This window comes from Candidatus Brevundimonas phytovorans (assembly GCA_029203145.1).
GTDB lineage: Bacteria > Pseudomonadota > Alphaproteobacteria > Caulobacterales > Caulobacteraceae > Brevundimonas > Brevundimonas phytovorans.
Genome location: CP119309.1, coordinates 702672 through 760342, shown reverse-complemented (window position 1 = coordinate 760342; position 57671 = coordinate 702672). Strand labels below are relative to the sequence as shown.

Annotated in this window: 44 protein-coding genes (2 of these 44 cut by a window edge); 23 read left to right on the top strand and 21 right to left on the bottom strand. The window is 67.2% G+C overall.

The genetic code is table 11. The features are described from left to right. Together P0Y52_03580 and P0Y52_03575 are read right to left on the bottom strand one after the other, a co-directional pair. A protein-coding gene (locus P0Y52_03580) for a zinc-dependent metalloprotease (GenBank protein WEK58630.1) crosses the window boundary here: on the bottom strand, window positions 1-2182 show its 5' portion. It extends 278 nt beyond the left edge of the window; only the first 2182 of its 2460 coding nucleotides appear in the window; its start codon is at window positions 2180-2182; its stop codon lies off the left edge, out of view. A 124-nt stretch (window positions 2183-2306) separates the two neighbouring features. Next, window positions 2307-4589, bottom strand: coding sequence for a S9 family peptidase (locus P0Y52_03575; protein ID WEK58629.1), 2283 nt, complete (start codon window positions 4587-4589; stop codon window positions 2307-2309). Window positions 4590-4694: 105 nt separating this feature from the next. Here P0Y52_03575 and P0Y52_03570 point away from each other — a divergent pair, with 105 nt between their 5' ends. Next, window positions 4695-5510, top strand: coding sequence for a ferredoxin--NADP reductase (locus P0Y52_03570; protein WEK58628.1), 816 nt, complete (start codon window positions 4695-4697; stop codon window positions 5508-5510). Between the two features lie 4 nt (window positions 5511-5514). Continuing rightward, a complete protein-coding gene (locus P0Y52_03565) occupies window positions 5515-5847 on the top strand; it encodes a chorismate mutase (protein WEK58627.1) in 333 nt (110 codons plus the stop codon). Between the two features lie 5 nt (window positions 5848-5852). Here P0Y52_03565 and P0Y52_03560 read toward each other — a convergent pair whose 3' ends face one another. The 6 genes from P0Y52_03560 to P0Y52_03535 form a co-directional block, all read right to left on the bottom strand. Then, window positions 5853-7151 (bottom strand): HlyD family efflux transporter periplasmic adaptor subunit, encoded by a 1299-nt coding sequence (locus P0Y52_03560; GenBank protein WEK58626.1) that lies wholly within the window; start codon window positions 7149-7151, stop codon window positions 5853-5855. After that, the gene (locus P0Y52_03555; GenBank protein ID WEK58625.1) at window positions 7127-8518 is read right to left on the bottom strand and encodes a TolC family protein; all 1392 of its coding nucleotides are present in this window, start codon (window positions 8516-8518) and stop codon (window positions 7127-7129) included. The genes P0Y52_03560 and P0Y52_03555 overlap by 25 nt, the downstream gene beginning before the upstream one ends. Window positions 8519-8582: 64 nt before the next feature. Beyond that, on the bottom strand, window positions 8583-9758 hold the full coding sequence (locus tag P0Y52_03550; protein WEK58624.1) for an ABC transporter permease: 1176 nt from the start codon (window positions 9756-9758) through the stop codon (window positions 8583-8585). Then, complete coding sequence (locus tag P0Y52_03545; protein ID WEK58623.1) at window positions 9755-10426, bottom strand: ABC transporter ATP-binding protein; 672 nt, start codon at window positions 10424-10426, stop codon at window positions 9755-9757. Before P0Y52_03545 ends, P0Y52_03550 begins: the two co-directional genes overlap by 4 nt. Window positions 10427-10574: 148 nt before the next feature. Beyond that, on the bottom strand, window positions 10575-11066 hold the full coding sequence (locus P0Y52_03540) for a hypothetical protein (protein WEK58622.1): 492 nt from the start codon (window positions 11064-11066) through the stop codon (window positions 10575-10577). A 104-nt stretch (window positions 11067-11170) separates the two neighbouring features. Further along, complete coding sequence (locus P0Y52_03535) at window positions 11171-14125, bottom strand: TonB-dependent receptor (GenBank protein ID WEK58621.1); 2955 nt, start codon at window positions 14123-14125, stop codon at window positions 11171-11173. Between the two features lie 223 nt (window positions 14126-14348). Between P0Y52_03535 and P0Y52_03530 the strand changes: the two genes are divergently transcribed. The 7 genes from P0Y52_03530 (at window position 14349) to P0Y52_03500 (ending at window position 24956) form a co-directional block, all read left to right on the top strand. Further along, entirely contained in the window at window positions 14349-16025 is a 1677-nt protein-coding gene (locus P0Y52_03530; GenBank protein WEK58620.1) for an FAD-binding dehydrogenase, read from the top strand. 24 nt (window positions 16026-16049) lie between these two features. Next, window positions 16050-16928, top strand: coding sequence for a bile acid:sodium symporter family protein (locus tag P0Y52_03525; GenBank protein WEK58619.1), 879 nt, complete (start codon window positions 16050-16052; stop codon window positions 16926-16928). 75 nt (window positions 16929-17003) lie between these two features. Next, window positions 17004-17534, top strand: a complete 531-nt coding sequence (locus P0Y52_03520) for a PadR family transcriptional regulator (protein WEK58618.1) — start codon at window positions 17004-17006, stop codon at window positions 17532-17534. 68 nt (window positions 17535-17602) lie between these two features. Beyond that, window positions 17603-19207: a M20/M25/M40 family metallo-hydrolase gene (locus P0Y52_03515; GenBank protein ID WEK58617.1), complete on the top strand. Its 1605-nt coding sequence runs from the start codon at window positions 17603-17605 to the stop codon at window positions 19205-19207. A 112-nt stretch (window positions 19208-19319) separates the two neighbouring features. Beyond that, on the top strand, window positions 19320-20123 hold the full coding sequence (locus P0Y52_03510; protein ID WEK58616.1) for a hypothetical protein: 804 nt from the start codon (window positions 19320-19322) through the stop codon (window positions 20121-20123). Continuing rightward, window positions 20014-21570, top strand: coding sequence for a DNA polymerase Y family protein (locus tag P0Y52_03505; GenBank protein WEK58615.1), 1557 nt, complete (start codon window positions 20014-20016; stop codon window positions 21568-21570). The genes P0Y52_03510 and P0Y52_03505 overlap by 110 nt, the downstream gene beginning before the upstream one ends. Then, on the top strand, window positions 21567-24956 hold the full coding sequence (locus P0Y52_03500) for an error-prone DNA polymerase (GenBank protein WEK58614.1): 3390 nt from the start codon (window positions 21567-21569) through the stop codon (window positions 24954-24956). The genes P0Y52_03505 and P0Y52_03500 overlap by 4 nt, the downstream gene beginning before the upstream one ends. Window positions 24957-25017: 61 nt before the next feature. Here the strand turns inward: P0Y52_03500 and P0Y52_03495 are convergent, their stop codons facing one another. The 8 genes from P0Y52_03495 to P0Y52_03460 form a co-directional block, all read right to left on the bottom strand. After that, window positions 25018-26463 (bottom strand): alginate export family protein, encoded by a 1446-nt coding sequence (locus P0Y52_03495; protein ID WEK58613.1) that lies wholly within the window; start codon window positions 26461-26463, stop codon window positions 25018-25020. Between the two features lie 55 nt (window positions 26464-26518). Continuing rightward, the gene (gene maiA / locus P0Y52_03490) at window positions 26519-27148 is read right to left on the bottom strand and encodes a maleylacetoacetate isomerase (protein ID WEK58612.1); all 630 of its coding nucleotides are present in this window, start codon (window positions 27146-27148) and stop codon (window positions 26519-26521) included. Between the two features lie 4 nt (window positions 27149-27152). Then, a complete protein-coding gene (locus P0Y52_03485; GenBank protein WEK58611.1) occupies window positions 27153-28487 on the bottom strand; it encodes an MFS transporter in 1335 nt (444 codons plus the stop codon). Between the two features lie 72 nt (window positions 28488-28559). Then, window positions 28560-29255: a fumarylacetoacetate hydrolase family protein gene (locus P0Y52_03480; GenBank protein WEK58610.1), complete on the bottom strand. Its 696-nt coding sequence runs from the start codon at window positions 29253-29255 to the stop codon at window positions 28560-28562. Continuing rightward, a complete protein-coding gene (gene gtdA / locus P0Y52_03475; protein ID WEK58609.1) occupies window positions 29252-30307 on the bottom strand; it encodes a gentisate 1,2-dioxygenase in 1056 nt (351 codons plus the stop codon). Before gtdA ends, P0Y52_03480 begins: the two co-directional genes overlap by 4 nt. A gap of 3 nt (window positions 30308-30310) precedes the next feature. Beyond that, complete coding sequence (locus tag P0Y52_03470; GenBank protein WEK58608.1) at window positions 30311-30640, bottom strand: non-heme iron oxygenase ferredoxin subunit; 330 nt, start codon at window positions 30638-30640, stop codon at window positions 30311-30313. Beyond that, on the bottom strand, window positions 30637-31104 hold the full coding sequence (locus P0Y52_03465; GenBank protein WEK58607.1) for a nuclear transport factor 2 family protein: 468 nt from the start codon (window positions 31102-31104) through the stop codon (window positions 30637-30639). Before P0Y52_03465 ends, P0Y52_03470 begins: the two co-directional genes overlap by 4 nt. A gap of 8 nt (window positions 31105-31112) precedes the next feature. Further along, window positions 31113-32363: an aromatic ring-hydroxylating dioxygenase subunit alpha gene (locus tag P0Y52_03460; protein ID WEK58606.1), complete on the bottom strand. Its 1251-nt coding sequence runs from the start codon at window positions 32361-32363 to the stop codon at window positions 31113-31115. A 124-nt stretch (window positions 32364-32487) separates the two neighbouring features. Here P0Y52_03460 and P0Y52_03455 point away from each other — a divergent pair, with 124 nt between their 5' ends. Then, window positions 32488-33678 (top strand): FAD-dependent oxidoreductase, encoded by a 1191-nt coding sequence (locus P0Y52_03455; GenBank protein ID WEK58605.1) that lies wholly within the window; start codon window positions 32488-32490, stop codon window positions 33676-33678. A 4-nt stretch (window positions 33679-33682) separates the two neighbouring features. On the opposite strand, the gene P0Y52_03450 is transcribed toward P0Y52_03455, so the two are convergent. Further along, window positions 33683-34447 (bottom strand): IclR family transcriptional regulator, encoded by a 765-nt coding sequence (locus P0Y52_03450; GenBank protein WEK58604.1) that lies wholly within the window; start codon window positions 34445-34447, stop codon window positions 33683-33685. A gap of 101 nt (window positions 34448-34548) precedes the next feature. Then, window positions 34549-36618, bottom strand: coding sequence for a phytase (locus tag P0Y52_03445; GenBank protein ID WEK58603.1), 2070 nt, complete (start codon window positions 36616-36618; stop codon window positions 34549-34551). A 197-nt stretch (window positions 36619-36815) separates the two neighbouring features. Here P0Y52_03445 and P0Y52_03440 point away from each other — a divergent pair, with 197 nt between their 5' ends. Together P0Y52_03440 and P0Y52_03435 are read left to right on the top strand one after the other, a co-directional pair. Continuing rightward, window positions 36816-39353, top strand: a complete 2538-nt coding sequence (locus P0Y52_03440; GenBank protein WEK58602.1) for a TonB-dependent receptor — start codon at window positions 36816-36818, stop codon at window positions 39351-39353. 77 nt (window positions 39354-39430) lie between these two features. Continuing rightward, complete coding sequence (locus P0Y52_03435) at window positions 39431-40690, top strand: histidine-type phosphatase (protein ID WEK58601.1); 1260 nt, start codon at window positions 39431-39433, stop codon at window positions 40688-40690. Between the two features lie 59 nt (window positions 40691-40749). On the opposite strand, the gene iolG (P0Y52_03430) is transcribed toward P0Y52_03435, so the two are convergent. Both iolG (P0Y52_03430) and iolG (P0Y52_03425) read right to left on the bottom strand, forming a co-directional pair. Continuing rightward, window positions 40750-41730, bottom strand: a complete 981-nt coding sequence (gene iolG, locus P0Y52_03430) for an inositol 2-dehydrogenase (protein WEK58600.1) — start codon at window positions 41728-41730, stop codon at window positions 40750-40752. Between the two features lie 13 nt (window positions 41731-41743). Next, window positions 41744-42745, bottom strand: coding sequence for an inositol 2-dehydrogenase (iolG, locus tag P0Y52_03425; GenBank protein ID WEK58599.1), 1002 nt, complete (start codon window positions 42743-42745; stop codon window positions 41744-41746). 152 nt (window positions 42746-42897) lie between these two features. Between iolG (P0Y52_03425) and P0Y52_03420 the strand changes: the two genes are divergently transcribed. From P0Y52_03420 to P0Y52_03380, 9 genes are all read left to right on the top strand, one after another. Beyond that, a complete protein-coding gene (locus P0Y52_03420) occupies window positions 42898-43791 on the top strand; it encodes a MurR/RpiR family transcriptional regulator (GenBank protein ID WEK58598.1) in 894 nt (297 codons plus the stop codon). Window positions 43792-43883: 92 nt separating this feature from the next. Then, complete coding sequence (gene iolC / locus P0Y52_03415; GenBank protein WEK58597.1) at window positions 43884-45827, top strand: 5-dehydro-2-deoxygluconokinase; 1944 nt, start codon at window positions 43884-43886, stop codon at window positions 45825-45827. A gap of 2 nt (window positions 45828-45829) precedes the next feature. After that, entirely contained in the window at window positions 45830-47668 is a 1839-nt protein-coding gene (gene iolD, locus P0Y52_03410; GenBank protein WEK58596.1) for a 3D-(3,5/4)-trihydroxycyclohexane-1,2-dione acylhydrolase (decyclizing), read from the top strand. Then, complete coding sequence (gene iolE / locus P0Y52_03405) at window positions 47665-48555, top strand: myo-inosose-2 dehydratase (GenBank protein WEK58595.1); 891 nt, start codon at window positions 47665-47667, stop codon at window positions 48553-48555. Before iolD ends, iolE begins: the two co-directional genes overlap by 4 nt. Beyond that, the gene (gene iolB / locus P0Y52_03400) at window positions 48555-49382 is read left to right on the top strand and encodes a 5-deoxy-glucuronate isomerase (protein WEK58594.1); all 828 of its coding nucleotides are present in this window, start codon (window positions 48555-48557) and stop codon (window positions 49380-49382) included. The genes iolE and iolB overlap by 1 nt, the downstream gene beginning before the upstream one ends. Window positions 49383-49386: 4 nt before the next feature. Beyond that, complete coding sequence (locus tag P0Y52_03395; protein ID WEK58593.1) at window positions 49387-50892, top strand: CoA-acylating methylmalonate-semialdehyde dehydrogenase; 1506 nt, start codon at window positions 49387-49389, stop codon at window positions 50890-50892. 197 nt (window positions 50893-51089) lie between these two features. Next, entirely contained in the window at window positions 51090-52436 is a 1347-nt protein-coding gene (locus tag P0Y52_03390) for an MFS transporter (GenBank protein WEK58592.1), read from the top strand. Between the two features lie 9 nt (window positions 52437-52445). Continuing rightward, a complete protein-coding gene (locus tag P0Y52_03385; protein WEK58591.1) occupies window positions 52446-53249 on the top strand; it encodes an inositol monophosphatase family protein in 804 nt (267 codons plus the stop codon). Window positions 53250-53253: 4 nt separating this feature from the next. Beyond that, window positions 53254-54729, top strand: coding sequence for an alkaline phosphatase D family protein (locus P0Y52_03380; GenBank protein ID WEK58590.1), 1476 nt, complete (start codon window positions 53254-53256; stop codon window positions 54727-54729). Here the strand turns inward: P0Y52_03380 and P0Y52_03375 are convergent. Further along, window positions 54695-56755 carry a TonB-dependent receptor gene (locus P0Y52_03375; GenBank protein WEK58589.1) on the bottom strand — a complete coding sequence of 687 codons (2061 nt, stop codon included), beginning with the start codon at window positions 56753-56755 and terminating at the stop codon, window positions 54695-54697. The genes P0Y52_03380 and P0Y52_03375 overlap by 35 nt on opposite strands. A gap of 108 nt (window positions 56756-56863) precedes the next feature. On the opposite strand from P0Y52_03375, the gene P0Y52_03370 reads away from it, so the two are divergent. Further along, window positions 56864-57190, top strand: coding sequence for a PepSY domain-containing protein (locus P0Y52_03370; GenBank protein WEK58588.1), 327 nt, complete (start codon window positions 56864-56866; stop codon window positions 57188-57190). Continuing rightward, window positions 57187-57671, top strand: the 5' portion of a protein-coding gene (locus tag P0Y52_03365; GenBank protein ID WEK59437.1) for a response regulator transcription factor. 181 nt of this gene lie beyond the right edge of the window; 485 of the gene's 666 nt are visible here — the first part of the coding sequence; it begins with the start codon at window positions 57187-57189; its stop codon lies off the right edge, out of view. The genes P0Y52_03370 and P0Y52_03365 overlap by 4 nt, the downstream gene beginning before the upstream one ends.

Below are 57671 nucleotides of genomic sequence, written 5' to 3'. Positions count from 1 at the left end.
GCAGTTCGGCTTGGCGCGTGTCCAGCCGACCGCCAGCCCCGACCGTCCTCGCCACCCGATCCAGCGTCTCGCCGAGACCCAGCTGGCTCGGATCCCGACGATGCTGCTCAACCAGACGGTTCAACCGCTCGGGCGCCAGCAGGGTCTCGAACACCACCTCGGTCGCCGCAGCGGCCGCCGATGACGGATCGAACACCGCGTCGGTCCGGCCCGCGAACAGCTCGATCTGGGTCTGCCGGTCGGGATCGCCCGACTGAGCCGAAGACAGGAGGTCGATCAGGTCATCGCGCAGGTCCAGTTCGGCGGGCGACAGGGCCAGCATCAGCGCCTCCAGCGCCGCGCGCTGCTGGTTCGCCGGCACGACCTCGGCGCGCTCATGACCGTCGCCGCTGACGGCGTAGCCATAGTCCACGCCGCCGATCTGGCGCCCGACCGCCGTGGTCTGATAGCGATGGTAAAGGTAGATAGGCACGATCACCCGGCGCAGGTCCGCCGCCGGCGCCCCCGCGGGCAGATTGCCCAGGCCAAAGCGCGACAGGGCGATGCGCCGCACGGCCAGGGTGTTGGCGTACTCGGCCACGGGATCGGTCCCATTGTCCCACATGCCGCCATAGGGCTGCAGACTGCCCAGCGGCCGGGTGTCGGTGTCGCTGACGAAGCGATAGCCTTTGGCTTGCGCCTCGGCCGCCAGCGCCAGACGGCGCGCCTGCGGGTCCTGCCCGGGCGCATCGCCATACAGCCAGTCGACGGCATAGCGATCCCAGGCGCCGACGCCGGTCGTATAGGCGTGGCTGAAATCCAGTCGCTCGCCGTCGGCGATGACCCAGGGCGCGGGATAGTCCATGACCGAGGCCCGCCCCTCATAGGTCGAGGCGGCGAAGTTGTGCGCCAGGCCGATGGAGTGGCCGATCTCGTGCGCCGACAGGTGACGCAGGCGGTGATAGGCTAGCCGGTTCGGGTCATCCTCGCCGCCCGTGCCGCTGCGATCAGCGCCGACCAGACCCTCGATGATCATCTTGTCCTGCCGGTCGCGCAGGGAGCCCAACTGAACCACCCCGCGCACAATCTCTCCGGTGCGCGGATCGCTGACCGTGCTGCCTGTGGACCAGCCGCGCGTTTCGCGGTGGACCCAGGCGATGATGCTGTAGCGCGCATCCATCGGGTGCACGCCCTCAGGCAGAACCTCCACGCGGAAGGCGTCGATATAGCCTGCGTCTTCAAAGGCTTTCGCCCACCAGTTACCGCCTTCGATCAAGGCCTCGCGGATGGCCGGGGGCGCGGCGCGGTCGACATAGAAGACGATCGGCTTCTTGACGCGCGAACGCGCCGCAGCCGGATCCGTCTTCTCCAGACGGAAGCGTTCCGCCAGGCGTCGCATGACAGGCTGCTCCAGCGGCGCCGCGAAATCCACGGCCATGGCCTGGCTGATGCTGCCGCCGCGCGGGTCATGGGGCACGGGCATGAAGCCGTCGTCCGGCAGGCGGATGAAGGAGTGGCGGACCGTCAGGGTCACGGATCGCGAGTCCGGCGCGATGCGCGACAACTCGCCGCCCGGCTCGTCGCTGGTGAAGGTCTGGACGGCCTGCAGTTCGACGTTATCAGGGAAGACGAGGGTCTGATCCAGGTCGAGATAGCCAAGGTCGGGCGCAGCCTTGAACGACCCCAGCGAACTCCGTTTCAGCCGTCCGGCGATATTGACGGCGTCAAGGGTCAGGAACCCCGACAGGTCGACAACGACTGATCCGTCCGCCCCGGTTTCCACCACATCCGCCGCCCAGACCGTCGACGGCGCAAAAGAGGCCGCGACCGCGTTCTGCTCGTCCGCACTGGCGCCAAATGCGCGGAAACCGTTGTTCTCGAAGCGGGCGAACACGCGTCCGCCGACCTTGCGGAAGGCCAGGACCTGGGTGCGGCCCAGACCCGAACGATCCAGTCCCGCCCCATCCATGCCCAGACCTGCCGACAGGCCAGGCTGATAGAGGTAGCGGCCCAGAACCCCGTCCGCGCCCGGCGCGGGCAGGCGCACCAGAACCCTGCCCTTTTCGCGGTCCAGACGGACCCCGAACAGACCCTCCTGAAAGGCCGAGGTCGCCGCCGGTCGTGCAGGGGCAACCTGCGCGCTCGCCGTTCCCGCCGCAGCCAAAATCAGGCCAGCAGCCCCCGCCAGCAGAATCCTACGCATCTCGCCCCCTCCCAGAGTGCTCATGGACGCTCGAAGGGCGATGCCCTGAATCATCCAGTCGGGGCCATGATGGACCGAGTGCGACAGCCTGTCATCGACCGACGACAGGATATCGCGCCTAGCACTAGTCCGCCTTTGCGGGCGCTCGCGTGCCGATGGTGCGGTCGAGGAAGTCGAGGTAGGTGCGCCACAGGTGCAACTGGCGCTCATTGCCGCGCACGCCGTGACGCTGGCCGGGATAGAGCATGGTCTCGAAGGGGATGCTCTTTTCCTGCAGGGCGTTCAGCACCCGCGTCGTGTTCTCGAAGATGACGTTGTCGTCGGCCATGCCGTGCAGCAGCAGCAGACGCCCGGTCAGGTGGTCCAGACGGCCCAGCACGTCAGACGCGGCATAGCCTTCCACATTGGCCTGCGGCGTCGACATGTAGCGCTCGGTATAGGCCGTGTCGTAGAGGCTCCACTCGGTCGGCGGGGCGCCGGCCAGGGCCGAGGCCAGACCCATCTTGGGCTCGGTCAACGCCATCAGGCTCATGAAGCCGCCATAGGACCAGCCCATCATGGCGATGCGGCTGTCGTCGACATAGGGCAGCGACCGCAGATAGTCGGCGGCGATGACCTGATCCTCGATCTCCGGCTGGCCCATCTTCAGATAGAGGGCCTGCTTGAAGGCCGCAGAACGATCGCCCTCGCCCCGGTTGTCCAGACGGAAGACGATGTAGCCCGCCTCGGTCAGCAACTGGTTGGTCGCCGGCTGCCAGCCATTCTTGACGCCGCCGCCCGAGGGGCCGCCGTAAACCTGCATCACCACCGGATAGGTCTTTGTCGGGTCAAAGTCCGGCGGCGTCGTCATCTGCCACATCAGGCTCTGGCCGTGGCTTTGCAGCGTGCCAAACGTGGGCTTCTGCTGGCGCGCGGCATAGGGCCAGAAGGGGTGGCCGGGCTGGAGTTTGTTCTCCTCGATCCAGCGCACGCGCTGGCCGTCCATGCCATAGAGGGCCGAGTGCATCGGCGTGTTCACATCCGTATAGTTGCCGACATAGGCCGTGCCTGTCCGGTTGACCGAGGCGCTCCACCAGCCGCCGCGCGGGGTGATCTCGGCGGGCGTCGCAGTCCGCTTCAGGCTGGCGCGGAACAGCTGCTGCTCGATCGGGTATTCCTTGCCGTCGCGCATGGAGGCGGTGAAGAAGACCTCGCCGGTCGTCTCGTTCACGCCCTCCAACGCCTTGACCGGATAGTCGCCGCGCGTGATCGCGCGCAGGCGGCGGCCGTCGCGGTTGTAGAGATAGAGGTGCTTCCAGCCGCTCTCTTCCGAGGCCCAGATGAAGTTCCCGTCCGTCAGCGCCTTGAAGTCATGGTTCAACGGCACCCAGGCGTTCGAGCGCTGGGTGGCGATGACGCGGCTGGCGCCCGTGGCCGGATCGACGCTCAGCAGGTCCAGCGTCTTCTGATCGCGTGACAGGCGCTGGACATAGAGGGCCCGCCCGTCCTTGGCCCAGTTGACGCGGGCCAGATAGATGTCGGTGTCGGCGCCCAGATCGACCTTGACCCGCCGGCCCGCCTGCACGTCCTGCACATAGAGCTCGACCACGGCATTGGGACGCCCGGCGCGCGGATAGCGCTGCTCGGTCACCGAGGCGCCGCCGCCGGTGATGTCCAGGCGCGGGATGACATCGACCTGGGTCTCGTCGGTGCGTTGCAGGGCGATGAAACGCTCGTCCGGGCTCCACCAGTAGCCGGTGTCGCGGTCCAGTTCCTCCTGAGCGATGAACTCGGCCGTGGCCCAGGTGATCAGGCCGTCGCCGTCCGTGGTGATCGCCTGTTCGGCGCCCGAGGCCAGGTTGAGGATGACCAGATCCTGATCGCGGACGAAGCTGACATAGGCGCCCTTGGGCGAGACCTTGGCGTCGATTTCGTCGGCCTTGGTCTCTGTCAGGCGACGCACGGCGCCGTCGGCGCGGCTGGCCAGGAAGATGTCGCCTTCCAGCGGGGCCAGGATGTAGCGGCCCTGTTCGTCCCACGAATATTCAACCACGCCGCGTTGCGAAATCCGCATCCGCTCGCGCCGCGCCTTCTCGGCCTCGGACAGTTCACCGGCGTCGGGGACCAGGGCGCGCGCGTCGATCAGCTTGAACGGCTCGCCGCCCTTCACCGACGCGGCCCACAGGTCCAGCACGTCCACGTCGTCGTCGCGCGACCGCAGGAAGGCGACCAGTTCGCCGTCCGGCGACAGGCTGACGCCCTTGGCCACCGGCCCGGCCAGCGACGGATTGGCGAAGACCCGCTCGACCGTCAGGATCGAGGACGCCGGGGCGGTCGCGGGCGGCGGCGCCGTCGGCTGCGGAGCAGATTGAGCAAAGGCCGAGGTCGCAGCCATCAGGATCGTCGAAGCAAGAAGGAATGTGCGCATGGCGGGGAAGCTAGAGGCGGAATCTTCCGCCGTCATCCGCAAATCTGACCGACTGCGACGCCCGCGAGCCTTTCGCATTCGCCCGCGACGGCCTAGGTAGTCGCCATGTCCGACGCCTCCACCGCCGCGCCGCCCGTCAAGGCCAGCCCGTTCCACAATCTGGAAGTCCTGTGGGTCCGCCACTGGAACGACCAGCTGTTCAGCTTCGGCGTGAAACGACCCGAGGATTTCCGTTTCCGCTCGGGTGAGTTCGTCATGATCGGTCTGCCGGGCGAAGACGGCGGCAAGCCCGTGCTGCGCGCCTATTCCATCGCCTCGCCCTTCTGGGCCGAAGAGCTGGAATTCTTCTCGATCAAGGTCGAGGACGGCCCCCTGACCTCGCGCCTGCAGAAGATCGTCGCGGGCGACAGCGTCCTGATGGGCAAGAAACCGACCGGGACCCTGGTGCTGGACGCCCTGACCGGCGGCGAGCGTCTGTGGCTGATCGGCACCGGCACGGGCCTGGCGCCCTGGCTGTCGGTGGCGCGCGATCCCGAGACCTATTCGCGCTTCAAGCAGGTCATCGTCTGCCACACGGTGCGCAATGTCGCCGACCTGGCCTACCGCGACTTCTTCACGCATGAGATCCACGACGACCCGCTGATCGGCGACGAGGCCAGGGCCCAGTTGACCTATTATCCGACCGTGACCCGCGAACGGTTCGAGACGCCGGGCCGGATCACCGACCGCATCAAGTCGGGCGATGTCTTCGCCGACCTGCAACTGCCCATCGGCTTCTCGCCCAACAGCGACCGCGTCATGCTGTGCGGCTCGATGGCCATGATCAAGGAGACCGGCGAACTGCTGGAATCCTTTGGCCTCAAGGAAGGCTCGAACGCCGAACCCGGCGACTATGTTCTGGAGCGCGCCTTTGTCGGCTGACCTGATGACCTCACCCGCCACCGTCGCCATCGACGCGCGCAAGGCCCCCGAAGACTGCGCCACCATGGTCGACGTGCGTCAGGGCGTGGATGCGCTCGACCGCGCGCTTGTCACCCTGCTGGCCGAGCGTCAGCGCTACATGGACGCCGCCGCCCGCATCAAGCCGAACCGCGACGCCGTCTTCGATCAGGCCCGCATCGACGACGTAGTGGCCAAGGTCCTGGCCGCCGCCGAGCCCGCCGGCCTGTCGCCCGACATCGCCGAGCCGGTCTGGCGCCTGCTGATCGACCGCTGCATCGCCCACGAGTTCGCCAAATACGACGCGGCGCGCGGCTAGGCGCCTTAGGGCGACGGCGGCTGTGGAGCCGACCACACCACCGTCTCGCCGGGTTGTAACCCGGACAGCACCTCCACGGCGGACGGCGCCACCCGGCCAATGCCTATGGTGCGTCGCTGCAGCGCGCCGCCCCCCTTCGGCCGCACCATGACCCAGGCGTTCGGCGCCGCGCCCTGAACCGCTTCCGGCGGCACGGTCACGGCCGACGCATTCTCATAGGCGACGACGGCGATGTTGGCGGTCATGCCGATGCGCACGTTGCGCGCCGCCGCTTCCGACAGAGGGTCCAGACGGACCCTGGCCGTGAAGCTCGCCTTACCCCCGGCGCCCGGCGCAGTATCCGCCTCGCCCGCAACCCCCGTCACCACGCCGCTCAGGGAAGCCCCGCCGAAACCCGGTCCGGTCACGACGGCCTTCTGCCCCGGCGCCACAGCGTTGAGGTCCCCCTCGTCAAGGGTAAAGACCACATCGAGACCGCCCGTACTGGCGATCACGCCCAGCAACTGCCCCTTGGCGACGCGCGACCCGGCGCGGACGCCCTGCTCGCCCTTGTCGCCGCTGTCCGGCCGGACGATCACCCCGGCCTGCGGCGCGCGAATTACAGCTCCCTCGGCTCCGCCGACAGCGGCATAGCGCGACCGCGCCACCTCGCGTTGCAACAGGGCGATGCGATGGTCGCCGCCCTGACCGCGACGCGCCGTCTCGGCCAGTTCCTCACGCGCGGCGATCAGGCTGGCCTGGCGCTGGCGACGCTGCTGCAACAGGGCGTCATATTCGCTGCGCGGCACCAGACCGCGATCCAGAAGGGCCTTGGTCTCCGCCAGTCGGGCCTCCAGATCGCTCAGGTCGTCTTCGGCGGCGGTGAGACCGCGGGATGCGCGGCGCATCTCCGGCCCCTGCCCCCAGCGCTCCATCTTTTGCGCCTCCTCGTCAGCCTTCAGCCAGGCAGCCTCGGCCTCAGCGCGACTGCGGCTGACGTCGGCGGGGTCCAGTTCGACCAGGACCTGCCCCGCCGTGACCTGATCCCCGTAGGCGAAGCGCACCGCCAGGGCGACCGCCTCGAACGGCGCCGTCAGATCAATCCGGTCCCCCGGCGCGATCCGTCCGCTGAAGTTCGCCGCCACAACCAGGGGCGCCCGCTGCACCACCAGGCTCTGCTCAGTCGGGGCTGCGACCTCGCCCCCGCCCCCGCCCCCGCCCCGCGTCATGCCCAGCAGCAGTCCGCCCGCGACCACCACCGCCGCCCCGGCGTAGGCCCAGCGTCGCCGCCGGGACCGCCCTAGTCGTTCAAGGAAATGCGCCATGTCTCCAGCGTGCTCCCGATTTGCTGATCCAGCGCCGTCAGCGCATTGAGGTAGGCGATATTGGCCGACAGGGACTGGACGTCGGCGGCGCGCAGGTCCGCCTGCAGCGACAAGACTTCGAAGTTCGAGGCCCGTCCGAAACGCAGCCGCTCCTGACCAATCTCCAGCGCCCGCGCCGACAGGGTGCGGGCGCGCTGCGCCGCCTCAACCTGCCGCCAACCCGCATCCACCGCCTGGACCGCATCCAGAACCTGGCTCTCGACCGACTGCTGCATCTCTTCGTAGGCCAGTTCGGCGGTCTGCATGGCGGTCTCCGACGCCAGCCAGGTCTGTCGCCGCGAAAGGTCGCCGATGGGCAGGCTCAACCGCAGCCCCACCGTCGTATCGGTCTCATCATAGCGATCAAAGAAGCGCGGTCCGTCGTCGCGGGTCGCCGTGGCCACCAGGGACAGGTCCCAAAGCGTCTGATTACGGGCGATGATCATCGACTGCCGCATCTGTTCCAGGGACTTGCGTTGAGCCAGCAGGTCGATACGCGCGGCAAAGGCCGTCTCCAGGGCGCGATCCCGGTCGACCTCGACACGAGCCGCCGCCATCGGATCAACCGCCACCACATTGGTGCGGGAGGCCAGCGCCAGAAGCTGCAGCAATCCCAGTTGAGCGCTGACCACCTGCTGGCGCGCTTGCAGCACCGCGACCTCCTGATTGGCGACGCCGGATTCGGTCTGGACGATGTCGGCTTCCGCCATGCGCCCCGCCTGAATGAGGTCCCGGTTGGTTTCCAGCAGGGCGCGCGTCCGTTCCAGCGAGGCCTCGGCCAAGGCCACCTGCTCCTGCGCCTGAGCCAGGCCGCGATAAGACAGGATGACGGCGCTGACCGTCCCGGCGACCGTCGCCTCCAACTGCAGCCGGTTGATCTCCTCCTGCAGGCGCGCGATCTGGATCGGGGCCATGTTGACCGCCAGACCGCCCCCTCTCAGCAAGGGTTGGGTCAGGCTGACGCCGGCCGTGTCATAGCCCCCGCCGCCGCCCTGAAGCGGGTCCGCGCGGGCCCAGACGAAACGGACCGTTCCGCCCAGCGGCGTGCGCCAGGTCGCCGCCGGACTGATCAGGGTTTCGCTGCGCGACAGGCCGTCGAAGCGCCGCTGCACCACCTCCAGGCCGATCTCGCCACGAGGCACGAAGGCGCGTTCGGCGACCCGCAGGTCGAAGCGCTGGACCACCCGCTGCAGATAGGCCGACCGCACCCCGCGATTGTAGCGCAGGCTCAAGGCCACGGCCTCATCCAGCGTCAGTTCCAGCGGGGCCCCCGCCGGGATGGGTGCGCCCATCGGCAGGACGACCGGCGAAACGGGCTGAGGGGCCACCTGCGCCTGAGACATAGACGCGATGATCGCCAACAGGCCAGACAAGGCCGCCAGGTTTAAAACTCTAGTCGCCACGCAGAGCCTCGATCGGTTGAATGCGCGAGGCCGCAATGGCGGGATAGAGGCCGAACACCAGGCCGACGCTCGCCGCGACGCCTGCGCCCAGGAACAGCACCGTCCAGCTGATCGCGAAATCAAACGGCAGGAACCAGGTCACGACCCAGGTCAGCGCTACCCCCAACCCATCGCCCAGTATTCCCCCGCCCAGGGCCAGCACCACGGCCTCGATCAGGAACATCATGCGGATCTCGGCCGGCGTCGCCCCGATCGCGGCCCGCAGGCCGATCTCGCGCCGCCGCTCCATCACTGTCATCAGCATGACGTTCATGACCCCCACCCCGCCGACCAGCAGGGAAATCGAGCCGATGGCGATCAGGACCCCGCCCAACATGGCCATCTGCTTCTTCATGGCCTGGATCATGGTTTTAGCGTCCTCCACCCGGACCGGCGTTGGCGGCGTGGAGAGGGCGGCGGTGTAGCGGGCCACCGCCGCCTGGGTGTCGGCGCCTGGCTGCAGCCGGATCAACACCCCCGTCGCGCCGTCGCGCGGCATGACCCGGCGGGCGCAGGCCAAGGGGATCAGCACGGCCGTGTCGAACTGGATCGGGCTCAAGGCCTGAGGCGCCGTGGCCGCCAATGTGCCAACGACCGTAAAGCCATAGCCGCCGATCCGCACCAGACTGCCCGGTCCGACTGCGGCGCCCGGCGCTGACAAATCTGCAACCGCCTTCTGTCCCAGGACCGCGACCGGGCTGCAATCGTCAACGGCGCGCAGCAGCCGCCCCTCGGTCGCCGACAGACCCACCATCTCGGCCATGTCCGGCGTGGCGCCGGCCACCATGAGGCCCATCGACCTCGCCCCTGCCGCCACATTCAGGGTCGTGGTTGAAAAGGGCGCCGCCAGCACGGCCGCAGGATCATCCTTCACCAGACGGTCGATCAAGATGGGATCAAGGGCGGCAAAGCCGTCGCTCTGGACCGACAAAAGGTCCACCCCCGTCTGACGAAAGCTCTTCAGGGCCTCCATCTGCGCGATGTGCGCAATGTTCATCAGAGCGACGATGGCTGCGGAGCCAATGAGAACGCCCAATAGCGCCAGAACCGACCGCCGACCCTGGCCGCGCAGGTTCGCCATCGCCTCTCGTGACAATTCCACCAGACCGACGCCCCTGGCCGTCACTCCGCCGGCTCCTGCGGCAGAATCCGCCCGTCGCGGATTTCAATCACCCGGTCGCAAAGCCGCGCCATCTCGCGGTCATGGGTGATCATCAGGATGGTGACGCCCAATTCCCGATTAAGCGCGCCGAGCAGGTCCATGACCTGAAGGCCTGTCGCGCTGTCGAGATTGCCCGTGGGTTCGTCCGCCAGGATCAGACGCGGTCCCCCCACCAGAGCCCGAGCGATGGCTACACGCTGGCGCTGACCGCCCGACATCTGTTCGGGTCGATGATCCACCCGGTCGGACAGACCGACCCGGTCCAGCATGGCCAGGGCGCGCGCCTTGCGTTCGACCCGTCCAAGGCCGCGATGAAACAACGGCAGGGCCACATTCTCCCAAGCCGTCAACCGGGGCAAAAGATGGAAGGACTGGAAGACGAAGCCGATCAGTTCATTGCGCAGCCGGGCGGCTTCGGCGGACAACAGCCCCCCGAAAGAGCGTCCGTCGATCCGGACATCGCCCTGATCCGGGCGATCCAGCAGGCCGATCAGGTTCAACAGCGTGCTCTTGCCAGACCCGGAGGGGCCGACCAGCGCGACCTTCTCACCCGCCTCCAGACAGATAGACGCCCCCGAGAGCACCGGCGCGCCGCCTGCATAGGACTTCCACACCGACTCTACGACAAGCACATACAACCTCAGCGTTGCATCGACGATAGCCACACCTGGACGAGATTCTATGCATCAGGCCATCATAATCGCCACTGAACAAGTAAAAGCTCGCACCGTTGGAAGGATAACTTCCACGGCACGAGCCTCACTTAAGCAGGGCTTTGGATCAGGAGTAGGTCACGTTCGAAACGCGGACCGTGCCCGAGGCTTCGCACGTGCCGGACAGTTGGCCAGCCCAGGTCTGAAGCGGGATCTGCAAATCGATCCAGGTGGTCCCCCGTCCCGTCACGTTCGCATTAAGAACCTTGCTCGGGCACCAGCCCAGGATGGTGTTGATGCGCTGGGTGGTGATCTGCACCTTGTCGACGCCGTTCGGCGTCACATTCCAGTCGCCGACAGCGGTCACGCCAGCCAGAAGAGGCTGGGTGCACAGACCGAAGGTGCCGCCGAAATTGGTCATAACCGAGGTGGTGCTGGCCACCGTGACCGGAATGCTGTTCAGGGTGCAGGTCGAAGTGCTCGGAAGCAGGTGCTTGAGATTAAGAGTACCAGTGACAGCCTTTGTACCAGCAGCAGAACCAAAGGTTTGCGCCGAAACTGAACCAGCGCCGAGAACAACAGCGGCAGCAGCGGCGATGGAGATAATCAACTTGGTCATATCATCACTCCTTCTCGATTTCGTCGGATTATTCCAACGAGAACATCGTACAAGGCACAACCAATAATGCAACCTAAGATTGATGACCTCTCGCCCTGGTTAGGTCAGAATCCCTTCTTGATGCTGAAACCGAACACGCGGGGATCCAGTGTGAAGACGTTGGTGGTCAGCATGGTGTCGTCACTGTTCGTGAAGGCGTCCACGATCGGCGCATCATCGAAGATGTTTTTCACATAGGCCTGAACACTGACGTTGGTGTCATAGTTTTCGAACGTCACCGACAAGTTCGCGCTACCCCACCCCTTCAGACGATCATACTCGGTATTATAGACCCTGAAGTAGCTTTCGGACTGCCTGTAATAGTCACCTCTTACGGTCAGATCCCAGTTGCTCAGGTTGAAGGTGTATTGCGCACCGATGTTACCCGTGAAGTTCGGAGCGTTCGGCAGTTCGTTTCCGCTCAGGTCCGCTGCAAACCCGCGCCCGCCGTTGGGCGCATCGGTCAGCGGATTATAACTAACCCCGAAGAAGGCATGCAGCGGGAGATAGGACGGGAAGTTCGGGTCGAATGACCCCACGCGAACCGACCCGCCGCACATGGCCGACAAGGCATAGAGCCACAGCGAAGGTCCGAAGGGAGACCCCAGAACGTCCTCAACCAGTTGCTTGGGCGCAATACAGTTCGAGGGGACCTGAACCCAGGGACGAACAACCACCCAGTCGCTATTGCCCTGGGTCCTGTTCATGACATCGATGGATTCCTCGCCCTTTCCGATCTTCGTCTTCAGGTAGCCAAGGTTGGCGTCGACGCGGAAGTTCCGCGTGGGCCGCCAGATCGCCTCGAATTCAAGCCCCATCGACTCGGCGTCGAAATTCTCGTTCAGAGAAATGCGGTCAACGATCTGAGACACCTGATAATCGGTATATTTGTAATAGAAGGCGGTCGTATTCAGACGGAGTGTTCCGTCCAGCAGGTTCATCTTACTGCCAATTTCGAACGACGTGACGTATTCGGGTTCAAACTGTTCAGGCAGAGGCTGATACTGAACCACAGCCGGGTTGATATCGGCACGCGGAGGATTAACCCCGCCCCCCTTATAGCCCCGCGCCAGCGATGCGTAGAACATCATGTCTTCGGAGGGCTTCCAGTCCAGAACCGCCCGCCCCGTCAGCGCGTCCCATTTCTGCTCGATATCCGGAGCGGCGACCAGGCCGCGAACCACAGAACCACCGGTTATGATGCCGCCCGTCGTATCCGAATAGCCAAGAAGCAGTTGGCTGGGATAAGGGGTCGTCACCTTCTTGTCGTGAGTGAAGCGACCGCCCAGCGTCAGGCGCACCTGCTCCGTCAAATCAATATAGGCCTCGCCAAAAATGGCGGAGGATTCAGTTTTTACGACATTCTTGCTTCTGAAGTAATTATGCCCGTCCCCAGCGATCGATCGAAGCGGACTATAATCGACATATACACATTCGACGACGGAGCCGTCCTCACACTTGATAGTAGCGATAGCTGGGAATTTGGAATTATCCGGCCCATAGAAATACTCAGCCATCATAGAGAACGTATTATTGAATACGTAGTAGTTGTCTTCAGTATTGAATTTCAAATAGTTGGCGCCGAGATTGAAATTGAAGCGCCCGTCGCCTTCGGACTGAATGCGGAATTCCTGATAGAATTGATCGTTGTCCGCTTCACTTATGTCGGCTGACAGCATGCGATTGGAGCGGCCCAGCTGCGGATCGTCGTAAAACCCGCCCGGTGATATCGTTGAACCGAAGATAGGATTTCCAAAGACATCGAAGAGTCCATCGCTGTCCGAAAAAACAGGATTGGAAACGTAGCGCGCATAGTCCTGGCTCGCCCAGAACTTGTCTGACGTATAAAGCGTCTGGGAATGAAGGGTGACGTTATCCGTCAGGCCGTACTTCAGGTTCAGCTGAAAAATGTCGTTCTTGGCCTGATAGATGGGATCATAGCCTGTCGATATTTCTCTCAGATTCCGAGACTGAACCACGCCGCTGTAGGGATCTCCGCTTTTCATGGCATAGACAGGAACCCCGCCCAGGGCTGGGTTGGCGTCCAATCCCAGCGATAGGGATTGAGACAGTATCAGCACCGAAGCCATTCCGTTGCCGTTGGGGGTTTGGTAGGCGGCGTCAGAATAGAGCGAGCCCGCCGAACAGCCTTGGCTCAACTTGCCCCTCAAGGCCTCATCCGTAATCGTGACAGAACCGATCTGCGCTGGCCCGGAATCTCTCGTGCAGAGGTTCTTGCCCGTGCGGGACCGGTTGTCGTCTTCCCCGAAATGTTCCCAGATGAAATTGGCGCTGAAGCGGTCATTCGGCTCCCAGGCCGCAGCCAGGCGCGTTGAATAGAGATCACGGCCGTTGACGTCCGTGTCTTTAAACGTATTGCGGTCAAAGCCGTCGCGCTTGGTTACTGAGGCCGCGCCGCGCACCCAGAAGGTGTCGCTGAGCGGGATGTTGAGCATCATCTGACCGCGCGTCGTGCCAAAGTTTCCGACCTCCGCCTTCAGCATGGCGTCAAAGTCCGGGCCTGGCAGGTTCGGGATCATGTTGACCACGCCCGCCGTGGCGTTACGCCCATAAAGGGTGCCCTGAGGCCCACGAAGGACTTCGACCCGGTTCACGTCCATATATTCGGACTCGAACAGGCGGTTCCGGATCATCGGGGCGTTGTTGAAACTCACAGCCACCGCAGGGTCGCTTGACGCCGACACAGCCTTGGTCCCGATCCCGCGGATCGAGAAGTTGTACATGCTGAAGTTGTTCTTGGAGAAGCTGACGTTCGGGATAGCTCGCAGAAGCTCCGAGCCGCCCTCGATCTTCATGGCGTCCAGCGTCTCGGCGGAGAAGGCCGAGACGGCGATCGGCACGTCCTGGATCGATTCCTCGCGCTTCTGCGCAGTGACGATGATGTCGTCGATCGCCGTCGCGCCGTCCGGCGCCGTCTGAGCCAGGGCCGGCGCGGCGATGCACAATGCCAGAATGGATACAGTCGCGGCCAGGCGCGCGTGAACGACGGATGTCGCCATTTGGTCCCCTCCCCAGGGTGCGGCCCGTTCCCCAACGGGTTCCGCGATGTTTCCTCGCCGCCGAATAGTTCCGCAGCCCGGGGCGGCGCCGGTCGCGGTTGATCCAGAGACCATCACGCTACTCACCTATCTGTCAATACATATTAACACGCATGTTTGTCGAGGAAACTCTCGTTTCATATTGACATAGATGTTAGCCTTCTCCGCAAAAGGGGAGCGGACAATGGACGCAGACGTCATCGTAGTGGGCGGAGGACTGGCCGGACTGGTCGCCGCCAATGAGCTGATTCAAGAGGGAAAGCGCGTGGCGCTGGTGGATCAGGAGAACCCGGCCAATCTGGGCGGACAGGCCTTCTGGTCCTTCGGCGGACTGTTTCTGGTCAACTCGCCGGAGCAGCGGAAGCTGGGCGTGCGCGACAGCTTCGACCTGGCCTGGCGCGACTGGCGGGGCAGCGCAGGCTGGGACCGTCTGGATGGGCCGCTGGCCGAGGATGACTGGGCGGTGCGCTGGGGCCGCGCCTATGTCGAGTTCGCCGCCGGCGAGAAGCGCGCCTGGTTGAAACAGCATGGGATCAGCCTGACCCCCATGGTCGGCTGGGCCGAACGCGGCGGGGGACAGGCCTTCGGACATGGCAATTCCGTACCGCGTTTCCACGTCGCCTGGGGCACGGGGACCGGGGTGTCGGAACCCTTTGCTGACCGCGCGCGGGCGGCGGCCAGGGAGGGACGGCTAAGCTTCTACCATCGGCGACGCGTCGATCGGCTGCTGGTCGAGGGTGGGCGCGTCACCGGGGTTGCGGGCTCGATTCTGTCGCCAGACGATGCGCCGCGCGGCGCGGCGTCCAACCGTGATGTGGTCGGCGATTTCACTCTGAGGGCCGGGGCGGTCGTCCTGGCCTCGGGCGGCATCGGCGGCGACCATGACGAGGTGCGGCGCTTCTGGCCCGAGCGACTGGGCGCGCCGCCGAAATCGATGATCACTGGCGTCCCCGCCTATGTCGACGGGCGGATGCTGGACATCGCGGGCGAGGCCGGGGCGAGGCTCGTGAACCGCGACCGCATGTGGCACTACGTCGAGGGGGTGCAGAACTGGGACCCGATCTGGCCGCAGCACGCCATCCGCATCCTGCCCGGCCCGTCGCCGCTGTGGCTGGACGCGCTCGGGCGGCGACTGCCCGCGCCCGCCCTGCCCGGCCACGACACCATGGCCACGCTGAAATATCTGCGCACCACGCCGGATCTGGCCGAGCATGACCACTCCTGGTTCATCGTCAGCCAGAAGATCCTCGAGAAGGAGTTCGCGCTTTCCGGGTCCGAGCAGAACCTCGACATCACCGAGCGCAAGCTGCTGAAGGTGCTGATGTCGCGCCTCGGCAAGGGCGCGCCGCCCGCCGTGGACGCCTTCAAGCACAAGGGCGCCGACTTCGTCTTCGCCGATAATCTGGAGACGCTGGTGGCGAAGATGAACGGCCTGACCGAGCGTCCCTTGCTGGACCCGGCCCTGATCCGTCGTCAGGTCGAGGACCGCGACGCCCAGATGGACAATCCCTACGCCAAGGATTTCCAGATCATGAGCATCCACAACAGCCGCCGCTACCTCGGCGACAAACTGGCGCGGACGGCGACGCCGCACCGCCTGCTGGACCCCAGGTCTGGACCGCTGATCGGGGTCAGGCTGCATGTCCTGACGCGCAAATCTTTGGGCGGGCTTCAGACCGATCTGTCGAGCCAGGTGCTGAAAGCCGACGGCACGCCGTTCGAGGGGCTATACGCCGCAGGCGAGGCTGCGGGCTTCGGCGGCGGCGGATTGCATGGTTACAATGCGCTGGAAGGCACCTTCCTGGGCGGGTGCATCTTCTCGGGCCTGGCGGCGGGACGGGCTCTCGCCGGTCGGGTCTGAGGTTTCTCGGGGGAGGAAGAGGCTATGGATTCACCCTTGGCCATGATCGGCCTGCCGGTCGCGCTGGGCGTCATCATGTTCGGGCTGGGGCTGGACCTGACGCCCGGCGACTTCGCCCGCATCGGCAAGCGGCCCAAGGCGGTCGCCCTGGCCCTGGCCTGTCAGTTGCTGCTTCTGCCCGCCGTCTGTTTCGGGCTGGTGCTGCTGTTTCGCCTGCCGCCGGTGCTGGCGGTGGGGATGATGCTGCTGGCGGCCTCGCCCGGCGGGACCACGGCCAACCTCTATAGCCACCTGTTTCGGGGCGACGTGGCCCTGAACATCAGTCTGACGGCGATCAACTCGGTCATCGCCGTCCTGACCCTGCCGGTGATCGTCAACCTGTCCATCGCCTGGTTCCAGCCCGGCGATATGACCGTGGGCCTGCAACTGAAGAAGACCATCGAGGTCTTCATGATCGTGCTGGCGCCCGTTTGTCTGGGGATGCTGGTGCGCGGCTTCAAGCCCGGCTTCGCCCGCGCCATGGACAGGCCGGTTCGGCTGGCCTCGGTCGTTATCCTGACCTTGGTGATCGCGGGGGCGGTCGTGTCCAACTTCGCCGTGCTGAAGGACGACTTCGTGGCCCTGGCCGGCATTGTCGTCAGCTTCTGCATCCTCAGCCTGGGCATTGGCTTCATCGTCCCGCGCCTGTTCCGCATCAACCGCGAGCAGTCGATCGCCAGCGCCTTCGAGGTCGGCCTGCACAACGCCACCCTGGCCATCGTCATCGCGGAATCGGTGCTGGCGGTCCCGGATATGTCGCTGCCCGCCGCCGTCTATGGCGTGCTGATGTTCCCGCTGGCGGCGGTGTTCGGCCTGCTGATTTCGCGCAAGAGGGCGCTCGAGACGGCCCCCTCAGAGACCTGAGCCTTAACGACCGGGGTGGTCTCGTCGGGGTTCGCGGCTAAAGTCCCGCTTCGCACGACCACCGCCGAGAAGCCGATGTCCCTGCCGCACGCCCTGCTGACCGCCCTGACCGAACGGCCCGGCTCAGGCTCTGATCTGGCCAGCCGGTTCGATCGGTCCATCGGCTATTTCTGGCAGGCGACGCACCAGCAGATCTATCGCGAGCTGGCACGGCTGGAGACCGCCGGCTGGATTGAGGCTCTCTCGGTCGAAGGCGGACGCGGACGCAAGCGCCAATACAGGGTGCTGCCGCCCGGGCGCAGAGAGTTGCAACGCTGGGTCGCCGAGCGCCAGAGCGTCCTGCCGATCCGCGACGAACTGATGGTCCGCCTGCGGGCCGAAGCCGTGGTAGGCCCGACCGACCTGATCGAGACCCTGGAGCAGTTGGCCGCGCAGCACCGCCAGAAGCTGGCGACCTATCAGACCATCGAGACCCGTGACTTCCCACAAGCCCCCAGCGCCAAAGGCCAGAAACTTCAGCACCTCGTCCTGAAGGCCGGCCTGACTTATGAAAGCCGACGCCTCGCCTTCTGCGAGGAAGCCATCGCCATCCTGCGCGCGGGTTAGCGTCACGGTTTGCAGCGAACCGCCTCATGGCGTCATATGCTTCCCAGTACATTCCTGGGGGTATTCATATGAAACATCTGCTCGTCGGGCTTTCGGCCCTTTGCATCGCCACGCCTGCACTGGCCCAGTCGGTGGACCGCGTCGCCATCAACGGCATCATCGACCAGGGTCTGAACCACAGCGAGGTCATGCAGACCGCCGCCTATCTGACGGACCGGATCGGCGGGCGGATGACCAACTCGCCGCAGATGCGTCAGGCCGAGCAGTGGAGCCAGCAGCGCTTCCGCGACTGGGGCCTGTCCAACGTGCGCGCCGAGGGCTTCGAGTTCGGCCGCGGCTGGTCCATCGTCCGCTCCAGCGCCCGCATGACGGCGCCGCGCGCCATCGAGCTGCGCGCCATTCCGGTGGCCTGGACGCCCTCGACCAACGGCGTCATCAGCGCCGGCGTCGTCGTCGCCCCGATCACCAAGGTCGAGGACTTCGACAAGTGGCGCGGCAAGCTGTCGGGCAAGATCGTCATGCTCACCCTGCCGAACACCGGCTCCGAGCCGACCGAGCCGGCCTTCCGCCGCTGGACCGACGCCGAACTGCGCGACCGCAACACCTACGTCCAGCCGCAGCACGCCCACGTCACCGTCGAACGCCAGCTGAAGATGGCCGAGTTCGCCGGCCGCCTGGACGCCTTTCTGGCTGAGGAAGGCGCCCTGGCCTGGGTGAAGATGTCCCAGCGCGACGGCGGCCTTCTGCACGGCACCGGTTATACCTACCAGGTCGGCGCCACGCCCAAGCTGCCCGGCATGGAGATCGCCGCCGAAGACTATCGCCGCCTGGCGCGCCTGGCCCTGACCGACACCCCGCCGACCTTGTCGCTGCTCAGCGAGGTCCAGTTCCACGACGAAGACGTCAACGCTTACAACATCCTGGCCGACATCCCCGGCTCGGACCGTTCGGGCGAGTATGTCATGGCCGGCGCCCACCTGGACAGCTGGGTCGCCTCTGACGGCGCTCAGGACAACGCCGCCGGCAGCGCGGTGGTCATGGAGGCCGCGCGGATCCTGTCGCAGATGAAGGTCAAGCCCAAGCGCACCATCCGCTTCGCCCTGTGGAATGGCGAAGAGCAAGGCATCCTCGGGTCTCTGGCCTATGTCGATCGCTACCTGGCCACGCGCGCACCCGCGACGGACCCGGCCCTGGCCGCCCTGCCCAGCAACCGCACCTGGCGCAACCGTTGGCCGGTCGAGCCGCGCCCCGGCTATCGCGACCTGGTCGCCTACTTCAACCTGGACAACGGCTCGGGCAAGATCCGCGGCATCAACGCCGAGGGCAATGTCGCCGCCGCCCCGATCTTCCAGGAATGGCTGGCCCCCTTCGCCAGCATGGGCGCCACCACCGTCTCGCTGAGGCCCTCGGGCGGCACCGACCACGTCTATATGCAGACGGTGGGCGTACCCGGATATCAGTTCATCCAGGACCCACTCGACTATTCCAGCCGCATCCACCACACCAGCATCGACAGCTATGACCACCTGAAGCCGGAAGACCTGCGTCAGGCGGCGGTGATCCTGGCCAGCTTCCTGCTGAACGCGGCCAACCGCGACGCGCCCCTGCCGCGCATGCCCCTGCCCACCGAACCGACGCCGACCGATCCGTTCGAGTATCCGGCGGCGGACTAAGGCCTCGAACCGAGGCCTGACGCACGCTGTCAGGCCTCGGTGCATGCCTAGATGTAGATGAAACAACGGCCCGGCTTGACTCCCCCGGGGGCGCGGGGCGCATATAGAACAAATGAGGAACATTTGTTCGCAACCTGATGCTCTGGCGGCGCTGAAGATTCGACTGGAGGCGCTGGATCGGTCCGGCGGTCGTCGCGTCGAGACGGGCGCGCGCGACAGGGACGGGAGCAGCGGGAGCGACGACGCCTTTGCGCACCTGGCCACGGGGGTCCTGCACGACCTCTACGCGGCGGCCCCTGCCGACGCCGTGGCGGTCAACGCTTTTGGTTTGGGGATGGCGCGGCGGGCGGCAGCGGGGCGGCCCATCGTTTGGGCCCTGCATGAGATGATGGGACAGGAGGCGGGACGACCGCACGGGCCGGGCCTGCATGAGATGGGGCTGTCGCCGCGCGACCTGTTGCTGGTGCGGGCGCGCGACGTGCAGACCCTGCTGGCGGTGGGCGAAGAGGCCCTGCGCAGTCCCGCCGTCGGCGCGGTGCTGCTGAGCGCCTGGGGCGAGGCCAGGGCCTTCAGCCTGACGGCCAGCCGGCGACTGGCGCTGGCGGCCGAAACCGGCGGCGCGACCCTGTTTCTGGCGCGCGCCGGCGCCGCCCCCTGCCCCAGCGCGGCCGAGACGCGCTGGTCTGTGGCCTCGAGCGCCTCAGAACCTCTGGAAGGCGGAGCGCCGGGGCGACCGTCTTTTTCCGCGACCCTGCTGCGGCGACGCGGCAGCGGGGCGACCGGAACCTGGATCATGGAGTGGGATCGTGAGCAGGGATCATTCCGCCCGCCCGCGCCGCTATCTGGCGGTCTGGTTCCCCTGGCTGCCCAGCGACCGGCTGCGGCGTCAGGAAGCCGAGAAAGACGCGCCGCCTGAAGGCGCGCCTGTCGTTCTGGTCGAAAAGGTCAAGAGCGCGCTGCGGCTGGCCGCCGTCGATCCGGCGGCGGCGCGGGCCGGACTGACGCCGGGTCTGGCCCTGGCCGATGCGCGAGCGCGCACCCCCGCCCTGCGCACCGTCGCCCACCGCCCCGACGCCGACGCCGCCCTGCTGGCGCGGGTGCTGGAGGATTTCGGCCGCTTCACTCCCATGGTCGCTTTGGACCCGCCGCACGGCCTGATGCTGGACGTCACCGGCTGCGCCCACCTGTTCGGCGGCGAGGCGAAACTGATGGAGACGGTCCAGACCCGCTCCGGACGCGCGGGACTTCAGAGCCGCAGCAGTCTGGCCAGCACGCCTCAGGTCGCCCGCGCCCTGACCCGCTTTGGTCCCGGCGGCCTGTTCGCACCGGGACAGGACCGGGCCGCCGCGCGCGCCCTGCCGGTCGCGGCGCTGGAGCTGGCGGACAAGGAGGAACAGGCCCTACGCCGCGCCGGGCTGAAGCGGTTGGCCGATCTGGATGACCGCCCACGCGCGCCCTTGGCCGCCCGCTTCGGCGCCGACTTCCCCGCCCGACTGGCGCGGGTTCTGGGCGACGAGGACGTGCGCATCACCCCGCATCGCCCGCCCGCCGCCGTGGTCGTCGACCGCGTCTTCTTCGAGCCGATCTCGGCCCCTGAAGACGTGGAGCGCGTCCTGTCCGACCTGCTGGTCGAGACCATGGATCGGCTGGATCTGGCCGGTCAGGGCGGGCGCGCCTTCGAGGCCGGCTTCTATCGCGTCGATGGCGAGGTGCGCCGCATCGTCGTCCGCACCGGCCGCCCGACCCGCGACGCGCCCGCAACCCAGCGCCTGTTCCGCGAGCAAATGGCGGCCCTGTCTCACCCGCTGGACCCCGGCTTCGGCTTCGACCAGATGCGGATGTCCGTCCCCTGGACGCAAGTCCTGACGCCGACCCAGCAGGGGCTGGAGCGCGAGACGCCGGGTGAAGAGGCCTTCAGCCGCCTGATCGATCGGCTGACGGCCCGACTGGGGCCAGAGGCCGTGCTGCGCTTCGAGCCCTTCGCCTCACACATCCCTGAACGCGCCGCGCGGCTGGTTCCGGCCTCGGCGCGCCCCGGCGACGAGGTCTGGCCCGACCTCGATCCCGACGATCCGCCCTTGCGTCCCCTGCAGATGTTCGACCCGCCCCAGCCGGTCGAGACCCTGGCCGAGGTGCCCGATGGCTATCCCCTGAAGTTCCGCTGGCGCCGCGTCCTGCACGAGGTCGTGCGCGCCGAAGGCCCCGAACGGATCGGCGGCGAATGGTGGCGCGCGCCGGACCAGCGCACCCGCGACTACTACCGCATCGAGGATCAGGACGGCCGTCGCTTCTGGCTGTTCCGCCAGGGCCTCTATGGGGAAACGCCCGAACCGCGCTGGTTCATCCACGGCCTGTTCGCATGAGCGCGCTCGACCATGGCGGCGACTACGCGGAGCTGGCGGCGGCCAGCAACTTCTCCTTTCTGCGCGGGGCCTCGCACCCCAAGGATCTGGTGCTGACGGCGATCCTGCGCGGCCACGTCGGTCTGGGTCTGGCTGATCGCAACACCGTGGCGGGCGTGGTGCGAGCCTGGAGCGCGCTGAAGGCGCTACGCCGCGACGGCCTGGCCCCGCCGGACAAGGTGCGTGACGGCGGCAGTCCCGGCGAGGTCGCCTTCATTGAAGATCCTCTGAACGATCCGGCGATCTCGGAAGAGGTGAAGCGTCGCGCGGCGGACTTTCGCCTGCTGACCGGGACGCGGCTGGTCTTCAACGACGGGACGCCGGACGTCATCGCCTATCCCGAGACGCGCGCGGGCTGGGGCCGACTGACCCGCCTGCTGACCCTGGGCAATCGCCGGGCGAGAAAGGGCGAGTGCGAGATCGGGCTGCGCGACCTGCTGGCCGACGCCGAGGGCCTGTTGCTGATCCTCATGCCGCCCGATCAACTGGCGGGACTGGAAGCCGTGCTGACGCGCGTGGCCGAGGCGGCGCCCGGCGCCGTCTGGCTGGGCGCCGCCATGCACAGGCGCGGCGACGACCGGCGACGGCTGGCCCGATTGAAGGCGATCGCCGCCCGCACGAACACGCCCCTTCTGGCGCTCAACGACGTCCTCTACGCCGCGCCGCCGGACCGCGACCTGCAGGACGTCCTGACCTGTATCCGCGAAGGCGTGACCATCGAAACCGCCGGCCTTCGGCTGGAGGCCAACGCCGAACGCTGGCTCAAGCCCAGCGCCGAAATGGCCCGCCTGTTCCGCGACGCGCCCGAAGCCGTGGTCGAGACGACCGCCCTCCTGTCGCGCGCCGCCTTCGATCTGTCCGACCTCAGCTATCAATACCCGGAAGAGCCGATCCCGCCGGGATGGGAGCCGCAGGCCTGGCTCGCAGAGCTGACCGGCCGTCACGCCGCCATGCGCTATCCCGACGGGGTTCCCGACAAGGTTCAGGCCCTGCTGGACAAGGAACTGGCCTTCATCGCCCGCAAGGACATCGCCCCCTACTTCCTGACCATCTTCGACATCGTCCGCGTGGCGAGAGACAAGCGCATCCTGTGTCAGGGGCGGGGATCGGCGGCCAACTCGGCGGTCTGCTATGTGCTGGGCATCACCTCGGTCGACCCGATGGAATCCGATCTGCTGTTCGAACGCTTCCTGTCCGAAGACCGAAACGAACCGCCCGACATCGACGTCGATTTCGAACACGAACGGCGCGAGGAGATCATCCAGCACATCTACGACCGCTATGGCCGCCACCGCGCCGGCATCGCCGCCACCGTCATCCATTTCCGCCCGCGCAGCGCCATCCGCGAGGTCGGCAAGGCCCTGGGTCTGACCGAGGACGTCACCGCCCGCCTGGCCTCCAGCCACTGGGGCAGTTGGGGGACCGAGATCGGCGACCGCCACGTCGTTCAGGCGGGTCTGGCCACGACCAATCCCATGATCGCCCGCGCCGTCGCCATGGCCTCGCGCCTGCTGAACTTTCCGCGCCACCTCAGCCAGCACGTCGGCGGCTTCATCCTGACCCAGGATCGGCTGGACGAGATGGTCCCCATCGGCAATGCGGCCATGCCGGACCGCACCTTCATCGAATGGGACAAGGACGACATCGACGCCCTGCGCCTGATGAAGGTCGATGTGCTGGCGCTGGGAATGCTGACCTGCATCCGCAAGGCCTTCGACCTGATCCGCGCCCATGCGGATGAGGACTGGGAACTGCACACCCTCCCGCGCGAGGACCCCGCTGTTTACGACATGCTGTGTCGGGGCCAGTCCATCGGCGTGTTTCAGGTCGAGAGCCGGGCCCAGATCAACATGCTGCCCCGGCTGAGACCCCGCTGCCTTTATGACCTCGTCATCCAGGTCGCCATCGTCCGGCCCGGCCCGATCCAGGGCGACATGGTTCATCCCTATCTGCGACGCCGGAATAGAGAGGAGGAAGTCGTCTATTCCTCGCCCTCGCCCGACCACGGTCCGCCCGACGAACTGGAGCAGGTTCTGCACAAGACCCTCGGCGTGCCCCTGTTTCAGGAACAGGCGATGAAGCTGGCCATCGTCGCCGCCGAGTTCACCGATGGTGAGGCCAACGGCCTGCGCAAGGCCATGGGCACATTCCGCGGCGACGGCAGCCTGCACACCTATGAGACCCGGATGGTGGGTCGGATGATCGAACGCGGCTATGATCCCGCCTTCGCTCAACGCTGCTTCGAACAGATCAAGGGCTTCGGCTCCTACGGCTTTCCCGAGAGCCACGCCGCCAGCTTCGCCCGGCTGGTCTATGTCTCCTCGTGGATCAAGCACCGCCACCCGGCGGCCTTCGCCTGCGCCCTGCTGAACAGCCAGCCCATGGGCTTCTACGCCCCGGCCCAGATCGTGCGCGAGGCGCAGGAGGTCGGCGGGGTCGAGGTGCGGCCCATCGACGTCTCGCACAGCGACTGGGATAACAGCCTGGAGGGGTCGAAGTCGGCGCCGGCCCTGCGCCTCGGTTTGCGCCAGATCGACGGCTTCAGGAAGGACTGGGCCCTGGCCCTGGCCGCGGCGCGCGCCGAGGCAGGTTTCGCCGACATCGAGACCCTGGCCCGGCGCGCCGACCTGCCCGGCGCGGCGATGCGAAAACTGGCCGACGCCGACGCCTTCCGCTCGCTGGGACAGGACCGGCGCGAGGCCCTGTGGGCGGTGCGGCGTCTGCCCGACGACGATCCCCTGCCCCTGTTCGCCGCCGCCGAGGCGCGCGAGCGCGGCGCCCGCGAGCTGGGCGTCGAACCCGATGCACAGTTGCCGCTGATGCCGCTGAGCGAACACGTCGCCGCCGATTACCAGACTGTGCGGCTGTCGCTGAAGGCTCACCCCATGGGCATTCTGCGCCCCGTCTTCGCCGCCGACCGGGTGCTGACCTGCGCCGAAACCGAGGGCAGGCGCGGCGGCTCCCTGGTGCGGGTCGCGGGGGTGGTTCTGGTGCGTCAGCGACCGGGCAAGGGCAACGCCGTCTTCATCACCCTTGAGGACGAAACCGGCATCACCAATGTGGTCCTGTGGGCGCGGATGCTGGAACAGTTCCGCCGCGAGGTCATGAGCGCGCGGCTGATGCAGATCGAAGGCGTAGTCGAGAAAAGCCCCGAGGGCGTCGTCCACGTCGTCGCGCGCCGCGTCATTGACCGCAGCAACGACCTGGCCCGCCTGTCGGAGGATCATCAGACCGAGATCGAACTGGCCCGCGCCGACATCGTCGCCCACCCGCAGCCCCCGCGCCAGCCGCCGCATCGTCACCCGCGCGACGTGCGCATCCTGCCCGGCTCGCGCGACTTCCACTGACAAAGAAGCCCCGTCTCGACATCGAGGCGGGGCTTCTAAGGACTTCAGCGAAAGCGACTGGTCAGAAGCGGAAGGTCAGGAAGGTCCCGAGGTAGGACTGGTCCTCGGCCGTGCCCGTTTCCTTCAGGAAGTCGCCGGCCTTGGTGTAGTTGGCCACGCCCATCAGGGAGACGTAGGGCGTCAGGGCGTAGCGGGCGAAGACGCCGGTGCGCCAGCCGACATAGGACGACTGGCCCTCGTTCGCGCCGCGCAGCACCATGCCGGACAGGGCATAGAGGCCGTCGTCCTTGCTCTGACGCCACAGGCCGGCGGTATTGGCGCCTAGGGTCAGCTTGGGCGACGGGCGCACCGTCACCTCGGGCTGCAACAGCACCATGTTGGCGAAGCCCAGATCGGTACGCAGGGCCGCCGGTTGCGGGAACAGGGGGTTGAAGCTGTTCAGCTTGCCGTCGTTCGGGTCCTTGTCGCCCGAGCCGACGTCCAGACGCACGGCCAGGCGCGGCGACCACTTCACGCTCGAGAAGGTGCGACCGCCAACGGCGGAGATGAACCAGGCGTCGATGTCGAGGTCGCGGAACGAGCCCCACTGCTTCACCGCCTCGACCTCATAATCCCAGGGCGCGACCTTGCCCGACAGACGCACCGACAGGGTGTCGCGGTCGTCGCGGCCCGCAACCTGACCGTCGAACGGCGTCACCAGACGGTCGGTGTTGGCGTAGAGCAGTTCCAGCTTGGGCGCCGTCGCCCCCTGCCCCAGCGTCTTGGCGGCCGTCGCGCCATAGAGGCGATAATCGAAGTTGGTGGCGTCATCCCACGAGGCCTTGCCTTCGCGCAGGGCATAGCCGGCGAAGGCGCCGCCGCTCCAGCCGGTCGGGCTGTCATAGAGGACCCGGACCATGTCCAGCGCCACGCGGGCATTGGCGCCCTCGCGCATGTCGAACAGGCGGAACGACCCTTGGCCGAATTCCTGACGGCCCGCACGAACGCGCAGCGTGCCGCCGCCCAGGCCGGTCCTGGCCTCAAGGAAGGCCTGATGCAGGTCGGTGCGGTTTTCCTCGATCACGGGTTCGCCGCTGGCGAGGCCCGAGGTGCGGGCGTCCTGCACGTCGACGAAAGCGCGCAGGGACGAACCCAGATTCAGCTCCCCCCAGAGACGGGCGCGGGTCTGGAAGTCGCCGCCTGTGTCCTGCGCCCCGCGACCGAAGCGTTCATTGTCGCGGTGTTCGGCGCGGAAACGCAGCTCGCCGCCGAAGCTGGCCCAGACGGGGCTGCCCTCGCCGCCGACCGGCACATATTTGAACTTCGACCAGGTCGAGGCTCGCTTGGCCGGGTCGGCCAGCCAGGCGTAGTTCTCCTCGTGGTTGATCAGCTTGAACGGCGGCGGCGCGGTGGGGGCGGCAGGCGCGACCGAAACCGCAGCGGGCGCGGTCTGGATCGGCGCCTCGGCGTCCACGGGCATGGGGGCGTGCGAAAGCAATGCGGCGGCGGCCGCAGCGGCGATACTCATGGATTTCCTCCGGGAAAGGGCGCGGTTGGCTCCGCGCTCGGTTCGATTGGGATGATTATTCGGCGTCGGGCTGTCGGCCCGGGACGGCGTTCTGGAAGGCGGGCAGTTCGAGGCAGGCGGCTTCGAGCGCCAGCAGGCGCGGCCAGCGCACCTCGACGCCAAAGCGGCGGGCGTTGCCCAGTTGCGGCACGATGCACAGGTCGGCCAGAGTCGGGGCGTCGCCGAAGGCGAACGGTCCCGGCTGGTCGGTCAGCAGCGTGTCGACCGCGTCGAGACCTTCCTCGATGACCGTCGAGGCCCAGGCCTGAACCATGTCTTCGCCCAGACCGAGGTCGCGCAGGCGTTGCAGCACCTTGAGGTTCTGCACCGGGTGGATGTCACAGGCGACGGCCTGAGCCACGGCCCGAACCTTGGCCTTCTGCACCGGATCGGCGGGCAGCAGCGACGGCGCGGGCGAGGTCTCGTCGAGGTATTCGATGATGGCCAGAGACTGGGTCAGAGCCGCGCCGTCGTCGGTGACAAACGAGGGCAGCAGACCCTGCGGGTTGAGCGTCAGATAGTCCGGCGCCCGCTGCTCGCCCTTGCGCAGGTGGTGGATGACCTGCACGGCCTCCAGTCCCTTGAGGCCCAGGGCGATACGCACCCGCCAGGAGGCCGTGGAGCGGAAATAGCCGTGCAGGATCATGGGGTCAGACTCCGGCGCGGCGGCGCACGCCGCCGAGGGTGAAGACCGCGATCGAGGCGATCACGGCGGGGATGACAGCCAGCAGGATCAGGTTCTGCGGGCTCCAGCCGGCGGCCAGCAGCACGCCGCCCACCAAAGGACCGACGATGGCGCCGATGCGGCCGACACCGAGAGCCCAGCCCACGCCCGTCGCACGGATGGCGGTCGGATAGACAGCGGCGGTCAGGGCGTTGCAGCCGATCTGGGCGCCGACGACGCCGAAGCCGGACAGGGCCGCACCGAGCAGCAGGACCGTCAGGTTCGTGCCGCCGAAGGCCAGCAGAGCGATAAAGGCGGCCGAGGCGGCATAGGCCGAACCCAGGACGACGTAGGGGCTGATCTTGTCGATCATCCGGCCCAGGACGATGGCGCCGACGACGCCGCCCATGTTCAGGGTGGCGGTGGACAGGATGGCCATGCTGAGCGGCAGACCGGCGCCCTTCAGCAGGGTCGGCAGCCAATTCACCAGGAAGTACATGACCAGCAGGTTCATGAAGAAGGCGACCCACAGCAGCAGGGTCACCGGCGTGCGGCCTTCACGGAACAGCTGGAAGACGGAGAAGCCCTTGGCCGCCGAGGTCTGCTCGTGTTTCAGGCCGGCGATGAAGTCGCTGACCGAGGCGTCGGCGTCGATCTTCTTCACGATGGGGGCGATCCTGTGCTCAGGCGCGCCCTTGGCGACCAGGAAGCGCACCGATTCCGGCAGCATGAACCAGAGCACCGGCAGCAGCAGCAGCGGCAGGACGCCGCCGACGACGAAGACCGAATGCCAGTCCCAGGTGGCGATCAGCCAGGTCGAGACCAGGCCGCCGATGGTCGAACCCAGCGGGAAGCCGCAGAACATGACCGTCACCAGGGTCGCACGCAGGCGGGCCGGGCCATATTCGCTGGTCAGGGCGATGATGTTGGGCATGGCGGCGCCCAGGCCGACGCCGGTGATGAAGCGATAGATCAGCAGCTCGTTCATCGAGGTCGAAAAGGCCGTCAGCAGGGCGAACAGGCCGAAGATGAAGGTCGAGATCAGAATGATGGTCTTGCGGCCGAACTTGTCCGCCGCCGGGCTGAGGGTGAAGGCGCCGACCGTCAGGCCCAGAAGGCCGATGGCGAAGATCGGGCCGAACGCCGACGGGGCCAGACCCCAGTCCTCGGCGATCTTGGGCGCGACGAAGGCGATCGACTGGGTGTCGAAGCCGTCGAGCATGGCGATGATGAAGCACAGCGCCGTGACGCCGAACTGTAGCGGGCCGAATTTGGCCCGATCGATGACGGCGTTTCCGCCCCCCTCACCCATGGCTGCCATATGTGTCGTCCTCCGTGGAGGGCGCGTCTGTCGCGCGCCTCTCCGTGTGTTGATGATGTTAGAGAAAAGGGATCAGGCGGCGGGCGGGCCGACCTTGATGTTCAGCGGGGTCAGGCCGTCGATGGCGACGGTCATGGCGTCGCCAGGAACCACAGCGCCGACGCCGGCGGGGGTGCCGGTGTAGATCAGGTCGCCGGGCTGGATTTCCCACAGTCCCGACAAGTAGGCGACGATGTCCGCCACCGGCCAGATCAGGTCGGCCAGGTCCGCCGTCTGCTTGACCTCGCCGTTGACGGTCAGTTCGATCTTGCCGTGCTCGGGATCAAAACCCTCGCCTGCCTTGTGGATCAGGCCCAGCGGCGAGGATTGCTCGACGTTCTTGCCGGTGTCCCACGGACGCCCCTGGGCGCGGGCTTCCAGCTGCAGGTCGCGGCGCGTCATGTCCAGGCCCGTGGCGTAGCCCCAGACGTGGTCCAGCGCGTCCTCGACGGCGATGTTGCGACCGCCCTTGCCCACGGCGACGACCAGCTCGGCCTCATAGTGGAAGTTCCCGGTCTTGGACGGATAGGCGATGGTCGTGCCGTCCAGCACCACGGTCTCGGCCCAGGCGGTGAAGAAGAAGGGCGGCTCGCGGTCCGGGTCGCGGCCCATCTCGCGGGCGTGGGCGGCGTAGTTGCGGCCGACGCAGAAGATGCGGCGAACCGGGAATTCGTCCCCGGTGTTGGTCGGGGCAAGCACGGGCGCTTGCGGTTGGAACAGCAGGCTCATGCGTTCTCTTCCTTGTAGAGGTTCAGTTTTTCCTGACAGGCCTTGTCGGAGTATCCGAACAGGACCAGTCGGCTGGCCGCCTTGAAGGCGACCGATTTCCACGACGGCACGACGACGATGTCGCGCGGCTTCAGAGCGATGGTTTCGCCCTCGATCACCGCCTCGCCCGTCCCCTCGACCACCACGAAGATGGTGCCGTCGGTCGAGCGGCGCGGCTTGCTTTCAAAGCCTTCCGGCAGCAGGCGGACATGGGCCGAGATGGTGGCCATGATCGGCCCGCCATTGATCGGGTTCATGAACTCCAGCGCATGACCCAGATGCGCGTCGATCTCGGCCCCGCCTTCGGCCATGCCGTCCAGCGCCGGACGCCACTCGGCGTAGGGATAGTGGAACAGCGGCTGATGCGCCGGGCGGCGATCCGCCGTGTGCCCTTTCAGCGGACGCATATTGCGGCCATAGCGGTTCAGACTGTCGCCAGCCGGGGCTTGTTCCGGGAACTGGTCTTCCGAATAGCCCTCGGCGAAGCTGGCGTCGAAGTGGCGGACGGTCGGGATGTCCAGCCCGTCCAGCCAGATCATCGGCGTCTCGGTCGGGTTGCCGTGGTCGTGCCACTGGCCGCCCGGCGTCAGCACCAGGTCGAAGGGCTGCATCACCGCCTTCTCGCCGTCCACAGAGGTATAGGCGCCGCCGCCCTCCATGACGAAACGCAGGGCGCACTGGGCATGGCGGTGGGCCGGGGCGATCTCGCCCGGCAGGATCAGTTGCAGACCGGCATAGAGGCTGGGCGTGATGCCCGAATGGCCCGGCAGGCCGGGGTTCTCCAGGATCAGCACGCGGCGCTCGGCCTGCTTGGCGCTGATCAGGTCGCCGGCCCGCATCAGGTAGTCGCGGGCCTTGTCATAGGACCACTTGTGCACCTTGGCCGGGGAGTCCGGCTGGGGCAGGACCAGGGCCGACAGCTTCTCCCACAACGGATAGAGGCCTTCCGGCTCCATCTGCTCATAGAGGGCGTTCAGCTGGGACTGCTGGTCGTTGGACAGGACTTCGTGCATGGCCTAGCCCTCCATGCCGACGTGCAGCAGGCCGTCCTGAAGCTTGACCGGGAAGCTGCGCACGGCGACCGAGCAAGGCGCATCGACCGGGGCGCCGGTCTTCACATTGAAGGTGCCCTGATGCAGCGGGCATTCGATCAGCTCACCGTCGAGGAAGCCGTCCGACAGGCTGGCGGCGCCGTGGGTGCACAGGTCAGCGGTGGCGAAATACTCGCCGTCCACGACATAGAGGGCGACGCTCAGGCCATTGGCGCTGGCCTTGGCCACGCCATGTTCATCGAGGGCTGAGGGCGGCAAAGTCGCCACCCACGACAGGATCGCGGCTTCGGTCATGCGGGGTACACCAGACTGTTGGGGATCATTTCGGAATCGAAGACGACGACGCGCTCGACAAAGCGCAGCCGGTCGCCGTCGCGGACGATGCGGTCGTGGCAGACGGCGGACAGGATGATGTCCGACTGCTTGTCCACCAGGGTCTGCACCACCAGCAGGTTGTGACGGACGCTGACGCTGACCTCATCCTGAGCCGTCACGCGCGGCGCGGTGGGGAAGCGACGATAGTAGCGCGGCGCATACATCTGGGTGCGCGTCAGGCCGGTCACCCGATCCTTCAGCATGCCCCGGCTCTCGGCCTGCATGGTGCTGAGCGTATAGCCGGCGTCGAAGTTCTCGCGCGGGATCACCCGATAGAGGCAGTCCTCGGTGAAGAAGTCGGGCCAGGCGTGCAGATCGACGTCGTCCAGCACGCCGTAATAGGCGTCGTACAGGTCGCGGATTTCGTCGCGGGCGATGGTCATGGTCGCGCTCACAGGCCCATCACCTTGCGCCAGTAGCGGTACATGCCGCGCACGGCGGTTTCCGTGACCTGGTGATCGGTCGGCGCGATCTCGCGGCCGCCCATCTGCAGGATGAAGTGCTCGTCCGGCGAGCCGGCGGCGCCCTGCTGGGTCATTTCCAGAACCTCGCCGTCGTCGGCCGAGACGAAACCGGCCGGGCCAAACAGGTTGGCCTGACGCGTGCGGCGCAGGCGCATCTCCGGCGTGTCATCGGCATAGCACCAGTGGGTCCAGTGGAAGTCGAAGCCGCCCGGTCCCTTGGGCACGATCTGACGCGTGGTCAGGCTGTTGACCTGCTGTTGCAGGATCACGCTGGGGAAGATGGTGATCATCCCGACGGTCTCTTCGCCCGGAAACTCCTGCACCACGTCCATGACGCGGGGGTCCTCCAGCACCAGATCGCCCTGGAAGTTGCGGATGTCGGCCATGGCCTCGGTCTTTTCCTGCTCGCCCTTGCGCGAGATCAGGATGCCGTGACGGCCTTCGTCGTCGATATCGACGGCGGACTTCTGGTCGGCGCGGAACAGGCCGAAGGTGGCGAAGAAGACGTGCAGCAGACCCGCGTGATAGGGGTCCTTGATGTTCTCCTGCATCTGCTTCCAGTTGGCCGGGATGTGCTGACGGTTGTAGCCCAGCACCTCCAACTTCCGGCCGTCATAGACGCGGGTGTAGTGCTTCCAGAACTTCTCGCCTAGGTATTCGCGGAAGGGCGGCGTCTCGTCCGAGAAGGTGGCCCAGACCACGCCGTTGACGACCTCGACACGCAGCTTGTTCAGACTGTGGTCCTTGGGATCGAAGTCCGACGGCATGCCGCCCTGGCGCTTGACGCCACGACGGAAGGGCACGCCCTGCAGGTCGCCGTTCAGGGCATAGGACCACTGGTGATAGGGGCAGATCAGCTCCTTGGAGTGGCCGGTGCGGGTCTGGCAGAACTTGACGCCCTTGTGGGCGCAGCGGTTCTCGACGACCGAGATCTCGTCCTCACCCGAGCGGACCATGACGCAGGGCTTTTCGCCGAGCGTGGTGGTTTTCCAGTCGCCGACCTCGGTGAGTTCGCACTCCAGACCGACATAGAGCCAGTGCGGCCCGTACCAGATCTTCTGCAGTTCCTCGGCGTAGATCGCGGGGTCCGTATAGACCCAGAAGGGCACGGCGGCGTCGACGTCGGCCGGCCATGCGCGGCTGTTCTCGCCCTCCGGCGGGCGTACGGGGATGTTCACTGAAAGCTCCCGGACAAAGAATTCGAAGCAGCGATCTCATGTCGCCGTTGACCGCATTGGTGTCGTGGTTTTTGATCTATGTCAAACGCGTTGCATCTAGTGCAACGACAAGCGGAGATCACAAATGGCTGAACGCATCGTCATTCTGGGGGCTGGGCACGCTGGCGGCGCGACCGCTATCGCCTTGCGTGAGCTGGGTTTTTCGGGGTCTATCCTAGTCGTCGGCGACGAGGCGCACCCCCCCTACGAACGTCCAAGCCTGTCCAAGGATTATCTGTCGGGCGCCGAGACCGATCCGGTCTGGCTGGCGCCCGCGGAACGCTGGGCCGAGCTGAATGTGACCCTGAAACTGGGCGCCGAGGCGGTCGCCATCGATCGCGACAAGGGTGAGATTCGACTGGCCGACGGAGCGGTCGAGCCCTTCGACAAGCTGGTCCTGGCCATGGGCGGTCACGTGCGTCGCCTGCCCCTGCCCGACCATGCCGCCGTCCGCTATCTGCGCACCGCCGACGACGCCCGCGCCATCGCGGCGGCGGCCACGCCCGGCGCCCGCGCCCTGGTGATCGGCGGCGGAGTCATCGGTCTGGAAGCGGCCTCGACCCTTCGCGGTCTGGGCCTGTCGGCGACCGTGATCGAAGCGGGCGAGCGACTGCTGGGCCGCAACGTCCCGGCCGAGGCCGCCGAATGGCTGGCCGCCGCCCACGCCCGCATCGGCGTCGAGGTGAAGCTGGGCCGGTCGCTGCAAGTGCTGGAAGACGCCGCCGACGGTTCCGTTCTGGCGCGGCTGGACGACGACTCGACCATCGAGGCCGACTTGATCGTCGTCGGCATCGGCATCATCCCCTCGACCGAGATGGCCGAGACGGCGGGCCTGCCAGTCGAGGGCGGGGTTCTGGTCAGCGACGACTACCGTTCGCCCGCCGACCACCGCATCTTCGCCGTCGGTGATCTGGCCGCCCGGACGCGAGACGGCGCCGCCGCCCGCATGGAGACCTGGGCTCACGCCCAGACCTCGGCCCGCGCCGCCGCCCTGGCGATCATGGGCCATCCCGCCGAGGTCGATCCGACGCCCTGGTTCTGGACCGCCCAGTGCGGCCACAACCTGCAGATTCTCGGAGATCCGGCGGCGGGCGACGCGGTCGTGTCACGCGGCGAGGCGGTGCGTCTCTATCTGCGCGACGGCGCCCTGGTCGGGGCCGTCTGTCTGGATCAGCCGCGCGACTTCGCTGCGGCGCGGCGTCTGATGGGCAAGGTGCTGATGGCGGAAACGGCGTCCGACCCGGCGACCGACCTGCGCAAGGCCGCCGCCGCCTGATCCGTCAGGCGGGGCGCACCCCGCCCGTCGACCGGGTGATCTCGTCGCAGACCTCGATCAGGCGCTGGCGCGCCTGATCGTCGTATTCCGGTTTGAACACGTCGGTGGCCAGCACGGTGGCGGTGAAGACCGCCTCCCCCTGCAGGTCGAAGATCGGCACGGCGGTGGCCCGCAAGCCGGGGATCAGATCACCCCGGATGGCCGAATAGCCGTCGCGCCGCACCCGCACGCGCAGACCCTCGACATCGACTGGCTGAAACTGCGGCTGGGTTTCGCGCTCGACCATCTGACGCGTCGCCGCCTCTGGCCGGAAGGCCAGAAACACATGCCCCGTCGCCGAACTGAGCAACGGCAGGGGCGAGCCGACCATCAGCGAGGTCGAGATGGCCGGCGTGCCCATGATCCAGCGCACCACGATCGGCCCCGTCGGCCCCAAGGCGCCCATCTGCACCGTGCGCCCGGTCTCGACGACATAGTCGGTCAGGGCGATCGCCGCCTCGCGGAAACTGTCCATCCGCGACAGGGCCGCCAGCCCCAGACGCAAGGCGCCCGAGCCCAGCTCATACCGCCCCGTCGCGGCATCCTGACGCGCCATCCCCGCCGCGATCAGACTGGCCAGATAGCGGTGCGCCTGAGACGCTGACAGGTCCGACGCCTGAGCAATCGCCCCCAGCGCCGCCGCCCCGCTCTGCGAAGCCAGCACCTCCAGCACCCGCAGCCCGATGCCCACGGACTGAATGCCCTGCCGCCGCTCGCCTGCTTCGCTCATTCGCCCCGTCCGTCGCCGTGTGATTGCCGAGGCCAACCTATAGCCGAAGCCGGACAACGGGTAGCCAAGGCAGGCGCCCAGATCGCGGAAAGCGTGCGGACCTAGCGCCGTACCTCCAGGCCGAGAGCGTCGGCGATGGACTTCCACGGCACGTATTTGAAGTTCTGGGTCTCGCCTGGCAGGACGTTGCGTCCGTCCTGAGCCACCATGGCGCCGTGCTCGAAGCCGGGGCCGAGGTTGCGACTGGTCACGTCCAGACCGTCGGTCTCGGACACGCCGTCGATGCCGCGCGCGCCGTCGGCGACGACGATGAAGGAGCCCAGATAGGCCTGATCCCCTTCGCGCCGGAAGACAGCGTAGCTGTCGTTGCCCTGACTGGAGGCGACCACATAGCCGCGCCCGTCGCCCAGATCATAGAGTCCGACGCCTTCCATATCGTCCTTCAGCGCCGGGTTTTCGCTGATGCGCGCGACCATCGTCATGGCCGAGCCGCCATCCGGTTCCGCCGACAGACGCCAAAGGCCAACGTCCTCCTCGGCCACGAACAGCAGGCCGCTGGCGTCGTCGGCGACGCAGCCCTCGACCTGGCTGGCGAAGGCGAAGTCGCGGACGCGAACCGCGCGGACCTTGCCGTTTCCGGCGTCGACCAGTTCCCACTGACGCTTCTCGCCGTTGGAATCATTGATGAAGACATAGGTCTTGCCGGTACGAGCCGACCTATACATGCACTGGCCATAGGGATCGCCCTGCCCCGTCGGCTGCACGCCGTCAGCGATGTTGATCAGGCGGCGCGCCTCGGTGTCGAGGCGATAGATGGCGACGGCCTTGTTGGTGCGGTCGCTGGCCGTGACCAGCACCACCGGCTGACCGCCCAGCATGAAACCTTCGCGCAGATCGACATTGTTCATCTTGCCGTCGGGCAGGTGCTGAAGAACGCGACCTTGCATGTCGTAAAGGTTCAGCCCCGCCTTCTTGTCCGTACCGATGACCAGGCTGTTGGCCGGGTTCTTCGGATCAGCCCATATGGCTGGGTCGTCGGCGGCGTCGCCGGGGCTGCCCACCGGGGCGGTTTCCGCCACGGCGACCACGGCGGGGAAGCGCGGCGCAGCGACGGCGCGCGCGTCCTGCGGCGTGCCCGCCGACAGGTTCAGCGCCCCGGTCAGGGCGGAGATCGACACCAGCTTGTAGTTGGCGCCCTCGGGCGCATCCTCGTCCGTCACCAGCAGGGCGCCCGAGGGCAGACCCGCGCCCAGCGACGCGCCGACGACTTGCAGCGCGCCAGGCTCCTTGACCGCCGCGCCGCCGCGGCCCGTCAGGCTGGCGGCGCCGAGCCAGGCGTCATCCGCGCCGTGGTCATAGACGAACAGCCGCCCGCTGGAGGCGTCGGTCGCGATCAGATAGCGCGCGCCCTGGCCGCCGTCATAGAGGGCCAGCGACCCGCTCTCTTCGCTGATCCGGCCCAGACCCGCCGCGTCGACCAGGGCGGGCGCGGCATCAGCCTCCGGGTCGCCGTTGAAGCGCCAGACGCCCACCGCCTGCTGCGAGACGTAGAGCTGGCCCGTCGCATCGTCGGCGACGCAGTATTTGACCTTGGACGGCAGGTTGATGCGGCGCGCCGAGCGCGCGTCCACCCTGCCCTCGGCATCGGCGTAAAGCAGCAGTTGTTCGATCTCGCCGCCGTCGCCCACGGCCACGGCATAGAGGCCGCCGTCGCTGGCGTTGCGCAGCAGGCAGACATCCTCGACGGCGAAACCCAGAGGCACGGCGCGCGCGCCCACCTCGACCGGCGCGCCGTTGCGCATGGCGAAGATCCGCAGGCTATTGTCGGTCTTGTCGGTCGAGACCAGCAGCGTCTCAGGCTGGCCCTTGATCGGGAAGCCGTAGCGGAGGTCCAACCCCCCAGCCTCGCCCGCCGGAACTGCGCCCACGCGCGCGCCCGTCAGATCAAAGATCTCCAAGCCTGCAAGCCCCGCGGCCGACACCAGACGATGCTGTCGCGCGTCGGCGCCCAGCACGATCACGCCGCTGCTGGCCTCGCCGGTCGAGGTCGTATCGATCGCCGCCGCCACGACCGGGGCCGCTGCGTCCTGGGCCCAGGCAGCCCCGCCAATCGCCATCGCCAGCACCATAGCGCTAGCTCCAAAAAGATTGCCCGTCAGCCTGTTGGTCATGGTCGCCTCCCACATTTATCGCCGCCCTACGCCAGGGGCGCAGTAGTGGCGTTTTGCGAAAGATACGCGACGACGACCATTCTGCAAGAGATTTTCCAAATGACTTGCAAGATGGAATGTTTGTTCGTAGCCTCGTTCTCATAAGCCGCCCTGCATCCGTTGCCGGATGAAAATGGACGGCGCGGGGAGAGGGAAATATGCGCGCCTATCGTCAAATGGCCTTGAAGGCCGTCTTGCTTTCAACCTGTCTGCTAACCCCCGCCGCGGCGTGGGCGCAAAGCGCCGATCAGGCGGCCACGACGATCGACGAGATCGTCGTCACGGGCCGCCGCGCCGCAGACCGCGCCGCACTGGAAAACAAGCGCCGCTCCGACAATCAGGTCGACGCCGTGCGCGCCGACGACGTGGGCCGCCTGCCCGATCAGAACGTGGCCGAGGCCCTGCGCCGCCTGCCCGGCCTGTCCACCTCCAACGACATGGGCGAAAGCCGCTATCTGACGGTTCGCGGCGTTTCGCCCGATCTGCTGAACGTCACCCTGAACGGCCAGACGGCGCCTGCGCCCGAGCCGGACGGTCGCCAGGTCAAGCTGGACGACATTCCCTCGGCCCTGATCGGCTCTGTCACCGTGGTCAAGACCCTGACGCCCGATCTGGACGCCAACGCCATCGCCGGTCAGGCCAATATCGTCACCCTGACCGCCTTTGACCGGAACAAGACCTTCGGCACCCTGCGCGCGGCCTATGGCTACAACGAACTGGCGGACGACAATCCCTATGAGTTCGACGCCAGCTACGGCACGGTCTTCGGTCAGAACCGCCAGTTCGGCATGGTGCTGGCGGCCAACTTCTCCGAGCGTTTCATCGCCGCCGAGAACCTCCAGGGCGGCGAAGGCCGGATCGAGGTCAACGGCAATGAGGTGCCTGAAGAATTCACCATCCGTCCCTACACCACCAACCGCAAACGCACCGGGGCGGTCGCCAATTTCGACTGGCGGCCGAACGACGACGCCAAGATGTTCCTGCGCTTCCTCTATTCCAAATATGAGGACGCCGAGACCCGCGACAACTTCTCGGTGGAACTGGACGAAGACGACACCATCTTCTCCAACACCACCCCGACCAGCGGCGACTTCGCTGACGCCGACGCCAATCGCCGTGTCCGCACCCGCGCCGAGAACACCGACACCTTTACTTCGTCGATCGGCGGGGCCTGGACCTTCGGCGAAAGCGAACTGAATGTCGAAGGCACCTATTCCCGCGCCAACAAGCGCGACCCGCGCCGCGACGAATGGGAGTTCAAGACCGGCGGCCTGTCGGGCTCCTACGACCTGAGCCAGGACCTCTACATCTTCAATCCAGAAGCCGCAGCCTATGACCCGTCCGCCTATGAGGCCGACAGCGTCAGCTATGAAAGCCGCGAGGCGGTCGAGGACCTGTATCAGGCCCGCATCGACTATCGGATGCCGCTCAACTTCGGCGACGGCTCCTCGATCAAGGTCGGCGCCAAGTATATCAGTCGCAAGAAAACCAACGACGCCAACGCCGTCACCTATGACTACGAGGGCGACAGCCTGACGCTGGACCAGGTCGCGGGCCGGACGATCGACAGCATCTATGACGGTCGCTATCGGTTCGGGCCAACCGTCAGTCAGGACCTGGCCGACGCCTATTTCGCCGCTAATCGCGCTGATTTCGAGATCGACGACGAGGCCACCATCGGCGACAGCCTGGCCGCCGACTACGACATCAGCGAAACCATCACCGCCGCCTACGCCATGGCGACGCTGAAGTTTGATCGCTGGACCTTCATCCCCGGCGTTCGCGTCGAGCACACCCAGGGTGAGTTCGCCGCCAAGAGCATCACCGACACCTCGACCCTGGATCAGGGCTTCGACGTCTTCGGCAAGCGGGAATACACTGACTGGTTCCCCGGCCTGAACGTCCGCTACGACGCATCGGACAGCCTGGTTCTGCGCGGCGCGATCACCACCGCCATCGGGCGCCCCAACTACGAGGACCTCGCCCCCTATGTGATCGTCAACACGGGCGATGAGGAGGTGGCAGTCGGCAACCCCGACTTGCAAGCGCTGGAATCGGTCAACTTCGACCTGGCGGCGGAATATTATCTGGGCCGCTCGGGCGTGCTGTCGGTCTCGGTCTTCCGCAAGCAGATCGAAAATCCGATCTTCTTCTCGACCCAGGACCTGACCGACGTCACCTATGCCGGCATCTTCCTGACCGACGCAGAGGTCACGACCCCGGTCAACGCCGACAAGGCCGAGGTCAACGGCATCGAGTTCAACTTCCAGTCCGAACTCGACTTCCTGCCGATCAAGGGCTTCAGCGGCGGTGTCAACCTGACCCTGGTGGATTCCAAGGCCAGCGGCGTTCCAGGCCGCGACGACGAGGTGCCGCTGCTGACCCAGTCGGACAAGGTGGCCTCGGCCCAGCTCAGCTACGAGCGTGGCGGCTTTTCGGGACGCGTGGCCTACACCTATCGGTCCGCCTACCTCGACACCGTGGGCAGCGAGGCGTCCGAAGACCTTTATGTCGACGACTTCAACCAGTGGGACGCCCGCGTGGCCTACAAGATCAACGACCGCGCCTCGATCTCGCTGGAAGCCTCCAACCTGAATGACGAACCGCAACGCTTCTTCGTCGGGCGACGCGACCGCATCGCCGAGAATGAGCGCTACGGCTACTCGCTGCGCGCTGGCGTTCAACTGACCTTCTAGGAACCGCTCTAGCATCTCCTGAGCGACAACTCGCGGCGGTCCCTCCTGGGGCCGCCGCTTCTTTTTGAGGTTCTGCCATGAGGATGAGTTTCCCTGCCGCTGCGCTGGCGGCGTCAGCACTGCTCAGCGCCTGTGCCACCACCCAGATTGCGGCCACCGCGCCATCGCACGAACCCCATCTGGAGCGCGTGGTCATGCTGATGCGCCACGGGGTGCGGCCGCCGACCAAGGCCGCCGTGACCCCGCCCGGCGTGGCGGCTCAGGCCTGGCCCGCCTGGTCCGTCGAATGGGGAGAGCTGACGCCGCATGGCTATGACGCGGTGCGGCTGCTGGCCCAGTGGGACCGACGCCATTGGGTCGATCAGGGCCTGCTGCCCGCCGAGGGCTGTCCCGCCGCCGGTCAGGTGCATCTGGCCGCCAGCTCCAAGTCGCGCACCCAGGCCACGGCCCGCGCCCTGGCCGAAGGTCTGGCGCCCGGGTGTCCGCTGGAGGTCGAGTTCCCCGCCAGCCCCGCCGATGACGCCGAGTTCCACCCGCTGGACGCCGGCGCGGTCGCCATAGATCCTGATCTGGCCCTGGCCGCGCAGATGGCCCTGGCCCCGGCGGGCGGACTGGAGGCTGAAATGACGCATCAGGCGCCAATGCTGAAACGGCTCAGCGCGGTTCTGGGCTGCTGCACGGTCGAGGTCTGCGCCGAACAGGCCCTGCCCGCCGGATGCGATCTGTCGCAATGGCCGCAGACCCTGACCCGCAACGACGAAGACCGCGCCGATCTGGCCCCGCCGTTAGGTCTGGCCTCGACCGTGTCCCAGACCTTCCTGCTGGAATATCTGGAGGGCAAGCCGATGGATCAGGTCGGATGGGGCCGCGTCAGCCGCGACGACATCGAGGCCTTCCTGAGCTTCCACACGCTGAAATTCTATTATGAGGGCCGCGCCCCCTATGTCGCCGCCCGCGCCGCCTCGCCTCTGGCCCGGCGGATGCTGGACGCGCTGGAGAACGGCCCGGCCCTCACGGTTCTGGCCGGGCATGACACCAATATCGCTGATCTGGGCGGGATGCTGGACCTGCACTGGAAAGTGCCCGGCTATCCGGCCGATAATCCGCCGCCCGGTGGCGCTGTGGGCTTCGAGCTGTGGCGTGACGCGGCGGGGCAAGGCGCCGTTCGCGCCTTCTACCGCGCCCAGACCATGGATCAGGTGCGCGACCTGCGGCCCCTGACCGGGGACGAACAGGCGGCCTTCCAATATATCCTGATCCCCGGCTGCGACGCGCCTTGCCGGCTTGAGGACTTCGACCGCCTGGTACGCTCGCGGCTGATCGCCTCCCGCCCATGAAAAAGCCCGACCGGCGGCCGGCCGGTCGGGCCTGAACTCAGGCGGATGTCTGGCTGGCGTCACGCCAGCCTGACCACCTCGCCCGTCTGAACCGACCGTGCGGCCGCTTCGGCCAGGGCCAGGGCCGCGACGCCGTCGGCGTAGCCGACCGAGGGCTTGGCCCCATCCAGAATGTCGGCGAAATGCTCCATCTCGCTGCGATAGGCCTCAGCGTAGCGATCGAGGAAGAAGTTCTGGAACCGATCCGCCGAGGCGCCCGCCTCGTTCCAGACCTGGACCGTGGACTCCAGCACATTGTCAGCCCGCACCATGCCGCCCGAGGCGAAGGCCTCGATGCGCTGGTCATAGCCAAAGCCGGAGCGGCGGCTGTTGGAGATGACGCACAGCCGACCCGACGCCGTCTTCAGCACCGTGCGCGCGGTGTCCACGTCGCCCAGCCTGCCGATCTCGGGATCGACCAGGCAACTGCCGAAGGCGAAGACTTCGACCACCTCTTCGCCCAGGATCCAGCGCGCCATGTCGAAGTCATGGATGGCCATGTCCTTGAACAGGCCGCCGGACACGGCGACGTAGGACGGCGGCGGCGGCGACGGGTCGTTGGAGGTGATCTGCAGGCTTTCCAGCACCCCGATCCCGCCGCCGTCCAGCCGCGCCTTCACCGCCTGGAAGTTGGGATCGAAGCGCCGGTTGAAGGCCAGCAGCATCCGCGCGTTCTTCAGGTCGGCCTCGGCGCCGCGCGCCCGCTCCAGATCCTGATCGATCGGTTTCTCGCAGAATATGGCCTTGCCCGCGCGGGCGGCGCGGACACTGTAGTCCAGGTGGGTGTCGGTCGAGCTGGCGATAATGACCCCGGCGATGGAGGGATCGTTCAAGGCCTCATCCAGCGACAGGACCGGCACCGACCATTCGCCCGCCAAAGCCTCAGCAGCGACCGCGACGGGATCCACGACCCCCGCCAGTGTGATCCGGCCGTTCAGCGCGGCGTTGCGTCCGTGAATGCGGCCGATCCGGCCGGCGCCGATCAGGGCGACCTTGTGCATGAAATCCACTCCCTCAAAATCTGACAGGGCGGCCCGTCCGCACGGACAGGTCGCAGGCTTCGGCCAGGGCCAGGGCCTGCAGCCCCGCCTCATAGCCCACGGCGGGTTCGTTCATGCCGTGAACCACCCCGGCGAAATGATCCATCTCGGCGCGATAGGCCCCGGCATAGCGTTCCAGAAAACCGGGCAGGATCGGCGTGCCGGTCAGCCCCGCCTCGGTGGCGACCTGAACCGTGTCGCCCGCCACGTTGCCGGCGGCGACCATGCCCTTCGAGCCAAAGGCTTCGATCCGCTGATCATAGCCATAGCCGCTGCGACGCGTGTTGGAGATGACGCACAGCCGCCCCGACGCCGTCTTCAGCAGGGTGCGAGCCGTGTCCACATCACCCTGACGCCCGATCTCGGGATCAACGAGGCAGGAGGCGGTGGCGAAGACCTCGACGATCGGTTCGTCCAGCAGCCAGCGCGCCAGGTCCAGATCGTGGATGGTGAAGTCCTTGAACAGGCCGCCGCTGGTCGGGATGAAGCCCGGCGGCGGGGCGGCGGGGTCGTGATTGGTCAGATGCAGGCTCTCCAGCCGCCCGACCGCGCCCGCCTCCACCCGCGCCTTCAGCGCGACGAAATGGGGATCGAATCGCCGGTTGAAGGCCAGCATCAGCCGCGCATCCTGCAACGCCGGCCCCGCCGCTCGCACCTTCTCCAGATCCAGATCCAGCGGCTTCTCGCAGAAGACCGCCTTGCCCGCCGCGACCGCCGCCAGCACATGATCCAGATGCTGGTCGGTCGAACTGCAGACCAGAACCGCGCCAATCGACGGGTCCGCCAGCGCCTGTTCCAGAGCGACGACCTCGGCCCCGAAAGGCTCGGCCAGACGCCGGGCGTTCACGCCTTGACGGTCCACGACATATTTCAGCGTCAGCCCCGGATGGCGGGCGGCGTTGGGACCATGGATCGAGCCCATGCGCCCGGCCCCGATCAGGGCCACGTCGATGGCCGTCTGGAATGTCCGTTCCACGTCGCCCTCCCGCGCGGTTCGAGGCCGAAACATCATAGAATATTCGTTCTGTCTATCCATGAAATGGAATTTTCAAGGAGCGACGTTTCATTCCATTGAGGGCGAAGGCGGCGAGCGCTAGATTGTCGCTGAACAACCTCGACGGGACTGCGATGACCGACACCCCTACGCCGCCCGACACGGCTGAAGAACTGCGCGCCGCCATCCTTGAGCGTTACGAATCGCTGAGCAAGCGCTTGCAGCAGATCGCCCGCTATGTGCTGGACGAACCCAACGCCGTGGCGCTGGAGACCCTGGCGGTCCTGGCGGATCGCAGCGGCGTCCAGCCCTCGGCCATCGTCCGCTTCGCCAAGACCTTCGGCTATGACGGCGCCACCCAGATGCAGCGCCTGTTCCGAGACGGCCTGCTGTCGGGGGCTGCGGCCCTGGGCTACAGCGAGCGGGTCCGCCAGTTCTCTGAAACCGTGGACGGAAGCGCCGTCGGCGACCCGGCCCAGGTCCTGGCCGAGTTCATCGAGGGCAACACCCTGGCCCTTCAGAACCTGTCCGAGATCGTCTCGGCCAAGGACATGGCCGCCGCCGTGGCCATGATCGACCAGGCCGACACCGTCTATGTGGCGGGCTTCCGCCGCTCCTTCCCGGTCGCGGCCTATATCGCCTACTCCCTGCATCAGGTGGACAAGAAGACCCTGTTCATCGACAGCGTCGGCGGCATGACCCGCCAGCAGGTCCACGCGATTTCCGACCGCGACCTGCTGATCGCCGTCAGCTACCACCCCTATGCCGAAGAGGCGGTCGAGTTGATCGAGGACGCCGCCGATCGCGGCGCCGCCGTTCTGTCGATCAGCGACAGCCTGGTCAGCCCGGTGGCCAAGCCGGCCGACCTGGTCTTGCAAGTGCGCGAGGCCGAGATTCGCAAGTTCCGTTCGCTGTCCGCCTCCATGTGCCTGGCCCAGGCCCTGGTGATTTCCTACGCCTTCGCCGCCTCGCAGACCGAGAAAGCCCCGCCTGCACAGCGTCCGGCGCGAAACCGCACGACAGAATGAAACATCTGTTGCGAAAGTTCCATCGCTAGAATATACGTTACATATCGACCGCACGGGGCGGGCGAGTGTTGCATGGCGAAAGACGGTCCCGAATGGCGGCTGCCCCTCCTCGGCTTGATCTGATCACGGTGGGCCGGTCCTGCGTGGACCTGTACGGCCAGCAGATCGGCGGGCGGCTGGAGGACATGACCTCCTTCGCCAAATACGTGGGCGGCAGCCCCACCAACACCGCCGTCGGCGGGTCGCGCCTAGGGCTGAACACCGGCCTTCTGACCCGCGTCGGCGCCGACCATTTCGGCCGTTTCATCCGCGAACAGCTGGCGCGCGAGGGCGTCGCCGTCGACGGGGTGATCGAGGACCGCGAGCGACTGACGGCCCTGGTCTTCCTCGGCATCCGCGATCCCGACACCTTCCCCCTGATCTTCTATCGCGAGAACTGCGCCGACATGGCGCTGGTCGCCGACGACGTGGACGCAGCCTTTATCCAGTCGGCCGGCGCGGTGCTGATCAACGGCACCCACCTGTCGCAATCGGCCGTGTTCGACGCCTCGATCCGCGCCTGCGAACTGGTCAAGGCGGCGGGTGGTCGGGTGGTGTTCGACATCGACTACCGCCCCGTCCTGTGGGGGCTGACCGGCAAGGACATGGGCGAGAACCGCTTCGTCGCCGACGCCGCCGTCACCGCCCGCCTGCAACAGGTCCTGCCCCTGTGCGACCTGATCGTCGGCACGGAAGAAGAAATCCACATCCTCGGCGGTTCGACCGACACCCTGACCGCCCTGCGCGCCATCCGCGAGCGCAGCCCGGCCCTGCTGGTGTGCAAGCGCGGGCCTGACGGCTGCTCGGCCTTCCCCGACGCCATTCCCGCCAGCCTGGACGACGGGATCGTCGGGCGCGGCTTCCGCGTCGAAGTCTATAATGTGCTGGGCGCTGGCGACGCCTTCATGGCCGGCTTCCTGCGCGGCTGGCTGCGCGACGCCCCGCTAGAGACCTGTTGCGAATACGGCAACGCCTGCGGCGCCATCGTCGTCTCTCGTCACGGTTGCGCCCCGGCCATGCCGACCTGGGAGGAGCTGCAGATGTTCCTCAGCGGCGTGGAACGTCCGTTCCGTCTGCGCGAGGACGCGGAGCTGGAACACATCCACTGGGTCACCACCCGCGCCGCTGTGCCCGACGAACTGACGGTCCTGGCCATGGACCACCGCAGCCAGTTCGAGGACCTGTGCCGCAAGGTCGGCGCCGATCCCGAACGCATCCCCGCCTTCAAGGCCTTGGCCCTCAAGGCCGTGGACCGGCTGGCGCAGGGCGACCCGCGCTTCGGCGTCCTGCTGGACGGCCGCTTCGGCATGCGTGGTCTGGAAGCGGCGGCGGACCATCGCTACTGGATCGGCCGTCCCATCGAACTGCCCGGCTCGCGTCCGCTGGAGTTTGAAAGTTCAGCCGACGTGGCCACCGAACTGGCGACCTGGCCCGCCAATCATGTGGTCAAATGCCTGGCCTTCTATCACCCCGAGGACACCGCCGAGATGCGCGAACGGCAGGAGCGCCAGTTGCTTCGGCTTCAGGACGCCTGCCGCAAGACCGGCCATGAACTGCTGGTCGAGATCATCGCCTCCGGCCTCGGCGACATCGACGCCCAGACCATCGCCCGCACCATCCAGCGCCTCTACGACCTGGGCATGAAGCCCGACTGGTGGAAGCTGGAGCCGACCGAGGACCCCGCCGCCTGGGTCAATGTCGAGACCACGATCCGCGCCAATGATCCCCACTGCCGGGGCGTGCTGCTGCTCGGTCTGTCGGCGCCGCAAGACGCCCTGATCGCCTCGTTCGAGGCCGCCGCCGCCGCCCCGATCATCAAGGGCTTCGCCGTCGGCCGCACCATCTTCGCCGAGGCCGCCGAGCAATGGCTGACCGGGCGCATCGACGACGAAGCCGCCATCGCCGATCTGTCGGGCCGGTTCGCGGTTCTGGTCGACGCCTGGCGCGCGGCGCGTCAACGTGTCGTCCGCCCCGCCGCCTTGCAGGAAGCCGTCTGACCGTGACCACGATTCGCCTGACCGCCGCCCAGGCCGCCGTTCGCTGGCTGGCCGCGCAACACGTCGTCGTCGACGGCGTGGAAGTTCCCTATTTCGCCGGCTGCTGGGCCATCTTCGGCCACGGCAACGTCGCCGGTCTGGGCGAGGCCCTGCACGCGCACCGCGACGTTCTGCCGACCTGGCGCGCCCACAATGAACAGGGGATGGCCCACGCCGCCATCGCCTATGCCAAGCAGATGCGACGCCAGCGGGCGATGATCTGCACCACCTCCATCGGCCCCGGCGCCACCAATATGGTCACCGCCGCCGCCCTGGCCCATGTGAACCGCCTGCCGGTGCTGTTCCTGCCCGGCGACGTCTACGCCAGCCGCCGCCCCGATCCGGTGCTGCAACAGGTCGAGAGCTTTGGCGACGGCACGGTTTCGGCCAACGACTGCTTCCAGCCCGTGTCGCGTTATTTCGACCGGATCACCCGGCCCGAACAGATCATGGACGCCCTGCCCAAGGCCCTGGCGACCCTGCTGGATCCCGCCGCCTGCGGCCCGGCCACCGTGGCCTTCTGTCAGGATGTTCAGGCCGAGGCCTTCGACTATCCCGCCGCCTTCTTTGATCGCCGCGTCTGGCGCGAGCGCCGTCAGCCCGCCGACGCGGGCGAAATCGAGGCCCTCATCGCCGCCATCAAGACGGCGAAACGCCCGCTGATCGTGGCCGGCGGCGGCGTCCTCTACAGCCGCGCCGAAATGGCGCTGGCGCAGCTTTCCGAGGCCGTCGGCCTCCCCGTTGCCGAAACCCAGGCGGGCAAGGGTTCCCTCGCCTGGACACACCCGAACGCGCTGGGATCCGTGGGCGTGACCGGGTCGAGTTCGGCCAATGCGGCGGCCTCGGAAGCAGACCTCATCATCGGCATAGGCACGCGCCTGGCCGACTTCACCACCGGCTCGCGCAGCCTGTTTCCTGACCGACGCCTGTTCCAGATCAACCTCCAGCCGTTCGACGCGCACAAGCATGGCGCCGAGCCGGTCGTCGGCGACGCCCGCGTGGTCATCGAGGCCCTGATCGACGCCCTGTCGGGCTGGCGCGCGCCCAATGCCGAGCGCCACGGCGCGGCGGTGACGGAATGGAACGCGGCCGTCAAAGCCGCCACGGCGTCTGAGCCCGGCCATACCCTGCCATCGGACGCCCAGGTCATCGGCGCCGTGCAGCGCGCGGTGGGCGAGGACGCGGTCGTGGTCTGCGCCGCCGGCGGCCTGCCCGGCGAACTGCACAAGCTGTGGCGCACGGCCCGGTCCGGCGGCTACCACCTGGAATACGGCTTCTCCTGCATGGGCTACGAGATCGCGGGCGGGCTGGGGGTCAAGATGGCCGAGCCGGACCGCGAGGTCGTCGTCATGGTCGGCGACGGCAGCTATCTGATGATGAACTCGGAACTCGCGACCTCGGTGATGATGGGCCAGAAGCTCATCGTAACCCTGCTCGACAACAGAGGGTTCGGCTGCATCAACCGCCTGCAACAGGCCACCGGCAGCCCCGGCTTCAACAACCTTCTGGCCGACAGCGCCCACCAGACCCTGCCCCTGATCGACTTCGCCGCCCATGCCCGCAGTCTGGGCGCCGAGGCCGAACACGTCGCCGATCTGGCCGGGTTCGAGGCCGCCATGGCGCGCGCCCGCGCCGCCGACCGCTCCTATGTCGTGGTCATCGACACCGACCCGCTGAAGACCACCGAGGCCGGCGGCTGGTGGTGGGACGTCGCCGTCCCCGAGGTGTCCGACCGCTCGCAAGTCAACGCCGCGCGCGCCGATTACGACGCCGGCGTCCGCATGAAGAGAGACCTGTCATGACGATACGCTGGGGCGTCAGCCCGATCGCCTGGGCCAATGACGACATGCCCGAACTGGGCGGCGACACGCCGCTGGACAGCATCCTGGCCGACATCCGCGACGTGGGCTTCGAAGGCGTCGAACTGGGCGGCAAGTTCCCGCGCGACGCGGCGACGCTGAAGCCATTGTTGGACTCCTATGGCCTGGACCTGATCGGCGGCTGGTATTCCGGCTCCCTGCTGGTTCAGGACGCCGACGCCGAGATCGACGCGCTTCAGGACCATCTGCGCCTGCTGAAGGCCATGGGCTCGTCGGTCTTTGTCTTCGCCGAGACCTCGAACGCCGTCCACGGCGACCGCCGGGTTCCCCTGACCGGCGCGCCCCGACTGGCTCCGCGTGACTGGAAGATCTTCGGCGCCCGCCTGACCGACGTGGCCGACTATGTGAAGTCGGAAGGGCTGAAGTTCGCCTATCACCACCACCTCGGCACCGTGGTCGAGACCGCCGCCGATGTGAACGCCTTCATCAACGCCACCGGCCCCTCGGTCGGCCTGACGCTGGACACCGGCCACGCCGCCCTGGGCGGGGTCAACGCCCTGGCCATCATCCGCGACCACCCCGGCCGCGTCGCCCATCTCCACTGCAAGGACGTGCGCTGGGAGACCTTCACCAAGCAGAAGTCGCGCGGCTGCAGCTTCCTCGACGGCGTGCTGGCCGGGATGTTCACCGTCCCCGGCGACGGCGGCATCGACTACGCCGAGGTCATGCAGGCGCTGAAGCGCATGGACTACTCCGGCTGGATCGTCATCGAGGCGGAACAGGACCCGTCGGTGGCCGAGCCGCGCACCTATGCCGACCTGGGTCTGAAGACGCTGAAGGCCCGCGCCGCCGAGGCGGAGCTGGTCTGATGTCGGGCTTGCGCGTCCGGCCCCACGCCCCCGCCGCCGACGGCGCGGTGCTGGAGGTCACGCCTGAAAGCGCCGGCTGGGACCATGTGGGCTTCAAGGTCGTGCGCCTGAACGACGGCCAGACCCACAGCGGCGGTCAGGCGGGGCGCGAAGCCTGTCTGGTGATCGTCGCCGGAACCGCCAACATCACCGCGGGCGACGCCGCCTTCGGCTCTGTCGGCGGCCGCGCCACTCCGTTCGAGGATCGGGCGCCGGGCGCCGTCTATGTCCCCGCCGGGATGGCCTATGCCGTCACCGCACGCGGCCCGGTCGAGCTGGCCGTCTGCACCGCGCCGGGCGCCGGGCTGGGCGCCCCCCGCCTGATTGCGGAAACGGATATGCCGCGCGAGGTTCGCGGCGCCGGGACCAACACCCGCCACGTTCGCAACATCCTGCCCGAGACCCAGCCCGCCGAAGGCCTGCTCGTGGTCGAGGTCATCACCCCCGGCGGCCACTGGTCCAGCTATCCCCCGCACAAGCACGACACCGCCTCGCCCGCCGAGGAAACCGCGCTGGAAGAGACCTACTATCACCGCCTCAACCCGCCCCAGGGCTTTGCCATCCAGCGCGTCTATACTGACGATCGCAGTCTGGACGAGACCGTCTCGGTCGAGGACGGAGACGTGGTCATGGTGCCGCGCGGCTATCACCCGGTCGGCGCGCCGCACGGCTACGACCTCTATTATCTGAACGTCATGGCGGGTCCGAAACGCCACTGGATCTTCCGCAACGACCCGGCTCACGACTGGATCGCCAAAGCGGCCGTCCCGCCCCCTCCCAAGGACTAGAACCATGCGCCCCATCGAACATTTCATCGGCGGCCAGACGGTCGTCGGCGCTTCCGGCCGCTTCGGCGACGTCTTTGATCCCAACACCGGCCAGGTCCAGGCCCGCGTCCAGTTGGCGACCCTGTCCGAACTGGATCGGGCTATCGAGAACGCCGCCGCCGCTCAGAAAGGCTGGGCCGCCACCAATCCCCAGCGCCGCGCCCGCGTCATGTTCGAATTCAAACGCCTGCTCGAAGTTCACATGGACGAGTTGGCCCACCTGCTGTCGTCCGAGCATGGCAAGGTCATCGCCGACTCCAAGGGCGACATCCAGCGCGGGCTGGAGGTGATCGAGTTCGCCTGCGGCATCCCCCACCTGCTGAAGGGCGAATACACCCAGGGCGCCGGGCCGGGCATCGACGTCTTTTCGGCGCGGCAGGCCCTGGGCGTGGTGGCCGGGATCACCCCCTTCAACTTCCCCGCCATGATCCCGATGTGGATGTTCGGGCCGGCCATCGCCTGTGGCAACGCCTTCATCCTCAAGCCCTCGGAACGCGATCCATCGGTGCCGGTGCGTCTGGCCGAACTGATGATGGAGGCGGGCGCTCCCGCCGGTATCCTGAATGTGGTGCAGGGCGACAAGGAGGTGGTCGAGGCCATCCTGAAGCACCCGACCATCAAGGCCGTCAGCTTCGTCGGCTCGTCCGACATCGCCCAGTCGGTCTTCGCCCTGGGCGCCGCCCACGGCAAGCGGGTTCAGGCCATGGGCGGGGCCAAGAACCACGGCGTCGTCCTGCCTGACGCCGATCTGGATCAAACGGTGGCCGACCTGATCGGGGCCGCCTACGGCTCTGCCGGCGAACGCTGCATGGCCCTGCCGGTCGTCGTGCCGGTGGGCGAGGAGACGGCCGAGCGTCTGCGCGCCAAGCTGCTGCCCGCCATCGAGGGCCTGCGCGTCGGCGTCTCGACCGATACTGAAGCCCACTACGGCCCCGTCGTCTCGGCGGCGCACAAGGCGAAGATCGAGAGCTATATCCAGATGGGCGTCGACGAGGGCGCCGAACTGGTGGTCGATGGGCGCGGCTTCGCGCTGCAAGGTCATGAGGCCGGCTTCTTCCTGGCCCCCACTTTGTTCGACCGCGTCACGCCGACGATGAAGTCTTATCAGGAGGAGATCTTCGGTCCCGTCTTGCAGATCGTCCGCGCCGCCAGCTTCGAGGAGGCGCTCGCCCTGCCCAGCGCCCACCAATACGGAAACGGCGTCAGCATCTTCACTCGCAACGGCGACGCGGCGCGCGAGTTCGCCGATCAGGTCGAGGTCGGCATGGTCGGCGTGAATGTGCCGATCCCGGTGCCGGTCGCCTATCACAGCTTCGGCGGCTGGAAACGCTCGGGCTTTGGCGACCTGAACCAGTATGGTCTGGACGGCGTGCGCTTCTACACCCGCACCAAGACCGTGACCCAGCGCTGGCCCAAGTCGGTCGGCGGCACGGTGACGGATCAGAGCTTCGTCATCCCCACCATGCGCTGAAGCGGATCCCTGCAGTCCAAACGCCTCGATGGCTCCGCTGTCGAGGCGTTCATGCATCCGGCGCATCGCAACGACTGCGAAATTTCATTGGAATAGAATATAGAATTATCCTTCCAATGCGGTCGGCCCTCCCCTAGTCTGGATTTCAACGAGACCGTCGCATCGACGCTGGTCCGCTCATCATGGGAGGCGGCCACATGGCCCGAGGACTGCTGCGCTTCTTTGCGACCGGGGCGGACAAGCCCGAGATCGGCGACGCCGCCACGGTCTCCTCGCTGTTCCATCGCCACCGCTTCCGCGTGATGCTGGCCATCACCCTGGGCTATGGCCTGATCTACACCTGCCGGCTGGCGCTGGGGGTGGTGAAGAAGCCGCTGATCGACGCCGGAGTCTTCACCCCGACCGAACTGGGCCTGATCGGATCGGCCCTCTTCTACACCTATGCCATCGGCAAGCTGACCAACGGCTTCCTGGCCGACCACGCCAATATGAAGCGGTTCCTGGCCTTCGCCTTTCTGGCCACGGCCATCTGTAACCTGCTGATGGGCTTCACCACCACCGTCTGGGCCGCGGCGCTTCTGTGGGGGCTGAACGGGTGGTTCCAGAGTTTTGGCGCCCCGGGCGGCGTGGTCGCCATGACCAACTGGTTCTCCAATCAGGAACGCGGCCGGGCCTATGGCGTCTGGAGCACGGCCCACTCCATCGGCGAGGGCCTGACCTTCCTGGTGGTCGGCTCTCTGGTGGCCGCTGCCGGTTGGCGCTGGGGCTTCTGGGGTCCCGGCGTGCTGGGCGTGGCCACGGCCCTGGGCTGCTACCTGCTGATCCAGGATCGGCCGCGCACCCTGGGCCTGCCCGCCGTCAACGACTGGAAGCAGGACAACTACAACGAAGCGCCCAAGCCCGGCATCAAGTCGGTGCTGGGCCTGCAACTGTCCATCCTCAAGCTGCCCGCCATCTGGGTCCTGTGCCTGGCTTCGGCCACCACCTATGTCACCCGCTACGCCATCAACTCCTGGGGCGTCCTCTATCTGCAGGAGGCGCGCGGCTTCTCCCTGCCCGCCGCCGGTACCCTGCTGATGATCAGCACGCTCGCTGGCATCGCTGGGGCTATCGGCTTCGGCTTCATCTCCGACAAGTATTTCGCCGCCCGTCGTCCACCGGTGAACCTCATCTTCGCCGTCATCGAGATCGCCGGGCTGGCCCTCTTCTTCTGGGGCCCCAACACCATGCCGGTCATGGTCTTCTCCATGCTGCTGTTCGGCATGGGGCTGACGGGTCTGGTCACTTCGCTGGGCGGTTTGTTCGCCGTGGACATCGCGCCCAAGCGCGTGGCCGGCGCAGCCATGGGGGTCATCGGCATCTTCAGCTACATCGGCGCCGCCCTTCAGGAACAGATTTCGGGCTTCCTGATCGAGCGCGGCATGACCGTCGTGGGCGAGGTCCGCACCTATGACTTCGGTCCGGTCATCTGGTTCTGGATCGGCTCTTCCGTGATTTCCATGCTGCTGGCCGCCAGCCTGTGGCGCACCCGCCTGAGAGACTGAGTTCGCGCCATGATTGATCCCTCCGAAGACCTGAAGGCCATGATCGAGGCGGCCAAGACCGCCGGCGCCGGGCTGGAACGCCACTTCGCCCAACTGGCCCAGCTGACGGTGCGCTCCAAGACCGGTCCCGCCGACATGGTCTCCATCGCCGACGAGGAGGCCGAGGCCACGGCGCGCGGCATCCTGGCTCGCGCCCAGCCCGCCTACGCCTTCCTCGGCGAGGAAGGCGGCGTCGGCGGCGGCGACGACCAGAGCCAGCAGTGGATCGTCGATCCCCTGGACGGCACCACCAACTTCCTGTTCGGCAGTCCGCTGTGGGGCGTCAACATCGCCCTGGCCCGCGAGGGCAAGGTGGTGGCGGGTGTCACCTATATCCCCGTCCTGAACGAGCTCTATGTCGCGGAAACCGGCAAGGGCTGCTGGCTGAACGGCGGGCGGGTGCAGGTGTCGAACCGGAGCGCCCTGGTCGAATCCGTCCTGGCCTGCGGCATCCCCTTTGCGGGCAAGCCGGATCACCCGGTCTTCGCCCGCGAGATGGCCCTGCTGTCCGCCGACGTGGCGGGCATCCGCCGCACCGGAGCCTGCGCCGTGGACATGGCCTGGGTCGCCGCAGGGCGCTGGGACGCCTACTGGGAGCGCTGCCTCAACGCCTGGGACATGGGGCCTGGCGTCATCCTGGTCGAGGAAGCGGGCGGTCGCGCCACCGGCGTAGACGGCGGGCCGCTGGACCTTCACGCCGGCCATGTCTGCGTCTCCAACGGCGGCGTCCATGATGTCCTGATCGATCGCCTGAACACCGCCCTGAAGGAGTGAGCGCATGACCCCTATCCTGACCGCCGGTCGTCGCGGCTTCCTCGGCGGCGTGGCCATGGCCGCCCTGCTGGGCGCGGCCCCGCGCGCCCTGGCCGAGGCGCTTGGCTATCCTCGCGCCCTGCAAGGCCCGATGGTCGGCGCGCCGGGACCGGGCCATTTCACCGTCTGGGTGCGAGCCTCGGGCGCCTTTCCAGTGTCGCTGGAATACGCCACGGACCGCGACTTCCGTCAGGTGCTGCAAGGTCCGACCCTGACCGCCCGCGCCGAGGATGACTGCTGCCTGACCTTCCGCGTCGAGGGGCTGAAGCCTGACACCGACTACTGGTACCGGCTGAAGTACGACGGCCAGCAGGACCGTTTCCAGTTCGCGCCCAACCGCACCCGCACCGCGCCGGACGGCCCCGCCGCCTTCCGCGTCGCCTTCGGCTCGTGCTGCCGGATCCAGTACGACGCCGATCAGCCGATCTGGAACGCCGTGCGCGGCCTGGACCCCGACCTCTTCTTCTGGCTGGGCGACAACATCTATGGCGACAGCGATCAGCCCGCCGCCCTGATGGACCTCTATGGCCGTGGGCGTGTGGTCGAGCGCCTTCTGCCCCTGCTACGCTCGACGCCGCAACTGGCCATCTGGGACGACCACGACTTCGGCTACAACGACTCCGACGGTCGCAGCCCGTTCAAAGCCGCCTCGCTGAACGTCTTCAAGAAAGTCTGGGCCAACCCCGCCTATGGCGAGGCCGACAATCCCGGCGTCTATTTCAAACAGGCCTATGGCGGGGTCGACTTCTTCTTCCTCGACGGCCGCTACCACCGCGACCCGACCACCCAGACCGACGACGCGGCCAAGACCGTCCTCGGCGCCCGCCAGAAAGCCTGGCTGAAGCGCGAACTGAAGGCCTCGCACGCGCCGTTCAAGGTGCTGGTCTCCGGGGGCGGCTTCTCGTCGGCCGAGAACGAAAAGGGCGGCGACAGCTGGGGCGTCTATCTGACCGAGCGCAACGAGATCTTCGACTTCATCCGCGACCAGAGCATCGGCGGCGTGGTCTGCATCTCGGGCGACAGCCACATGGGCGAGTTGAACTGCATCCCCCGTTCCGAGGTCGGCGGCTACGACATCTATGACATGTGTTCGTCGCCCTTGGCCCAGATGCCGGCCAACAAGAACACGCGTCAGGCGCCCGAGGTCCGCATCCGCGATACCTGGACGCGCAGCGTCAATGTGGGCCTGATGCGCTTCGACCTGACCGGCCCCACGCCGACCCTGACCTATACCCTGCACGACGTTCAGGGCGAGGCGGTCTGGGACGAGTTGGTGCTGACACCCGCCGACCTGACCAATGGCGTCAAGACCTGGGATCAAAAGGCTGATCCAGAAGAACTTCGTCGACTGGAACGCTTCAAGGCCGGGGGCGGCTACTACGGCTTCGACGCCCCCGAGGGCTGGCCTAGCCGCCCATACTACGGCGCAAGGTCAGGCTGACGTAGCCCGGCGAGCGGCGTTCGCGTCGCTCGATCTCTTCCAGCGCGCCGGTCGCACGCGGGCCGTCGTACTTGTCGCGCGTCTCATGAAAGTCGCGACCGAACAGGTCCGTCGCCTCGGCCCGCAGCCGCCAGCGGTCGCCCATCCGTCGCTCGGCGAAGATCGTCCATCCCAGGTCCTCGGAGCGGCGCCGCACGTCGTCAAAGCGATAGCGGGTCTTGCGCTCGGCGATGTGCTCAACCGTCACGCCCCAGTTCATCCGCCACTGCGGCATCGCCTGGGTAAAGGCCACCTCGCCCTCGACCGGCTTCTCTTCCGAAATGTCGCGCGCCTCGCCAGTGACCGGATCCGTGACGCGGCTGGTGCGCCACAGCATGGATGCGCGCAGTTGCCCGCCCCTGATCCCCAACCGGTCCAGCGGCGTGTTCAGATCGATCGCCAACGTGTCGCGCCGGCCGTCACCGATATTGCCCGGCGCGTCGAACACAGCGTCGTCGGTCACGATCAGCACCCGGTCCACCACATCGCTGATCTGATCATGGGTCCAGGTCAGGGTCAGGGAGGCGTCGTCCCAGAAGCTGCGCTCCCAGGCCGCGGAAAAGCGCCAGCTCTTGTCCGGCTCCAGCGCCGCATTGCCGACCGCGACCACCCCGGTGGACAGGGAGGCCGAGGCGACGAACTCGCCAAAGTCCAGCTGTCCTACCTCGCGCGACACGGCCAGTCGCAGTTGGTTCTGCGCGTCCATGTCCCAGGTCAGGGCCAGACGCGGCTTGGCGTAGGTGAAGTCGCGTTCCAGCGGACTGTCGCCGGTCTGGGTGATGGTCGAGCCCTCGACCCGCAACCCTGCCTCGACAATCACCGCCTCGACCGGGGTCCAGGTCGCGCCGAGCGAACCCTCGATCCGCCGCTCTTCGATGCGCACATCGGAGCCGGGCAGGAAGACCGGCGCGCCGTTCTCCTGCAGCCGCGCCTCGCTTTCGAGGAAGTTGAACGCCCCCTCCAGCCCGGCCGACAGCGACAGCTGGTCCGAGCGGCGGTGGGTCAGGTCGATCCGGGCGATGCTCTCGCCGGTACGGGTGGTTTCATCAAAGCTCTCGCTGTCGGCGCCCTGTTGCGACTTCTCATCGCCGCTCAGCCGCCCCAGGCGCTGGCTGGCCAGAGCCTCCAGCGTCGTCGCCGTCCCGAGGCTGCGTTGATAGCGCGCGCCCAGTTCGCCCTCGATGAATTCCTCGCGCGCGGCGACGTCTTCACGGTCGTCGGCGTCGTCCAGCGACTGGATCACCGTATCCGCCCGCGCCCGATCGCCGCGCACCGCCGCCGTGACGTTGAAACGGCCTCCGGCCAGAGGCTGCGTCCAGTTGGCGGCGACCTCGGCCGCGTGCTGGACCTTGCGCGTGTCTTCGTGGAAGCGCTCGGTCACTGCGCCGCCGGGCGTCTCGGTCCAGATCGGGCCGTCGCCGCTGTCGTCGTCGAAGTCCGGCTCCAGCTTGGCCGACAGCTCCAGCGACCGCGCGCCCCAGCGCCGCGTATATTGCGCCTGTCCGCTGGGCGAGAACCAGCCGTCAGTCGAAGACAGGGCGCCGATCTCGACCATGCCTTCGGCGTCGACCACGTGCCTGCGCACCACATTGGCCAGGACCGCATAGCCGCCCATGTCGACGCCGCCGGCCCCGCCCCGGATCAGTTCGATCCGCTCAACCGTTCCCGCCGGAATGCGCCGCAACAGGTCCGATACGTTCTCGCGCTTGCTGGCGGGCCGCACCCCGTCGATCAGGACATTGCCCTGCGCGCCGGAATAGCCGCGCACATCGGCGTCCGGCTCGACCAGAGCAAAGCCCGGCGTCCGGTCCAGCATTTCCCGCGCGCTGGCCGGGGCCGAGGCGGCGAACGCGCTGGCGGGATAGGCCGTGACGCCGGTCGTTCCATCAGGCGCCGTCTGCGCCGAAGCCGCCGCTGCGCCAAACAGCAGGACCGCGGCGGCGACGCCGCTCATCAGCACGGCTTGGGTCTGGATGTTCGATCGCATGGCGGCCCCTCTCAACGTCAGAGCCACAGCCTTAGGCCCGCCTTCCTGACAGGCGGGCGCGGCAAACCGTCAGCCTGTTGTCAGCTTGGCTGCGGCAGGGTGGCCGCCATGAAACCCAACGGTCTTTCCCGGCGCCATGCGCCCCTCGCCCTGCTGGCCGGCCTGATGGCCCTGGCGCCCGCCACCGCCGCCCTGGCGGAGGACGACGACCACGTCGCGGCCCGCGGAGCGCTGCGACGCGGAGAGATCCTGCCCCTGACCCGCATCCTGGCGATCGCCCAGCGCGCCGAGCCCGGCGACGTCATCGAGGTTGAACTGGATCGACACCGCGAAGGTTGGCGCTACAAGGTAAAGGTGCTGACGCCCGCCGGACGGGTCCGCAAACTGCGGATCGACGCCCGCACCGGCGTCGTTCTGGAGGTCAAGGACGACTGATGCGCTGTCTCGTCGTCGAGGACGATCCCGATATTCAGGCCGACCTGAAGCGCGCCATCGAGGCCGCGGGTTTCATCGTCGATGTCGTGTCTGACGGCGAGGCCGCCTGGTATGCAGGCGACGTCGAGGACTACGCCATCGCGGTTCTGGACCTGGGCCTTCCGCGTCTGGACGGGCTGTCGACGCTGCGCCGCTGGCGCGCGGCCGGCCGCGCCTTCCCCGTCCTGATCGTCTCGGCGCGCGGCGCCTGGACCGAAAAGGTCGAGGGCATCGAGGCCGGGGCCGACGACTATCTGGCCAAGCCGTTCGAGATGGGCGAGTTGATCGCCCGGCTGCGCGGCCTGGTCCGGCGTCAGGCGGGTCGCACCTCCAGCGTCATCGACATTGGCCGGCTGCGGCTCGACACCGCACGGATGAGCGCCTCGTTCGACGGCGCCCCGGCCCGCCTGTCGCCGCTGGAGTTCCGACTGCTCGACTATCT

Coding starts and splice junctions, on each gene's coding strand:
- P0Y52_03535 (WEK58621.1), bottom strand. CDS start 14,125: ATGGCGACATCCGTCGTTCACGCGCGCCTGGCCGCGACTGTATCCATT.
- gtdA (WEK58609.1), bottom strand. CDS start 30,307: ATGCACGAAGTCCTGTCCAACGACCAGCAGTCCCAGCTGAACGCCCTC.
- P0Y52_03575 (WEK58629.1), bottom strand. CDS start 4,589: ATGCGCACATTCCTTCTTGCTTCGACGATCCTGATGGCTGCGACCTCG.
- P0Y52_03570 (WEK58628.1), top strand. CDS start 4,695: ATGTCCGACGCCTCCACCGCCGCGCCGCCCGTCAAGGCCAGCCCGTTC.
- P0Y52_03435 (WEK58601.1), top strand. CDS start 39,431: ATGAGGATGAGTTTCCCTGCCGCTGCGCTGGCGGCGTCAGCACTGCTC.
- P0Y52_03370 (WEK58588.1), top strand. CDS start 56,864: ATGAAACCCAACGGTCTTTCCCGGCGCCATGCGCCCCTCGCCCTGCTG.
- P0Y52_03470 (WEK58608.1), bottom strand. CDS start 30,640: ATGACCGAAGCCGCGATCCTGTCGTGGGTGGCGACTTTGCCGCCCTCA.
- P0Y52_03560 (WEK58626.1), bottom strand. CDS start 7,151: ATGGCGCATTTCCTTGAACGACTAGGGCGGTCCCGGCGGCGACGCTGG.
- P0Y52_03500 (WEK58614.1), top strand. CDS start 21,567: ATGAGCGCGCTCGACCATGGCGGCGACTACGCGGAGCTGGCGGCGGCC.
- P0Y52_03380 (WEK58590.1), top strand. CDS start 53,254: ATGACCCCTATCCTGACCGCCGGTCGTCGCGGCTTCCTCGGCGGCGTG.
- P0Y52_03445 (WEK58603.1), bottom strand. CDS start 36,618: ATGACCAACAGGCTGACGGGCAATCTTTTTGGAGCTAGCGCTATGGTG.
- maiA (WEK58612.1), bottom strand. CDS start 27,148: ATGATCCTGCACGGCTATTTCCGCTCCACGGCCTCCTGGCGGGTGCGT.
- P0Y52_03485 (WEK58611.1), bottom strand. CDS start 28,487: ATGGCAGCCATGGGTGAGGGGGGCGGAAACGCCGTCATCGATCGGGCC.
- P0Y52_03525 (WEK58619.1), top strand. CDS start 16,050: ATGGATTCACCCTTGGCCATGATCGGCCTGCCGGTCGCGCTGGGCGTC.
- P0Y52_03390 (WEK58592.1), top strand. CDS start 51,090: ATGGCCCGAGGACTGCTGCGCTTCTTTGCGACCGGGGCGGACAAGCCC.
- P0Y52_03440 (WEK58602.1), top strand. CDS start 36,816: ATGCGCGCCTATCGTCAAATGGCCTTGAAGGCCGTCTTGCTTTCAACC.
- P0Y52_03510 (WEK58616.1), top strand. CDS start 19,320: ATGAGGAACATTTGTTCGCAACCTGATGCTCTGGCGGCGCTGAAGATT.
- P0Y52_03515 (WEK58617.1), top strand. CDS start 17,603: ATGAAACATCTGCTCGTCGGGCTTTCGGCCCTTTGCATCGCCACGCCT.
- P0Y52_03385 (WEK58591.1), top strand. CDS start 52,446: ATGATTGATCCCTCCGAAGACCTGAAGGCCATGATCGAGGCGGCCAAG.
- P0Y52_03465 (WEK58607.1), bottom strand. CDS start 31,104: ATGACCATCGCCCGCGACGAAATCCGCGACCTGTACGACGCCTATTAC.
- P0Y52_03495 (WEK58613.1), bottom strand. CDS start 26,463: ATGAGTATCGCCGCTGCGGCCGCCGCCGCATTGCTTTCGCACGCCCCC.
- P0Y52_03520 (WEK58618.1), top strand. CDS start 17,004: ATGTCCCTGCCGCACGCCCTGCTGACCGCCCTGACCGAACGGCCCGGC.
- iolE (WEK58595.1), top strand. CDS start 47,665: ATGACGATACGCTGGGGCGTCAGCCCGATCGCCTGGGCCAATGACGAC.
- P0Y52_03565 (WEK58627.1), top strand. CDS start 5,515: ATGACCTCACCCGCCACCGTCGCCATCGACGCGCGCAAGGCCCCCGAA.
- P0Y52_03375 (WEK58589.1), bottom strand. CDS start 56,755: ATGCGATCGAACATCCAGACCCAAGCCGTGCTGATGAGCGGCGTCGCC.
- P0Y52_03455 (WEK58605.1), top strand. CDS start 32,488: ATGGCTGAACGCATCGTCATTCTGGGGGCTGGGCACGCTGGCGGCGCG.
- P0Y52_03420 (WEK58598.1), top strand. CDS start 42,898: ATGACCGACACCCCTACGCCGCCCGACACGGCTGAAGAACTGCGCGCC.
- iolC (WEK58597.1), top strand. CDS start 43,884: ATGGCGGCTGCCCCTCCTCGGCTTGATCTGATCACGGTGGGCCGGTCC.
- P0Y52_03450 (WEK58604.1), bottom strand. CDS start 34,447: ATGAGCGAAGCAGGCGAGCGGCGGCAGGGCATTCAGTCCGTGGGCATC.
- iolB (WEK58594.1), top strand. CDS start 48,555: ATGTCGGGCTTGCGCGTCCGGCCCCACGCCCCCGCCGCCGACGGCGCG.
- iolG (WEK58600.1), bottom strand. CDS start 41,730: ATGCACAAGGTCGCCCTGATCGGCGCCGGCCGGATCGGCCGCATTCAC.
- P0Y52_03530 (WEK58620.1), top strand. CDS start 14,349: ATGGACGCAGACGTCATCGTAGTGGGCGGAGGACTGGCCGGACTGGTC.
- P0Y52_03395 (WEK58593.1), top strand. CDS start 49,387: ATGCGCCCCATCGAACATTTCATCGGCGGCCAGACGGTCGTCGGCGCT.
- P0Y52_03540 (WEK58622.1), bottom strand. CDS start 11,066: ATGACCAAGTTGATTATCTCCATCGCCGCTGCTGCCGCTGTTGTTCTC.
- P0Y52_03480 (WEK58610.1), bottom strand. CDS start 29,255: ATGAGCCTGCTGTTCCAACCGCAAGCGCCCGTGCTTGCCCCGACCAAC.